Consider the following 57,671-nt stretch of genomic DNA (forward strand, 5'->3'; position numbering starts at 1 on the left):
ATTTCATGTTATAGTAAATAATAAAAAGTATATTTTTGCGTTCGTAACTATAGGTTATTTTCTGGTAAAAAACAGCTAAATAAAATTATTAGAACAGATGTTGCTAATTAAATGTTAATTATTATATTGCAGCACCTAAATTTATCACCTAGAATGAGTATGAAAGTAAACAAAATTGTAGCCCTGCAATTAATGATGTCAATGGTATTGATGTTAGGCACGGCTAGTTGTAGCAAAAAATCGAGTTCCTCTCACGCTTCTCGAGCAACGGGTTGGGACGTAGATAGTCAAAATGGAACTGCTGCTAGAAATGCAGGGAAAACACAACAGGCTGGTCCTGGTTTGGTTTTTGTTGAAGGAGGTACATTTACTATGGGTAAAGTACAGGATGATGTTATGCACGATTGGAATAACACACCAACTCAACAGCACGTTCAATCATTCTATATGGATGAAACTGAAGTTACGAATGGTATGTATTTAGAATACCTAGAGTGGTTAAAGAAAGTTTTTCCTCCAACAGAAGAAAATTACAAAAATATTTACGAAGGAGCATCTCCGGATACTTTAGTGTGGAGAAATCGTTTAGGATATAACGAAACGATGACTAACAACTACTTGAGACATCCTTCATATGCAAACTATCCTGTAGTAGGTGTTAACTGGATTCAAGCAGTTGAGTTTAGTAAATGGAGAACTGACCGTGTAAACGAGGCAGTTTTAGAGAAAAACGGATATCTTCAAAAAGGTGCTAAAACAAATGATGTTACTGCTGAGAATGCATTTAATACTGAAGGGTATTTAATGTCTCCAAGTACTTCACGTGGAGGTAATGAAGAGATTGTAATAAAGAAAAATCCAAACGGAAAAAGACCAAAAGCTGGAAAAGATGGAGTAGTTCCTGAAGAGAAAAATGTGTACGCACAACGTTCTTCTGGTGTTATCTTGCCTGAATACAGACTTCCTACTGAAGCAGAATGGGAGTATGCAGCTGCGGCAGATGTTGGACAAAGAGAATATAATATATACAAAGGACAAAAGAAATATCCTTGGTCTGGTGATTATACGCGTTCATCAAAACGTAAAAACAAAGGAGATCAATTGGCTAACTTTAAACAAGGAAACGGTGATTACGGTGGAATTGCAGGTTGGTCTGATGATGGAGCTGATATTACAAATGTCGTGAAAAGCTATGCGCCAAACGACTTTGGATTATATGATATGGCTGGTAACGTAGCAGAATGGGTTGCCGATGTTTACAGACCTATTATCGATAATGAAGCAAATGATTTTAACTACTATAGAGGAAATCAATATGCTAAAAACAAAATTGGTAAAGATGGTAAAGTTGAAATCGTTTCAACAGCTACTATTAAATATGATACTTTAAGTAATGGTAAAGTTGTAGCAAGAAATCTTCCAGGAGAAATTGCTCAAGTTCCAGTTGACGAACAAGAAACATATTTGAGAACAAATTTCAGTACAAGCGATAATATCAATTACAGAGATGGTGATAAACAATCTTCTAGATATTTTGACTTTGGAGATTCTGAATCAGGACCAAAAACGGATCAAGCAATGTATAATTCTCCTAAACATAATATTACTACTGATAGTTTAGGCAAGATGATTAGAAAATATGATAACTCAAGCAAACGTACTACTTTGATCGATGATAAAGTAAGAGTTTACAAAGGAGGTTCTTGGAGAGATAGAGCTTATTGGCTAGATCCAGCTCAAAGAAGATATTTCCCTCAAGATATGGCAACTGATTACATTGGTTTCAGATGTGCAATGTCTAGAGTAGGTTCTAAAGCTGAAAAAAGAAAATCACCAAGGAATTAAGATTTAGAAATTCCAATAAAAAAAATTCCAAATTCCAAATCCTGAACATTCAGTATGGGATTTGGAATTTTTTTATTGTTTTTTTTCTATTTTTATGATCTATAAAATTTTTATAAATGAATATTCAAGACATTCATAACTTGTTTTTACAATGTAAATCTCTTTCGATTGATACTAGAAAAATTGAAAAGGGATCTATGTTTTTTGCTATAAAAGGCGAAAACTTTGATGCTAATGCCTTTGCTGAAGAAGCTTTGAAATTAGGAGCTTTATTTGTTGTTATAGACAACGAATCTTACTTTATAGATGGTAGAACTATTTTGGTTGAAAATAGTTTAGAAACTTTGCAAGAGCTGGCTAAATTTCATAGAAATTATTTAAAATTGCCAATTGTCGCCCTGACAGGAAGCAATGGAAAAACAACAACAAAAGAGCTGATAAATGCTGTTTTGTCTAAAAAGTTCAATACAAAAGCTACAGTCGGAAATTTAAATAATCACATTGGAGTTCCGTTGACGTTATTATCTTTTACTAAAGAAACGGAGATTGGAATTGTAGAAATGGGTGCGAATCATAAAAAGGAAATTCAATTTTTATGCGAAATTGCCCTTCCGGATTACGGCTACATAACGAATTTTGGAAAAGCACATTTAGAAGGTTTTGGTGGAGTGGAAGGAGTAATTGAGGGCAAAAGCGAAATGTACCAATATCTCGCTAAAAATGATAAATTGGTTTTTGTAAATCTCGAAGATCCTATTCAGATCGAAAAATCTGCGGGAATACGATCATTTACATTTGGCGTAAATAATGATAAGGCAAATATTAATATCAAAAATATTCAGGCGAATCCTTTTGTTGCTATTGAGTATGATAATTTTGCTATACAATCTCATTTAATTGGTCTGTATAACGCGAATAATATAAATGCTGCAGTTTCTATTGGTAATTATTTTAAAGTTGATGACGAAGCTGTAAAAGAAGCAATCGAAAATTATATTCCAGAAAACAACAGATCACAATTGTTAAAAAAAGGCTCTAATCAAATTATTTTAGATGCTTATAACGCAAACCCTAGCAGTATGTCGGTGGCTATCGCGAACTTTCTGCAATTAGAAAATCAGAACAAAATTATGATTTTGGGAGATATGTTTGAATTGGGTAAAGAAAGTGAGCAAGAACATAAAATTATTGTTGATTCACTTATAAAGCAAGATAATTCGATTTGTTATTTAATCGGAAAATCGTTTTATTTGAATAAAGTTTCCAGCGAGAAAGTTTCGTTTTTTGAAACATTTAATGATTTTGCTGATTATCTAAAAACGCTTCAGTTTAATGAGAATACAATTTTGATAAAAGGCTCAAGAGGAATGGCATTAGAACGTACTCTTGAATATATTTCTTAAATACATTCTATTTATAGAGAAGGCCATTCGTAGCAACGAATGGCCTTCTTGTTTTCTAAATACTCATTAAAAAACCAATTAAGTTTTCTTTTTTATTTAATCCGAGTTTTTTTCTCAAACGATATCTTGCCAATTCAACTCCTCCAGTCGAAATGTTCATAATTTCGGCTATTTCTTTGGTTGACATGTTCATTAATAAATAAGTTGATAGATCCAATTCGCGTGGCGAAATAGTTGGATATTTTTCTTTGAGTCGTTTTAAAAATTCAAAATGAACGTTCTTAATGTGTTTTTCTAAATCTTTCCAGCTCTTGTCTGTATTTACTTCTTTAACTATACTTTTGTTCAGTTTGCTGACTTGAAACTTAGTTGAATCATCTAATGCTTCAATATCAATTTCCTTTAGTTTGTGTATAATTCCATTTAAGATTTTATTTTTCTTTACAACCTGTAAAGAATTGTTTACTAGTTCTTTGTCTTTAGCTAGGATTTTGATTTGAAGTTTGTCATTTTTCAATTTTTCAATTTCCTTTTCCAAGTCATATTGTTCTTGTCTAATTCTCGATTCTTTTTCAAGGTAAAGCCTTCTTTGTTCGATAGTTTCGTAATATTTGTTTTTTCTAATCTTCATTTTAATGCGATCAGAAACTACATATATTCCAATTATAATTAAAATAAAGTAAATCATAAGCGCTAAAAAATGTCTGTACCACGGCGGAGAAACGGTAAATGACAGCGTCGACGCCTCAGATTGAATTCCGTAGCTGTTTCTCACTTTTACCTTCATCGTATATTCTCCCTCTCGAAGATTGGTATATTCCTTAATAGAAATAGTAGACCAATTACTCCATTTCTCGTCAAAAGGCTCTAATTGATAAGAGAATTCGACATTCTCTAGATTTTCATAAGTTGGCGATGAAAAAGTGAAGCGAACATGGTTTGATGAATATGGAATTCGAATATTTTCTATTTTATTCTGATTGTTTCCTAGAATTACAGTGTCACCAGGAAATGAAAAACTTCGGATAAAGGCTTTTGGCTTTGTTACAAAGTTGTTTAGCAATTCAGAATCGTAATGTGCTAATCCGTCTGTTAGTCCAATAAAAATATTTTTTGAATCGATTGTATTAACAGATAAATAACTGCTGACCAAATTGCCAGTTAAATTTGAAAATGGTGCGACAATATTTGTGTAATAATTATTTTTCTTCATTAAAACCCCCAAAGACTCATTAAATGCATACCATAAATTTGATTGTGAATCTTCGCTTAAGCTATTAATGATGGGAATGTTTTGGAATAATTTTGATAAATTTTTGTCTTCGTAAAATATATCCTGTTCTTTAGAATATTTATAAAAATGATTGTTAGTTTGAAAATACAGTTGATTGTCTATCTTCTGAATGCTCCCAATATTTTTGTATTGAGAAGTTAATCGATCTATTTTTTTAATTGATGAAAATCGTGTTAAATCATCGCTGAGTGCCATTCTATAAATAGATTCGTCTTTTTTAAGCCATAAATAAGAATCGTCAAGCTCAAAACTGTTAGACGATTTGTCAAAACCAATTACCTGATTTTTATACCTTAATCCGGTTGGTGTTTTTTCAAAAACTGCAAATCCGTCATAATTTGAACCTAAGAAAAATTCAGGTCGATTTGGAATTTTCTTAAAACCAAAATATCCTTTAGAATCTATAATTTTGGTTACTTTACCTCCTTTTATAACAAGAGCACCTCGGTTGTTAGAACAGATAAGTTCATCATCGATAACCTGAACATTCCAAGACTGCGCCGTTGTTCCTTCGACAAGTTTAAAAGTATCTTCTTTAAAGCTGTTATTCCAAGCGTGGTAAAAAACACCTTGATTTGTGGCTACATATAAGTTTCCCTGATGAATTACTGAAGCGTATACGGTACTAATGTCGTAACTAAATCCAAAATAAGTAAAAGGAGAAGCTTCATTTACAAACGCGATACCGTTATCAAGCCCAAGCCAAAGGTTGTTTTTATTGTCTATAAAAGAGGTCAAAACGGTATTATTCTGGAGTCCTTTTTTTCTATTAATATGCTGAATTATTTTTCCGTTAAAGTCGCAAATAACAATTCCATCCAAGACAGAATTTAAAACAATAAAATTGTCTTTTATGGTTACACCACCAAGAGAGTTATTCTTTTTGACAAAAGTATTAGCTTCCGTATCCCAAGGTTTTACATTATGGTTTTCGTAAATAAATAAACCCTTTTCTAATGTGATGATTAAAGTTTTGTTTTTTGCCAGCGGATACATTCCCCAAATTTCTGTATTATTTAAGACAGTTGTATTTGGCAAAGCGTATAGTCTGCCGTTTTTGAATTCTAAAATTCCTTTCTCAATATCCTGAAAGTATAATTTTTTATTAACTACAAAAGAAAATTGAAAGCGTTTAGGCGCTTTTAGTATTGTAAGCTTGCCATTTTTGAAAACATATGCCCTTGCAAATGATTGAAAAATGGTTTGATTTTCTATAGTATGAATTTTCCAGATAAAGTCGATTATTTTGATTTTATTCTTATCTACTTTTTTGGCTAAAGATGTGTATTTTAATCTTCCTTTTTCATTTGGCTGAAAATATCCAAACTCATTATAACCCCCTACATATATTTTTCCGTCATTATCAATCTTTAAGCATCTTACAGAAGTTAAATTAGGCAAAGGATATTTTCTCCAAGAAGAACCATCAAATTGCAAAAGACCATTGTTATTGGCAAAATATAGGTTTCCATTTTTATCTTGTCCAATATTCCAATTTTGTGTACCTCCTTTATATTCGTTTCGTTTGTAATTTCTTACATCAGGAAGTCCAATGTTTTTAACTTGACCAAAAAAAGTGATTGTGAATAATGTAAAAAAAGTAATAATAAAATATGATTTTCTCAATTTCATAATTTTTTTTATTTGTTTGGGATTTTAATGCTTAACATGTTTGTTTTTAATGCTTTATGTTTATTTTGGCTCTACTACTTCGATGTAGAAACCTCTTTTATTAATAAAAATAAGCAATCTTAATCAACTGTAGTGTTTATTTTTGCAATTAACATTTTCATAACATCTTATTTTTTATTATTAAATAACTATATATTAGATATTTATAAAAAAAATGATGTGTTTTTGTAATGTAATAAAATTTGCTTTGATGTGTTTTTGTAATGAATTTTAATTGTTGATAGTAAAAAAATAACATTATTATTGCATCAAATTACTAATTAATTAACCAAAATTTTTAGAAAAATGAAATTAACAAAATTACTTCTTTTTTGTGTTTCGTCTCTGTTATTCTCGGTTATAGCTGTGGCTCAGGATGTCACGGTAAACGGGATGATTAATGATGAAAGTGGAATGCCAGTTCCAGGTGCAACAATTGTATTGAAAGGTACAACAAAGTCAACGGCATCAGATTTTGATGGGAAATTCCAAATTCAAGTGCCATCAAATGGTGTTTTGACAGTTACTTTTATTGGATATACTACAGTTACAGAAGCTGTAAACGGAAGAACAAAAATTACTATTCAATTAAAACCTGAATCACAATCACTAAATGAAGTTGTGGTTGTAGGATACGGTACTCAAAAGAAAGCAGTAGTTACAGGATCAATTTCCAGTGTAAAAGCTGCAGATCTTGAAAAAGTACCAAATGGTCGCGTTGAGCAGGCTTTGCAAGGTAGAGTTTCTGGTGTAACGGTTGCGGCGAGTTCAGGACAGCCGGGATCTGGGTCAACAATTCGTGTACGTGGTATTACTACTTTTGGAGACGGAGGTAACAATCCGCTTTGGGTTGTAGACGGAAACGTTGTTGATGCAGGAGGAATTAACTTTTTGAATCAATCAGATATTGAATCTATTGAGGTTCTTAAAGATGCAGCATCTGCTGCAATTTACGGTACTCGTGCTGCAACGGGTGTAATTTTGGTTACAACGAAAAAAGGAAAATCAGGGAAAATTTCAGTGAATTATACTGGTTTTAGTGGTGTTTCTTCTCCAGCTAAAAGACTTAACTTATTAAATGCTACACAGTATGCTACAATAATGAATGAAAAATCTTTAGCAGATGGAGGTTCGCCTGTTTACGCTAATCCTTCTGCTTTAGGCAAAGGTACAGATTGGCAGGATGCAATTTTTAATGATCATGCTTACAGATATTCTCACGAATTAAGCTTTAGCGGTGGAGGTGAATTTTCTACTTTTTATGCGTCATTCGGTATTCAAGATCAAGAAGGTATCGTTGCAACTGATATTTCTAACTATACTAAAAAGACTTTTCGTTTAAACTCTACTCACAAAATTTCTAAGTTTTTCACTTTCGGACAAACTTTTGCGTACGCAAAACAAAAGTCACTTGGAATTGGAAATACAAACAGTGAGTTTGGAGGACCTTTGAGTTCTGCAATCAACCTAGATCCAACTACGCCTTTAGTAGTAACTGATCCTGCTGTTGCAAATGCGGCTCCATATTCAACTAATCCAGTTATTCGTGATGCAAACGGAAATCCTTACGGAATTTCTAGTGTTGTTGGTCAGGAAATGACAAATCCATTAGGATATGTTCAAACAAGATTAGGTGCATATAACTGGTCAGATGATTTCGTAGGGAATGCTTATTTAGAGGCTAATATTACAAGTCATTTAAAAGTTAGGTCTACATTGGGAGGTAAGTTAGCTTATTGGGGAGATACAGGATTTACACCTGTTTATTTCTTAAGTTCAAATGTAAATGTTCTTAAAAACAACTATCACCAAAATAATAACAAATCATTTGCTTGGAATATAGAAAACATCGTTACTTATTCTAACAAATTTGGAGATCATAATGTTAATTTATTAGGAGGTCAAGGAACTTATGTTGATAACATTGGTGGGTATGTTGGAGCTACAATGTTTGGTTTGCCTATCTCTAGTTATAAAGACGCTTCTTTTAATTTTGATATTCCACAATCAGACAGAACAAGTGGTACAAGTGATTTGATACAACATAAAGTAACATCATTATTTGCTCGTTTAAACTATGATTATAAAGAAAAATACCTTGTAACAGGTGTAATTCGCCGTGATGGATCAACACGTTTTGGAGATAATAATAAATTTGGTGTTTTCCCTTCATTCTCTTTAGGATGGGTAGTTTCAAAAGAAGATTTCTGGAAAGAAAATGAATTTGTTAATACATTAAAAATTCGTGGAGGTTACGGAGTTGTAGGTAATGATCAGGTTGCTGATTTTAGATACATCTCATTAGTATCTGGAGGATATAATTATGCACTTGGAAACACAGGTACTATTACAACTGGTTACGCTAACGTAACACTTGATAACCCTGATTTGAAATGGGAAGAAACTTCTCAGACAAGTATTGGTTTTGATGCGAAATTATTCAATGATTTCAATTTTACTTTTGACTATTTCATGAAAAAAACAACTGGAATTTTACAGCCAGTAGTTATTCCTGGATACGTTGGAGTTGCAGAACAGCCTTGGGCAAACGTAGCTGATATGAACAATAGCGGTTTAGAGTTTGAATTAGGATACAAAAAAAGACTTGGAGATTTCAATTTAGGAGTAAACGGAAATGTTTCTACACTTAAAAATGAAATTACTTATATTGGTGCTACTGCTGATTATATTGAAGGAAATGCTTCTTTTCAATCTATGGGTCCAGTTACAAGAACTGAAGTAGGGCATTCTTACAATGAGTTCTACGGTTACAAAACAGCTGGGATTTTTCAAAATGAAGCAGAAATTGCTGCTTACAAAAATGCTGCAGGCGGATTAATTCAGCCAAATGCAAAACCTGGAGATTTCCGTTGGGTAGATAATAACGGAGACGGTTCTATCTCAGATCAGGATAAACAATATCTAGGAACAAGTTTGCCAAAATTAACTTTCGGTTTAACATTGAACTTAGATTACAAAAACTTCGATTTCATGGCATTTGCTCAAGGAACTTCTGGAAGCAAAATTTTCCAAGGATTACGCAGGCTAGATATCTTGAATGCTAATTATCAAACTACAGCATTAGATCGTTGGGTAGGAGAAGGAACATCAAACGATTATCCAAGACTTGCTAACAATGATACAAACAAAAACTTCAGCAACATGTCTGACTTTTATCTTGAAAAAGGAGATTACGTTCGTTTGAAACTTGTACAATTAGGATATACTCTTCCTCTTAATTTATCATCTAAAATTGGAGCTGATAAAATTCGTTTCTACGTTAATGGAGAAAACCTAGTAACGTTTACTAAATATACTGGATACGATCCTGAAATTGGAGGTCAAGTATTTGGTATCGATAGAGGTGTTTATCCACAAGCAAGATCTATTATGCTTGGGGCTAACTTTCAATTTTAATACATAAAGAATCATGAAAAATATAAAATATAAATATATATACATTGCCGTTGCATTGGCAGTTCTAGGCTCTTGCTCTGAGGATTTTGTAACTCTTCAGCCAAAAGGATCTTTCCTTTCAACAAGTTATTATAAAAATGAACAACAAGCAACAGCTGCATTAGTTGGAGTTTATGATCCATTAAGAAAAAACACGGGTGGATTTGAAAATATGGTAGCAATGCTGAATGCCGGATCAGATGATTTTTATGCTGGTGGTGGTGGTGCTTCAGATGGTAACGGAATTCAAAATTTTTCTACTCACTCTTTGACATCATTAATTATTCCAGGAAGTTTCTGGAATGACCATTATCAAGGTGTTTACAGATCGAATGTTTTGCTTTCTAAAATGGCAGATGTTGATATGTCAGATGCTTTAAAAGTGAGATTTACAGCAGAAACAAAAACGTTAAGAGCTTTATACTACTTTAATTTGGTGAGAATGTTTAAAAACATTCCGCTTATTTTAGAGCCGCTTACTACATCTACAATGTTAGAAGTTGAACAAGCAACTCCAGAAGCGATTTATGCTCAAATTGAAAAAGATTTAACTGAAGCTATTCCTGGTTTGCCAACTGCTGTAAATGCTGCATCAGAATCTGGTCGTTTGACTAGAGTTTCTGCTCAAGCTTTATTAGGTAAAGTTTATTTATTTGAAGGTAAAAAACCTGAAGCAGCTGCTATTCTTGCGCAAGTAAATGGAACTCCAGGTGCTGCGAATCAATACGGAAATAAATTGCTTGCTAATTTTAGCGATTTATGGGTAACTTCAAACAAATACAACTCTGAATCATTAATTGAAGTTTCACACACAAGTGCTGGTAATTCAAACTGGGATTTCTGGGGTTCAGGTAGAGACGAAGGAAACTCATTAAATGTTATGGTTGGACCTAGAGGTTACGCTAGACCTGCTAATTCAACAGCACCAGATCTTCCATCAGGATGGAGTTTCAGCGTGCCTACACAAAAGTTGTATGACGCTATGAAAAATGATCCAAGATTTGGAGCTACAATTTTAGACATTAAGGCATTAAAAGCGGCTGGTTCTGCTGATTATATTGGCGGTTACCAAGATACTGGATATTTCTTAAATAAATTCTTGCCTAGACAATCAGATGTTCGTACAGGCGGAGGAGCTGCAGAGTTAAACTACAAACAAGATTCGTATATCATTAGACTTGCAGATACTTATTTAATGGAAGCTGAAGCATTAGGTTCAGGAGCTAGAGCGCAAGCATTATTAGATGCTGTTAGAGCTAGAGTTGGATTGCCATCTGTTCCAGTAACATTAGCTGCAATTAAAAATGAAAGAAGAATGGAGCTTGCAGGAGAAGGTCATAGATTTTTTGACTTAGTAAGATGGGGAGATGCTGCAACGGCTTTAGCTGATAGAGGTTTTAATGCAGGAACAGATGAGATCTTTCCAATTCCTCATGTTGAGCTAGTGGGTACAAAATTGAAACAAAACCCTAACTACGAATAATAAAAAACTATCTAACCAAAAACCAAAAAAGATGAACCTAAATATAAATTTAAAGAAAAGTGTATTCCTAATGCTAGCTGTAGCATTAGGAACACTAACAAGCTGCGATGACGAAGTTGGTAACGGAAATGGATTAGCTGCAGCTAATGTTGATGCTTCATTTACTGTAACTCCAGTTACAGGCGCAGTAAATACCTATCTATTAACGGCACAGCCAAAAGGTGTTATTTCATCTAAATGGAATATCGGTGATGGTGATTATGCAGGTAAAATGAATGAAACAATTACGTTGCCAGACGCAGGAACTTATACGGTAACTCATACGGCTATTGGAGCTGGTGGGACATTAGGAAAAGCTACTGCTCAAATTGTTGTAGCTAAAACGGATCCTCTAAAAGGAAATTTAGTTCAAGGAGGCTCTTTTGAAACTGCTGCTGATCAAGCAAAATGGACTGTGCTAAATCTTAGTGCAACTGGAGCTGCTTTCTGGTCGTATGCAAATAAAAGTGCTACAATACATTCTCCTGGAGGATGGGCACAAGAAGGGATTTACCAAGCAATTGATGTTATTAAAGATAAAGAATACACAATCGATATGTTGGTTTCTTGCCCTAGCGGTTCTGATGAAACTTGGTTCGAAGTTTACGCAGGTACATCAGCTCCTAAATCTGGAGTAGAATACAAAGACAACAAAGTAATGGGATTAAGTACTTGGGACGGTTGTGCTAAAGCAGCTTTCTCTGGCAAATTATCTGTTGTAGGATGCGTTAAAAATGACGTAACCGGAACGGTTTCTAATACAGTAAAATTCGCTCAAAGCGGAAAAATTTATCTTCTTATCAGAAGTGGTGGTAATACATTTACTAAAGATGGTATCACTGTTTCTAAAATTGAATTAAGAGGGAAATAAAAGATTAAGTTAAGTTTAAGTTTGGTTGTAAATAGCCCATAATCGTTATGAGTATGGGCTATTTTTTAAATCCTTAAACTGATGCAGATAAACTTTCGTTAAAAAAATTTCTGTAAAAACTTCAAATTAGAATTTAAATAATAAGGGAAGAATGAAAAATAATAGTTTTAAAATTCTATGTTTTTTGTTTTCAGTGGCATCTTTTGGCCAGCCGAAAACAAAAAAAGAATTTACAACCAGTGGAAAAAAAATAACGGTATATACTACTGCTGAAAACTCAAATTTGAGATTAACGTCTACAGATAATTTGACTTTTTCTGCATCTAAACAGCCTCTTGAAGTAGAGTCGTCTGTTTTTGTAGAACCATCAAAAAAGTTTCAGACTTTCATGGGAATTGGAGGAGCTATTACTGATGCGAGTGCCGAAATATTTGCTAAACTTTCAAAAGAAAAACAAACTGAATTCTTAAATGCCTACTATGATAAACAAAAAGGTATAGGCTATTCTTTGCTAAGAACAACGATACAAAGTTCTGATTTTAGCAGTGGAAGCTATTCTTATATCAAAGAAGGAGATAAAGATTTAAAAACTTTTTCGATTGATCATGATAGACAATATCGTATTCCATTAATAAAACAAGCTATTCAAACCGCTGGCGGAAAGCTAACAACTTATGTAGCGCCATGGTCTCCAAATGCTTTTATGAAAAGCAATAAAGATGTACTTAAAGGCGGAACATTATTGCCTGAATATTATCAGACTTGGGCAAACTTTTACGCAAAATTTATTAAAGAGTATGAGAAAGAAGGAATTCCAATTTGGGGAACTTCAACTCAAAATGAGCCGATGGCAGTTCAAACTTGGGAATCTTGTATTTATACTGCCGAAGCAGAAAGAGATTTTATTAAAAATTTCCTCGGGCCAACACTTAAAAAAGAAAAACTGGGAAATGTAAAAATCATAGTTTGGGATCACAACCGTGACTTGATGAATTATAGAGCAAATGTTATTTACTCTGATCCAGAAGCTTCAAAATATGTTTGGGGAATGGGTTTTCATTGGTATGAAAACTGGTCTGGAGGAGCATCAATGTTTGACAATGTTGGTAAAGTAAATGAAGCTTATCCTGACAAAGGACTGCTATTTACAGAAGGCTGTGTCGAAAAATTTGATGCCAAAAAATACCAATTTTGGGGTAACGGAGAAAGATATGGAATTTCTATGATCAACGATTTTAATAATGGAACTGCCGGCTGGACAGACTGGAATATTCTTTTAGATCAAAATGGAGGTCCTAATCATGTTGGTAATTTCTGTTTCTCACCAATTCATGCTGATATAACAACTGGCGAATTAATTTATACCCCATCTTATTATTATATTGGTCATTTTTCAAAATTCATTCATTTAAATGCAGTGCGAGTAAGCTCTGCAGTAAGCAGAAGTGCATTGCTAAGTACTTCATTTTTGAATACAGATGGTACAATGGCAACTGTTGTTATGAATCAATCTGATAAAGAGATTACTTATAATTTAATTATAGCTGCTGAAAAAGCAGTAGTTAAGATTCCTCCCCACGCTATACAAACACTTGTGTATTAGTATTGTGTAGTAAATAATGAGGGCTGAATTGAATCATCCAAATTAGCCCTCAATTTTACTTTTATTTTAAATTAAATCGTTTTTTGAAAGTACAATGAAAACCATAAATCGAATTTTATTAGTCCTAATATTAATACTGCAATTAAGTTGTAATTCATCAAAAATTGCAGATGGTTCTTCAGTTTCTGTACCTCAAGCAAATAAAAAAATCGAAGTTTATACTACAGCTGAAAACTCAAAATTACGATTGTCATTATCGAATAATTTTATTTCGAATGCTGCTTCACAACAAACAAATTCAACAGTTTCTATTGCTATAGATCCTACAAAAACAGATCAGACATTTTTAGGAATTGGAGGTGCAATTACAGACGCAAGTGCAGAAGTTTTCGCCAAATTATCACCTAAAAAACAACAGGAATTCCTAACTGCTTACTACGACAAAAACAAAGGAATTGGCTATTCATTAGCCAGAACCAACATACATAGCTGCGATTTTAGCAGTGAGAGTTATACTTATATTGCTGAAGATGATAAAGATTTAAAAACTTTCAATATCGATCACGATCGAAAATTCCGAATTCCACTTCTTAGAAAAGCAATTGAAACTGCCGGCGGGAAATTAACTTTATTTGTTAGTCCGTGGAGTCCCCCAGCTTTCATGAAAGACAATAATGATATTTTGCACGGCGGCGTTTTATTGCCTCAGTTTGCACAATCGTGGGCAAATTATTATGTGAAATTTATTAAAGCATACGAAAAAGAAGGTATTCCTGTTTGGGGTTTAACCATTCAGAATGAACCAATGGCCAGACAGAGTTGGGAATCTTGTATTTATACTCCTGACGCCGAAAGAGATTTCTTGAAAAACTTTCTTGGTCCAACTTTAAAAAAGGAAGGACTTGGTTCTAAAAACATTATCATCTGGGATCACAATCGAGGAGATATGTTAGAAAAAAGAGCCAATCTTGTTTTCTCAGATCCTGAAGTTTCAAAATATGCATGGGGAATAGCGTTTCACTGGTATGAAACCTGGAACGGAGGACCACCTCAATTTGAATCTGTAGCGAAAGTTCATGAAGCTTTTCCAAATAAAAATTTACTTTTTACAGAAGGCTGTGTCGAAAGATTTGATGCTGCAAAATTTCAGTTTTGGGGAAATGCGGAACGCTATGGTCTCAACATAATTAACGATTTTAATAACGGGACAGTTGGCTGGACAGATTGGAATATTCTTTTAGATGAAAGAGGAGGACCAAATCACGTAGGTAATTTTTGCTTTTCGCCTATTCATGCCGACACCACAAAAGATGAATTGATCTACACACCAATGTATTATTATATTGGACATTTCTCAAAGTTTATTCGCCCAAATGCGAAGCGAATAACACAGACTGTTAGTGATAAAACTCTTTTAAGTACATCATTTAAAAATAGTGATGGAAGAATCGCCACTATTGTTATGAACCAAACCAATAAAGATGTTGTATATACTTTAAACAGCAGCATTTTAAAAACTACTATTACTATTCCAGCACACGCTATACAGACTGTTGTATACTAGTGTTCTATTAACTAAAAAACTATAAAAATGAAACTGAATTTAAAAACCACGATAAAAGCACTATTTTTTGCAGCAGCTATATTGGCTCAAGTGAAATGTTCTTCCTCAAATGATGTGGTAGATCCGCCTGTTACGCCTCCGGTTGTTGTTCCTCCAGTTGTAGTAACAAATGATGTTGATTTTTGGCTCACAAAAGGAGATCAAAGCGTTTTGCTGGCTAAACAATCTGGAACTTTAGGATTTGGAACTACGCCTAATACATATACAAACATTGAAGTTAATGCTTCTCAAAAATATCAGACTGTAGACGGTTTTGGATATACTTTAACAGGCGGAAGTGCAGAGGTAATTAATCAATTAAACGCAGCTAAAAAAGCAGCTCTTTTGCAAGAATTATTTGGTTCTGGCGAAAACTCAATTGGAATAAGTTATCTAAGAATCAGCATTGGTGCCTCGGATTTGAATGCTGCACCTTTTACTTATGATGATCTTCCTACTGGAGATACGGATTTAGATTTGGCGAAATTTAGTTTGGATAAAGATAAAACAGGAGTAATTGCACTGTTGAAAGAAATTCTTGCCATTAATCCAAAGATTCTAATTTTAGCAACGCCATGGTCAGCACCACTTTGGATGAAAGATAAAAACAGCTTTATTGGAGGAAAATTACAAACCCAATATTATGATGTTTACGCAAAATATTTTGTAAAATACATTCAGCAAATGAAGGCGGAAGGAATTACAATTGATGCTGTAACACCTCAAAACGAACCTTTGCATGATGGGAACAATCCAAGTATGTATATGTCTGCAGGAGAACAGGCGAATTTTATAAAAACAAATTTAGGTCCTGCATTAAAAGCAGTAAATCTTAGTGTAAAAATTATTGCTTACGATCACAATTGTGATAATCCAAATTATCCAAAAGCAATTTTGGCTGATGCCGATGCATTTCCTTTTGTAGACGGTTCGGCATTTCACTTATACGCTGGAGATATCAGTGCGCTTACAAATGTTTACAATTCTTACCCAACAAAAAATGTGTATTTCACAGAACAATGGACATCTTCTGCTGGTGAATTTGCAGGTGATTTAAAGTGGCATGTTCGAAATGTTGTTATCGGCTCAATGAGAAATTACAGCAAAAATGCACTAGAATGGAATTTAGCCAACAACGGTGCTTTCGAACCTCATACTGCAGGCGGATGTTCAATGTGCAAAGGTGCGCTGACAGTTACTACAAGTGATACTTTTCAGCGTAATGTTGCGTATTATATTATTGCTCATGCGTCGAAATTTGTTCCGGCAGGCTCAATCAGAATTGCAAGTAATTCAAGTGGAAATCTGCAAAATGTAGCTTTTATTACACCATCTGGTTCAAAAGTTTTAATTGTTGAAAATGATGGAGCAGCAAGCGAAATCTTCAATATTAAATTCAATGATAAATGGATCACAACTTCTTTAGATGCAGGAGCTGTGGGAACGTATACTTGGAAATAATCAGATAATTTAAACCGGAAATAAATCAATTTTCAGATGAAAAGAACACTTATAATAGCGCAGTTTTTGTTCACTATAGCTTCTTTTGGACAAGGTTTTTTGCACAGAGACGGACAAAAGATTGTTGACGGAAATGGCAAAAATATTATATTAAGAGGTCTTGGTTTAGGCGGATGGATGGTGCAGGAAGGATATATGATGCAGACACAGCCTTTTGCAAGTCCGCAATATAAGATCAAGCAAAAAATTCAAGATGTTGTTGGAGAAGAGGGAACAAAAGAATTTTATGCAGCATACAAAGCAAACGGAATTACAAAACGAGATATCGATTCACTGGCAAAATGGGGTTTCAATTCGATTCGTTTACCAATGCATTACAATTTATATACACCATCAATTCAAGAAGAAAAAAATGGTGAAATTACTTGGATAGAAGAAGGTTTCACAATGACAGATAATTTGCTGAAATGGTGTGCCGAAAATAAAATATACCTTATTTTAGATTTGCATGCAACTCCTGGAGGTCAAGGAAACGATGCCGCAATATCTGATTATGACACTACAAAACCATCGCTTTGGGAAAGCGAAGCAAATCAGAAAAAAATGATTGCTCTATGGAAAAAACTGGCTTCCCGTTACAGAGATAATCCTTGGATTGGAGCTTACGATATTATCAACGAACCAAACTGGAATTTTACCGGAACGAATAAAAATGGCTGTGATGAAAATTCAAACGGGCCTTTAAGAGATTTGATGGTTGCCATTACAAAAGCAATCCGCGAAGTTGATACCAACCATATGGTAGTTATCGAAGGAAATTGCTGGGGGAATAATTACAACGGAATTTTTCCTTTATGGGATGAAAATATGGCGTTGAGTTTCCATAAATATTGGAATTACAACGACAAAGAATCGATTCAGAAAATGTTGGATTATAGAACACAATACAACGTTCCGATTTGGCTGGGAGAAAGTGGAGAAAATTCTAATGTCTGGTTTAAAGATGCCTTGACATTGGTTGAAACTAACAATATTGGATGGGCTTTTTGGCCAATGAAAAAAATAGAAAATATTGCTGGTGTAACTTCGGTAACTAAAATTCCAGAATATGATGTTCTGCTGAAATACTGGAAAGATGGAGGTCAAAAACCAAATCCAGAATTTGCCAAAAAAACATTGATGAAAATGGCAGATAATTACAAAATGCAAAACGTAACGGTTAAGCCAGATGTTATCGATGCGATGTTCAGACAAGTACAGACAAACGATACCAAACCATACAAAAACCATATAATTCCAGGAAAAATTATTGCCACTCAATATGATTTAGGAACAAACGGATTTGCTTATTCTGATAAAGATTTTGTGAATTATAAAGTGGCTACAGGAAACTTCGACCAATGGAACAAAGGAAATACAATGCGTAACGATGGTGTGGATATTTTGCCTTGCAAAGATGCTGGTTCTAACGGTTATCAGGTTTCATTTATAGAAGATGGAGAATGGCTGCAATTTACATCAGAAGTTAAGAAGCAAAACTCATATAAGGTTGCCATTCGCTATTCAAGCGAAAAAGCGGAAGGGAAACTTCATTTAGAAACAGAAAATGGCAAAAAATCAGAAACAATCGTTCTTCCTGCAACTGGAGGAAATGATAAATGGAAGACCATTATTTTATCTGGAGTTGAGATAAATGCAGGAACAAATAAAATCAAAGTAGTTTTCGAAAAAGGAGGCTTTAATTTGAATTATTTAGATTTTTTAAACAAGTAATTACAAACTCAAATTAATAAAAGATGAAAATAAATAATCTCATAAACAAAGTAGGTGTTTTAACATTTATCTTATTGTTTGTATTTCAGTCTTGCAGCAGCAGTAATGATGCAGCAGATGAGAGACCAGTTGTTGTTGCACCTTCAAATCTTTCTGTTCAGGTTGAAGTACTTGGCAAGACAGCCGATAAACCAGATGGCGACGGAAGCGGAAAAATACATTTAACGATAACTGCTTCAAACGCAACTTCATATAAAGTTTTGATTGATAATCAGCTTAAAGAAATTTTCACTGGTGATTTTACTTATGAATTTACAGCTTCGGGAACTAAAAATTATCCAATAATCGTTTCAGCTTATAACGGTGCGCAGTTTGTGAGTTCAACAACTTCTGTAAATGTTTTTGTTTCCAGAAAATTGCTTTGGGCAGATGAATTTGATGCTGATGGTGCCCCAAACACTTCAAAGTGGGGTTACAACACAGGAACTGGAGACGGCTGGGGGAATAACGAATTAGAATATTACACTACTCGACCAGAAAATGTAATTATCTCAAACGGAACCCTAAAAATAAAAGCCATAAAAGAAGAATATTTAGGAAGCCATTATACTTCTGCAAGATTGCTTACAAAAGGAAAATTTTCTTTTAAATACGGTCGAGCCGAAGTTCGTGCAAAACTCCCAGTTGGTGGCGGTACTTGGCCAGCATTCTGGATGTTGGGCGATAACATTGATACTGCAGGCTGGCCTTTATGCGGTGAAGTTGATATATTAGAATCGGTTGGGAATAACCCAAACGTAAATCATTCATCTTTACATTCGCCTGGGCGCTCAGGAAATACGCCAGATACTGCAACTACAACGGTTCCAAATTCGGCAACAGAATTTCATGTTTATGCAGCAGATTGGAGTCCTGAAAGCATTAAGTTTTACGTAGATGATAAATTGTTTTATACCTATGCAAATGCTGCTTCAACTCCTTTTAATCAAAACTTTTTCCTGATTTTAAATTTGGCTATGGGAGGAAATTTTGGAGGAGCAGTCGATCCAAATTTTGCTAATGCAACTTTTGAAGTCGATTATGTGAGAGTGTATAATTAACATAAGTTTTAAATTAATTTTTTCTTCTAAAGCTCATGAACAGCTAGCTTTACAGGAATAAAATTTTTAAACATGAAAAAGATAAATACAATTGTTTTAGTAGTAATGATGCTTTTGGTAAGTGGGTCATTTTATGGTCAAAATTTAAAAATTATGACTTATAACATTCGTTTGGATAATGCTTCTGACGGAGAAAATGCCTGGCCTAACCGAAAAGAGTATTTTACATCTCAAATACAATTTTATAGTCCGGATATTTTTGGAGTTCAGGAAGCAACACCGCCCCAAGTTGATTATATCGCATCGGCTATGCCAAATTATAACAAATTTGGAATAGGAAGAGAAGAAGGCGCAACAGGAGAAGCTTGTACGATTTATTATAAAAAAGATCGTTTTAAGGTAGAGAACTCTAATACATTTTGGCTCTCAGAAACACCAAATGTAGTTTCTAGAGGCTGGGATGCTGCTTGCAATAGAGTTTGTACATATGGACTTTTTACCGATTTAAAAACTAAAAAAACGTTTTGGGTTTTTAATCTGCATCTTGATCATATGGGCGAAGTAGCTAGAGTAAAAGGCGTACAGCTTGTTTTGAAAAAAATAAGCGAACTCAATTCGAAAAAATACCCAGCTTTTTTAATGGGAGATTTCAATTCTGAACCGAATACGCCACAAATTGCTGAAATCAAAAAAGTGATGGACGACACCAGAGAAGTTTCGAAAGAAAAGCCTTTTGGGCCATCAGGAACTTTCAACGGTTTTAAACATAATGAGCCAGTAAAATTATTGATAGATTACATTTTTGTTTCTAAAAATAGCGGGCTCAAAATTCAAAAACATGCAGTTCTAAGTGATTCTAAAGATTTAAAATATCCTTCGGATCATTTGCCTGTCTTAATAGAAATAGATTAAAAATGAAAAACAGCAGCAAAAAACTTCAAATTTTACTTTTACTGCCACTTATTGCAGTTCAAATAAAATGTGGATCTTCAAAAACTACAGTATCCAATTCTGGTAAAGCAGCATCTTGGATTACGACTGTAGACGAAACATCAAAATTGCAAAAACAAAACGATTTGGTTTTTAATTCAAAAACCAATTCAAACCCAACTATTTCAGTAGACGCTTCCCAGAAATTCCAAACCATTGAAGGTTTTGGATTTTCATTAACTGGAGGAAGCGCACAAGCCATTTTAAAGTTAGATAAAACTAAAAAAGAAGCCCTGCTTCAAGAATTGTTTTCTAGAAAAAATGATGCAATTGGGTTGAGCTATTTGCGAATTAGTATTGGTGCATCTGATTTGAATGAAAAAGTTTTTTCGTATGACGACATGCCAGAAGGCCAAACCGATTTAAAACTTGAACATTTTAATCTTGGTCCGGATTTAAAAGATGTCGTGCCGCTTTTAAAAGAGATTTTGGCAATAAATCCAAAAATAAAAATCATGGGTTCTCCTTGGTCGCCTCCTGTTTGGATGAAAGACAACGGAAGCTCAAAAGGAGGAAGCTTACAGCCTAAATATTATCAGGTTTATGCAGAATACTTTGTGAAATATATTCAGGCAATGAAAGCGCAAGGAATTGTAGTTGATGCTATAACACCTCAAAATGAACCTTTGCATCCAGGAAACAATCCTAGTTTGTTAATGTTTGCAGAACAGCAGGCAGATTTTATCGGGAATCATTTAGGGCCCGCTTTCGCGAAAGCAAATATCAAAACCAAAATCGTGGTTTACGATCACAATTGCAACAAACCCGAATATCCGTTGACTATTTTAAAAGATGCAAAAGCGAATCCCTTTGTTGCGGGTTCAGCATTCCATTTATATGAAGGAGATATTAGTGCATTGACAACAGTTCACGATGCATTTCCTAATAAAGATTTATATTTTACAGAACAATATACAGGTTCAGGAAGCAGTTTTGCTGATGATTTGAAATGGAGCGTGAAAAATGTGGTAATTGGTTCTATGCGCAACTGGAGTGTAAATGCGCTTTCATGGGGATTGGCTAATGATGAGTATTACAAACCTTTTACGCCGGGTGGCTGCTCGACTTGTAAAGGCGCTTTAATGATTGATCAAAATCAGAATATTAAGAGAGAAGTGGGTTATTATATTATTGGTCACGCTTCGAAGTTTGTTCCTGAAGGATCAGTTAGAATTGGAAGTAATATTAGCGGAAATCTTTATAATGTCGCTTTCAAAACGCCATCAGGACAAATTGTTCTAATTGTAGAAAATGACGGCACTGCAGCACAAACATTCAATATCAAATACAATCAAAAACAAATTTCAACTACTTTAAATGCAGGTGCAGTAGCAACTTACGTTTGGTAATCAAAATTAATTAAATGAAAAAAATAACAACATTTGCCTTGTTGATGGTCACGTTTTTTGCGGCCGCACAGCAAGAAACTATCGATCAGAAAGTAAATGCTTTATTGAAGAAAATGACTATTGAAGAAAAAATTGGTCAGTTAAATCAATACACAGGCGATAATTCAGCAACGGGTCCAATTACAATAAATCCAAATAAACAAGCGGAGATAAAAGCTGGTTTAGTAGGTTCGATGCTAAATATCATCGGAACAAAATATACCAGACAATATCAGGAATTGGCGATGCAGTCACGTCTTAAAATACCGTTGTTGTTTGGCCAAGATGTTATTCACGGTTATAAAACAACATTTCCAATTCCGTTAGCCGAGGCTGCGAGCTGGGATTTACCAGCAATTGAATTGGCTGCTAGAGTTGCGGCTACAGAAGCTTCTGCAAGTGGTATTCACTGGACATTTGCACCAATGGTGGATATTGGGCGTGACCCGCGTTGGGGACGCGTAATGGAAGGCGCTGGAGAAGATACTTATTTAGGATCTAAAATTGCTTACGCTCGAGTAAAAGGTTTTCAAGGAAATAAACTGGGAGATTTAAACTCTGTTATGGCTTGCGTCAAACACTTTGCAGCTTACGGAGCAGGAGTGGGCGGAAGAGATTATAACTCTGTTGATATGAGTGAAAGAATGCTTTTAGAAACGTATTTGCCTCCTTTTAAAGCAGCTTTAGATGCCGGTGCTGCAACTTTTATGAATTCATTTAATGATTTAAACGGAATTCCGGCTACTGCAAATGCACATTTACAGCGCGATATCTTAAAAGGCAAATGGAACTTTCAAGGTTTCGTAGTTTCAGATTGGGGTTCTATTGGAGAAATGGTCGCTCATGGTTACTCAAAAGATCTTAAAGAAGCAGCTTATGCAGCCATTACTGCCGGAAGTGATATGGATATGGAAAGTAATGCTTACCGATATAATTTAGCTGCATTGGTTAAAGAAGGAAGAGTTTCCATCGATTTAATTGATGATGCTGTGAAACGTATTTTGCGTAAAAAATATGAGTTAGGCTTATTCGAAGATCCTTACAGATATTCAGATGATAAAAGAGCTGAAAAAGCCTTGAGTAATCCTGAAAATAGGAAAGCAGCACTTGAAGTTGCTGAAAAAAGTATCGTTTTACTGAAAAATGAAAACCAAACTTTACCACTTTCTAAAAACTTGAAAACGATTGCTTTCATTGGGCCAATGGTGAAAGAATACAAAGCCAATATGGGTTTTTGGTCTGTAGAATTACCAGATGTAAATTACGATAAATGGGTCGTTTCTCAATGGGATGGTTTGCAAAACAAAGTGGGAAAAAACACCAAATTGCTTTACGCAAAAGGCTGTGAAGTTGATGGCGATAATAAAGATGGTTTTGCCGAAGCAGTTGCAACAGCAAAACAAGCTGATGTTGTTATTTTGAGTATTGGAGAAAGACGCGACATGAGCGGTGAAGCAAAAAGCCGAAGCAATCTTGGTTTGCCAGGCGTTCAGGAAGATTTAGTAAAAGCAATTCAGGCAACAGGAAAACCAGTTGTGGTTTTAGTAAATGCAGGAAGACCGCTTATTTTTAATTGGACAGCAGATAACGTTCCTGCAATCGTATATACTTGGTGGTTAGGAACTGAAGCTGGAAATGCAATCGCAAATGTTTTATTTGGAGATTACAATCCGTCAGGGAAACTGCCAATGACTTTTCCTAGAGAAGTGGGTCAAGTACCAATTTATTACAATCATTTTAGTACAGGAAGACCAGCCAAAGATGAAGATTCAAAAAATTATGTTTCAGCTTATATTGATTTAAAGAACTCACCTAAATTTCCTTTCGGATATGGTTTGAGTTATACCAAATTCGAGTATTCAGGTTTGAAGCTTTCTTCAGCAAAAATGAAAACTAATGAAACAATTAAAGTTTCTTTTCAATTATCAAATGTTGGAAAAGTGGCTGGTGAAGAAGTGGTGCAATTGTATTTAAAAGACAAATTTGGATCTGTAGTTCGTCCGGTTTTAGAATTGAGAGATTTTCAAAAAGTAAAATTAAATGCTGGAGAAACAAAAACTATAGAATTTACAATCGATAAAGAAAAACTTTCTTTCTACAATAATAAATTAGAATGGACAGCTGAACCAGGAGAATTCGAATTAATGATTGGAGCTTCGTCAGCAGATATTAAATTAAAAATGGGGTTTGAATTAGAGTAATAACAAATTTAAAATTCAAATTTGGCGTTATGGATTTTATAAATGGGTTTTGAATTATTTCAGAACTGTATTTATAAAATCCATAGCGCCAATTCCTTTATATGATGCATATAACGCCTTGTCAAATGCTTCGCGTTTTGCTTTTTTATCCTTTGCCTCAGTCTCAACAATCATTTGGTTGAAAATTTTTTCTTGCTCTTGACTGTATTTTATAGATTCTTCTAATAGATATGTTTTCGAAACAAATCCGAATGATGTCCAGATTTTATTTCTTATTTTTTTGTTGATATTTTTTAACGGATTGGTATTCATATCTCTTGCATTGGCTTTCTTAAGTATCTAAAAAAGAATAACATGTTTTTTAATGTGTTATTATGACGCAATGTACTTATTTTTTTTAAATTGCACTTAAATTTTAAGTTAAAATTGTAATTCATACACTTCTTTTAGAGTATTTCTCTTTAGAGATATTAAGGCAAAAGTGATTTGGTTTTAAGAAAATGAACTAAATTGGCAGATTATTCGAGATAAAAAAGTTGTATTAAATTGAAATTAGAATGTTAAGAGACATTATAGAAAATAATCAAAATTATCAGCCCGGACTTTCTATTGACTGTGTGATTTTTGGTTTTCATGATAATCAGCTTAAAGTTTTGTTGATTAAAATTCCAAACAGTCAAACATGGTCCCTGCCCGGCGGATTTATTCCGATAGATCAGGATATTGATACTGCGGCCGTTACAGTTCTAAACGAACGAACTGGAGTTGAAGGTATCTTTTTAAGACAATTTGCGACTTTTGGAAAAATAAAACGAAACGATCAACATTTTGGAAAAGAAGTACTCAAATATCTGAAAATTGACGAAGAAAAAGGCAAATGGCTCACACAGCGATTTGTTACCATTGGTTATTATGCTTTAGTCGACTTTTTGAAAACCATTCCGAAACCAGCAAATAAAGATGAGGTGATAGAATGGATTGATCATAAAGAAGTGCCAGCACTTATTTTAGATCACAAAGAAATTCTAGGCAAAGCTTTAGACACTTTAAGAATTGAATTGAATTTAATGCCTATTGGCTATAATTTATTGCCCGAAAAATTTACGATTCCGGAACTTCAGAAATTGTACGAAACTATTTTAGATAAAAAACTGGACAGAAGAAACTTTCTCCGAAAAATCACCAACATCGGAATCCTGACAAAACTCGACGAAAAGAAAAGCAACGTTGCCCATAAAGCACCCAATTTATATTCGTTTGATAAAGATAAATATGAAGAAGTCCTTAAAAATGGCTTGAATCAAGGGTGGTAAAATTTAAGTTTAATTTAAATTAGCAATTATGGTGTCTATTGAAACATTCAGAAAATTAGCGATGTCTTTTCCAGATGCAACCGAAGAACCTCATTTTGAGAAAACTTCTTTTCGTGTCAACAAGAAAATCTTCGCGAGTTTTGATGAAAAAAACAATCAAGCTGTTTTAAAATTAAACGAAATCGATCAATCTGTTTTTTGTGCATCAAGCGAAATGATTTTTTATCCAATTCCGAATAAGTGGGGAAAACAAGGCTGGACCATTGTTGAACTTTCAAAAGTAAGACCAGAAATGTTTGAAGATGCTTTGATACGATCTTATGAAAATGTTATAGCTAAAAAGTAATATTCGAAATACAAACCTAACAGGTTTTTAAAACCTGTTAGGTTTCGAAACTAAATTCTATTTCACAATCGTTCTAAAAGTCAAATTTACTCTCGGTTTTTGAGTTGTTTTTGTTGGAGGCAAACGATGCAGCCAATGCGTTTGTGTTTCATCCTTCATAACCAGTAAACTGCCGTGTTCTAAAATTAAAGAAACCGTTTCTTTGGTTTCTTTATGTTTGAAGGCAAACTTTCTTTCGGCACCAAAACTTAATGAGCCAATTTCGCCGTTCTTTTTTAAATCTTTTTCGGCGTCGCTGTGCCAAGCCATTCCTTCATCGCCAGAATGATATAAATTAAGTAAACAAGAATTGAATGTTTCTCCCGTTTTTTCTTCAAGAAAAGTTTTTAACTTTAATAATTCAGTTGTCCAAGGAAGTGCTTTTTTTGTAGTGTTTGAATACGTATATTCGAATTCCTGATCGCCGTACCAGGCTACTTTTCGCTTGGTTAAAATTAATTTTCCAAATATAATAGCTTCATCATTTTTCCATTCAATTGTATTTAACAGAATATCACGATAGAAATCGGCTTCTTCTCTCGAAAACAATTTTCCATAATAATTTACAGTTCCATCTTTCGGAAGCAGGTTTGTGGTTTCGTCTATTTGAGTATTAAATAAGTCCATTTTTCCATTTTAAATATTCGGTTCTCATACAATGACCACAGGGTCTGAAACCGTTTTCTAGTGCTTCATTTTCAGATAAAAAGAAAACCCGATTTTCGCGTTTCATTCTTTTTCCGGAAGCACATTTTAATGTTCCGTAGATTTTTAATTTTTGGTTGCCGCCAAAGCAAATCTCCGAATTTTTAATTTTATTTCGAAGATCTGAATCTAAAATTTTATTATGTTGAAGCATTCCTGATAATTTACGATTTTTTATTCTGTAGAGACGCACCGCAGTGCGTCTACGCAAAGATTGTCGACAAAGATTCTCAACGGAAATACGTGACGTTAGACGCACTGCGGTGCGTCTCTACAGATATACTGTTGCCTAAGTATACTTTGTACCTCTGCAACTTTGTACCTCAACTTAACGCATCATGAAATATAATTCCCAAAGTAAAACGCTCGCCAGAATGAATTTCGCTCACGCCATGTTTCATATTGACCCGATAATATCCTTTTGTTCCTTTTACAGGTCTGAAATTAGTCGTAAAAACCAAAACGTCTCCTTTTTTAGGTTTTAAAACAATTGCTTTAGATTGCGCTCTCGGCGTTTGTTGTGTCAAGACAAATTCTCCGCCGGTAAAATCTTGGTCAGGTTCGTTTAGGAAAAGCACAATTTGAATTGGAAAAAAAACATCTCCATATAAATCTTGATGTAAAGTATTAAATCCGCTTTTTTCGTATTTTAAAATTAAAACCGTTGCTTTGAGCTGATTATTATCGTGACATTCTTCTAATAGTTTTTCATGCGTTTGAGGAAAAACAGTATTGATGTTCAAAGCTTTCATCCAAGAATTTGCAATTGGCGCTAACCTCGGATAAATTGAGGTTCGAATATTCTGAATCAAATCTGGCAACGGATAATTAAAGTATTTATATTCGCCTAAGCCAAAACGATAGCGCTCCATTACAACTGTTTTTCTGTATAAATTTGGATTGTCATAATCGAATTTTAAATCCTCACATTCCTCGTTAGTGAGGATTTTTGGAATAATTGCAAATCCGTTTTCGTGCATAGATTCGGTGATGTTTTCCCAATTTTGAGAAGCAATTTTTGATTGTATATTTTGCATAAGAATTTTGGATTGAATTTATAATGAAGAATCTTTCGCATACACACAGCATATCTGATACTTTGTCTTGATTATAATTGTTGATTTACCTGCGCGCCTTCCCAGCCAATTATGGCTGTTTTTCGAGTATTTCCCCACATGTAACCTCCAAATGTTCCTGAAGATTGAATAACACGGTGACACGGAATTAAAAATGCGACCGGATTGCTTCCAATTGCAGTACCGACTGCACGTGAAGCAGTTGGTTTTTGAATTTGCTGTGCAATAGAACCATACGTAGAAAGCTTTCCCATTGGGATTTTTAGTAAAGTTTCCCAAACCTTCAATTGAAAATCGGTTCCTTTTAAGTGCAATTTTATTTCAGATAATTTGCTCCAATCGTTTTGAAAAATAAATAAAGCATTTTGTTGTGCTAAATCTAATTTTCTTGTGAAAGAAGCATTTGGGAATTTGTGTTTTAAATCCTGAAATCCGATTGTTTCATCTTCGGCGAAAGCCATAAAACAAACGCCTTTTTGAGTTGACGCAACAATAATATTACCAAACGGACTTTCGGCAAAACTATAATTAATTTCAAGGTTTTTGCCGCCGTTTTTATATTCTGCCGGCGTCATTCCTTCAATGTTTACAAATAAATCATGCAAACGGCTGGTTCCAGAAAGACCAGTTTCAAATGCTGTTTCAGAAATTGTTGCCTGATTTTCTTTGAGTAGTTTTTTAGCATATTCGATACTTGTATACTGCAAAAATTTCTTCGGACTTGTTCCTGCCCATTCGCTAAAAAGTTTCTGAAAGTGAAACGGACTTAAATGTACTTTTTCGGCAACCTCGTCTAAGTTAGGCTGTTCTTTAAAGTTAACTTTGATATAATCTATCGCATCGGCAATTCGATTATAATTGATGTTTTCCTGTGTGTTCATTTTCTTCAATTTTATAATACAAATATCGAGTGATTTTTGTGGGTATAAAATCCGAAACTTGCGGAAATAGTTTTTTTAGTTTTGTTTCAGGTTTCAGGTTTCAAGTTTTGTGATACCTGAAAACTAAAATAACTATTAAATTTCTTTTTCCATTTTGTAATTGATAAGTTCAACGCCTAATCGGATGTTTTTTTGTTCTCCTTTTATGATAAAACCTTTCTTTTCAAAAAATGGTTTCGCTGTTATGTTAACATCAGCTGTCATAGTTTTTGAATTCTCTTTTTTAGCTTCCAGCTCTAATTTGATAAAGATTTCGTCAGCAATTCCTTGGCGCTGATAGTTTTTGTGAACGCAAAAGAAATCAATATAATTTCCGTCTTTCAGAGTTCCGTATCCTACAATTTTATTTTCGATAAGAGCTAATAAAACAAATTGATTATGAATAACTTTTAGCCAGCGTTCTGTATTATTAAGACCAGAAACCCATGCGTCAATCTGCAGTGGAGTGTAATCATTTTTACAAACCCATTTAATGGTTTCGATGTACATTTCCTGCATTTCTGCTAAATCTGAAATAGTTGCTTTTCTGAAATCCATTACTTCTTGATTATTAAATTGGTATGCCTTAGTTTCGAAAATCTAATGGATAAATAATAGTATTGCTATCCTTGTCTCGTTAATTTAGCTTCTTCTATGGCTTTTTCAAATTCTTCTACTTTTTTTGACATTAATTCTACCTCAGTTTTTATTTCATTTAGTTCATCCTGAGATTTAGCTATTTCCTTTTTATATTTTTCAATGTCTTTTTGATAACCAGAATCATTACCGCTTTTAGCTGTTTTTTCCAAATTTTGTAATTTTAGCTGTTTTGCTTTTAAATCAGCTTCTTTTTCCCATCTTTTTTCTGCAAGTTTTACAAGTTTCTGTTCTTCTTTTATCAATTTGGCTTGTGCCCTTTCTATATGATTTCTAGAGAGGGGTTTTACGGTTTCTAACTTTGGCGTGTTGGGGCGTTGCATAGGTGCACCAGTAATTGGATCATGCAAAGGTATCTGCATGTTATAGTCGACTTGTGCATTTGCAAATAGAGGTAATATAGTGATTATAAATGTAATCAGTAGGGTTTTCATAAGTTGGATTTTGGTTTTCAAAAATAAACTTATATTTTAAAAAAGTATTCAAAGGATGTAATTAAATGGGATACTTTTTTAGAAGTTCTTACTCGAATTTAAATAGTATAATTTATTCCTTTTTTTCAAGTTCTTCTTTATTTGTCACTGAAAATTGGCCGATTAGTTTTAAGCTTTCAATTTTTTTAGAACTTGTTTCGAGTTCGGTTTTAGTTTTGCTTAGCTTTTCTTCTGTCTTTGTTATTTGATTTTTTATTTTTTCGCTATCCTTTTTAGAATAATCATTTGTGTTTCCAGCATTTTCAAGAGCCGTTAATTGGTTTCTTTGTTTTTCTAAATCTGCATTTAACTGTGTTATTTTTTCTTCTAATTTATGTTTGTTCTTTTCTTCTTTGGCTATTTTTTTTTCGGCTATTTCAGTTTGAGACTTTGAGTTTCCCATCTGTCTTTCGTGCCATTTTAGGTTTTGCTGATTTGTCCATTGCTGATTTCTTTGAGTCATTTGCATTCTAGGTGAGTTTGGCATTTGAGCATTTGATAAACAAGGAAGTACTATCAGCAATATTAAAATTAAATATTTTCTCATGTGGTTAGTTGGTTGGAGTCCATTTAAAGGTTAATTGTCGAAATTATGAAAAATAATCTTATAATTTGCTTTCTTTTTTAATGATAGGTGTAATAAATAAAAAACAAAACCCGACAGATTTTTAAAATCTGTCGGGTTTGAAATGTATTTCTAAAAAAATCAGAAATCTATCCCGAAGTCTTGGGACATAAATCTAAAATCAATTTAGTATCTGTAGTATTCTGGTTTGAATGGACCTTCAACTGGAACACCAATGTAAGCAGCCTGATCGTCACGTAAAGTTTCTAATTCAACGCCTAATTTAGCTAAGTGCAAAGCAGCAACTTTTTCATCTAAATGTTTTGGCAACATATAAACGTCATTGTTGTAAGCAGCGCTGTTTTTCCATAATTCGATTTGAGCCAAAGTTTGGTTTGTAAATGAGTTACTCATTACAAAACTTGGATGACCTGTAGCACAACCAAGGTTTACTAAACGACCTTCGGCAAGAATAATGATGTCTTTTCCAGCGATTGTATATTTGTCAACTTGTGGTTTGATTTCGATTTTAGAAGCACCGTGGTTTTTGTTCAACCAAGCCATATCAATTTCGTTATCAAAGTGTCCGATGTTACAAACAACAGTTTTGTCTTTCATTTGCTCGAAGTGCTCTCCAAGAACGATATCTTTATTTCCTGTAGTTGTAATGATGATATCAGCATTTGCAATTACAGTGTTTAATTTTTTAACTTCATAACCGTCCATTGCAGCTTGTAAAGCACAAATTGGATCGATTTCAGTAACTGTTACAATAGATCCTGCACCTCTAAAAGAAGCAGCAGTTCCTTTTCCAACATCACCGTATCCACAAACGATAACTCTTTTTCCAGCCAACATTAAGTCAGTTGCACGACGTACAGCATCTACAGCAGATTCTTTACAACCGTATTTGTTATCAAATTTAGATTTAGTAACAGAGTCGTTAATGTTGATTGCAGGCATTGGCAAAGTTCCAGCTTTTACTCTTTCGTAAAGTCTGTGAACACCTGTTGTAGTTTCTTCAGAAAGACCTTTAATTCCAGGAACCAATTCAGGGTAACGATCAATAACCATGTTTGTTAAATCTCCACCATCATCAAGAATCATGTTCAATGGTTTTCTGTCTTCGCCAAAGAATAAAGTTTGCTCAATACACCAGTCAAATGATTGCTCATCTAAACCTTTCCAAGCATAAACTTGAATTCCAGCAGCAGCAATAGCAGCAGCAGCTTGATCTTGAGTAGAGAAAATGTTACAAGAAGACCAAGTAACCTCAGCACCAAGAGCGATTAAAGTCTCGATCAAAACAGCAGTTTGAATCGTCATGTGCAAACATCCAGCGATACGAGCACCTGCAAGAGGCTGTTCATCTTTATATTCAGCACGAAGCGCCATTAAACCTGGCATTTCAGCTTCAGCTAATTCAATTTCTTTTCTTCCCCAAGCCGCTAGAGAAATGTCTTTTACTTTGAAAGCCACATAAGGCGTAGTTGTAGTACTCATTTATAGTATATTTGTATATTGTAATATTTTTTGCAAATTTACGTAATAACTTTATAATTTTTACTAACTTCTATAAGATTTGTGAAATGTTTAATTTCTTAATCTCTAGAATGTTAGTTATAAAGGTTTTTATACGCTAATCCTGCTGTCCGCTTTATCTTTATGGTGAACTCCGCCATAAAAGGATGCCTCCCGAAGCTTCGGGACCATCAGGACTATAAAGACCAGATATTCATGAAGAAGTTTCATTTTCAAAAGAAAAATAATTTACAATTAACCATTCATAATTCATAATTCAAAAGCATGCCTTTATTTCAGACCATACAATTCAACGAAACTACTAAAATCTTAATTTGGGAAATAACCGAATCTTTTGAGGAATTGTTGAGTAAAGTTGTCCTGAAAGAAAAAACAAAGCTGCGATTGAACGGAATGAAATCACAGATGCATCAGCGTGCTTTTTTGAGTGTTCGAATGCTGATTCAGGAAATGGGTTTTACAGATAAAGATTTACATTATGACGAATTCGGGAAACCTTATTTTGATTGTCATAATTATATTTCGATTACGCATTCGTATCATTTTGCAGCGATCATTATAAGTCATGAAACCGTTGGAATAGACATGGAATTACAGCGCGAAAAAATCCTACGCATTGCTGATAAATTTGTTGATACCGAATTTGAATATTTAAACCCAAATTTTTTAGAAGAATACGTAAAAAAACTTACTGTAATCTGGGGAGCAAAAGAAGCGATCTTTAAAATCAGAAACGAAAAAGGAATCAGTTTTAAAGATCATATTCGAATTGGAGATTTTTCTTTAGATAATCCTCAAACTCATGCAAGTCTTTATTTTAATGATTTGATCAAAGATTTTGATGTGCATTATGAAGAAATCAAATCAGATAATTTTGAAGGAAAGTTTACTCTGGTTTATGCTTTTGAGAAGTAGTTGATAAATTAAATCCTGATTCTTTTTATTTAGGAAATAACTACAATGTTGTCATTTTGATCCCGAGGCTTCGGGAGAGAAATGACAAATAATACAATGACAATTGTTATTCTAGAGAATTCTCAGCCATTTTTTTACGATGTTCAAACATGCTCACAAATAAAAAAGTTCCCATTTTACGGGCGCGTCTTTTTAGGATTTCTACATTTTCACCTTCAAAATATTCTTCTAAAGTCTGAAACCAGTAGTTGAGCCAGATTCCGAATTCATTCGAGGTAATTTGACCGTTAAAACCAGCATCAACTTCATTATGAACAGCATGCGGATTTCCTTTGTATTTTTTTACGGCAAACAAATTGGTTTCCCAAAAATCAGTCAGTTTTTCGAGATGCGCGTCCCAGTTTTTTATCATCGTATTAAAATAAAAGCCAATTTCTTCATCTGCTCTTATTTTAGAATAGAACTGATGTACTAAAAATTCCACATCAGTTCTATTTTCTATTTGCTTTTTCATAGTACAAAACTATTCAAAACTATAAGGAAGACGCTTAATATAGCGCTTAAAATAATAAGATTAAAAACCACTTTATGTTTCATTTGTGCCAAAATTGAAGTGTTGGCAAAAACAGAGGCTAAAACAATAATTGCCAGCTGCATCATTTGTCCAATTGAGGTTCCGTGAGAAAGAATGTACATTGCAGCAACGCCGCCTAAACAGCTTTGACCAATTACCGCCATTGCAGCAGAACCCATGTAACTTTTATTGAAGTTTTCGAATGTTGTTTGATATAGTGTCATGATATTGAGATTTTTATACCACAAAGATACGCTCGCAATACCGTTGCGTTTTATGACTTAAATCATAAAACAAGAACTATTTTATCTGTATACTTTTCTGTTTATAATCTTCAATTCGCCTTTTTTTTCTAAAGCTTTTATAGTTCTAATTACAGTTTCGACGCGCAAACCGGTTAAGTCGCCAATTTGCTGTCTCGTAAAATTGATGAGGTAACCGTTTGCATCTTTCTTGAAATTAAAATAAGCGATTCCGTGATCGATCAATTTTAAAACTCGGTGTTCAGGTTCATGTGTCGACATTTCTGCCGCCATAACCGATTTGTAATACAGTCGCTGCGCTAAATTTTCGATTATTTTAATGCTGATAATCACGTTTTCTTCCAGCAGTTTCATGAAATTATTTTTTGAAAGAAGAAGAATTTCAGAATCTTCAACAGCAATGGCATTTGCAGGATATTTTTGATTCAGAAATAACGGCGGTTCTCCAAATGATTGCTGTTTATAAAAAATTCCCTGAATAAATTCTCGTCCATCATCATTATAATTGCTCATTTTTACCTCGCCAGAAATAATCTGATAATAGTAAGCTGGGAGATTTCCTTCTTCAAAAACAATGGATGTTTTGGCAAAAGATTTTTTTAGCGCACCATATTTTTCTAACAATTCAGGAGCAATCATAAATTTGTTCTTTGGTTATCAAAATCTATTCTACAAATATAATTGATTCAAAATAGTTCTTCTGCACTAAAAAACTTTTACTTTTACGCCCATTATGCGGCAAAAAGTACTTAATATACACCAGCAGATTTTGGAAGCTAAAAAAGAGGGGCAAAAATTATTGGCCATACTTTTAGATCCAGATAAAATTGTATGGGAAAAACTTGATCATTTATTACTTAAAATAAATCAATCTCCGGCGACACATATTTTTGTGGGAGGAAGTATTGTTAAGACTGCAATTATAGAAGATTTAATTGCTTCATTAAAACTAAAAACAAACTTGCCAGTTGTTATATTTCCTGGTGATCCTTCGCAGATTTCGCCACAGGCAGATGCGATTTTATTTTTGTCTTTATTATCTGGGAGAAATCCAGATTATCTAATAGAATATCAAGTTCAGGCAGCGCCAATTTTAAAAAAGACAAATCTTGAAGTTATTTCGACAGGATATATTTTAATAGAAAGCGGTAACGAAACTGCGGTTGCAAGAGTAAGTAAAACAAAACCGCTTAATCGTGAAAATTTCGATTTGGTTTTAGCTACAGCTCAGGCAGGGGAAATGTTGGGAAACAAATTAATATATTTAGAAGCGGGGAGCGGAGCGAAAAATGCAGTTCCGTTGAAAATGATACAGTTAATTTCGCAAAATATCGAAATTCCGATAATTGTTGGAGGAGGAATTGTAGATTTGCACGGAATTCAAAATGCATACAACGCTGGCGCCGATTTAGTAGTTATTGGAACTGCTTTTGAAAACGACAGTCACTTTTTTGAACCTAAATAACCAAACAAAACAACCAGTCAAATGATAGATTTTTTTCTCGATAGTTACAAAAATGCTCCGTTATGGCATATTGCTTTAGAGTTTTTGGTCTTTGTTTTTGGAATTTTAAGTGTCTGGTTTGCTAAAAAAGAAAACATTTGGGTTTATCCAACTGGGCTAATTGCAACAGTAATTTCAGTCTATCTTTTATATGTTGCGGGTTATATTGGAGATATGATCATTAATGCTTATTTCTCGATTATGAGTATATATGGCTGGTACGTTTGGGCAAAAGGCGGTACTACTGAAGATAATTTGCCTATTACTCGTACAAATTTTAATGAAAAAATAATCGGAATAGCACTGTTTATTGTTACTGTTTTTGTAGTTTTCGGGATTTATAAATATTTCGATTACGAAATACACAATGACAATTATGTCGATATGATATCGTCTGGAATATTTTTTGCGGGAATGTGGTACATGGCCAGGAAAAAAATCGAAAACTGGACACTTTGGATTATTGGCGATATTATTGTAGTGCCTCTTTATGCTTATCGTGGCTTAGGGATGCTGTCACTTCAGTATTTAATTTTTACAATTTTGGCTATTTCAGCTTATTTAGAATGGAGAAAAATCTTAGACAGCAAAAAACAACAATCATAAAAATTGCTTTATTTGGACCTGAAAGTACAGGGAAAACCACATTGGCAAAACAGCTTGCAGCATATTATGAAACCGAATGGGTTCCTGAATTTGCACGTGATTATCTGCAGAAAAAATGGGAAGAAAATCAGCAGATTTGCACAGCAGATGATATGTTGCCTATTGCATATGGTCAAACCGAACTAGAAAATCAAAAGCTTTCTACAGCAAATAAATATTTGTTTTGTGATACTAATTTGATGGTCACAAAAGTTTTTTCTGAAATGTATTATGGTTTTTGCGATCCGCTTTTAAATGAAGCAGCCTTAGAACACGAATACGATTTGTTTTTTCTGACAGATATTGATGTTCCTTGGGAAAAAGATGATATTCGCGATTCGCCTGACGGAAGACAAACCGTTTTTTCTGTTTTCAAACAAACGTTGATTGACAACAATAAACCTTTTATAACGTTGTCTGGTGATGAAAAAAGCCGTTTAGAAAAAGCTACTGCAATTGTAGATGATTTGATAATAGCCAAAGAACGTGGCTTTTCGTCATCAGATTTTGTTCAGTTGTATGAACGTGGAATTTCTTTTAAAAATGTTTTAAACCAATTGGAAATTTTCGAAAACGGAATTGCAAAAAGCAATTTGGTAAGTCCGGCAACAATTGGCAACGGAATTCTAACTTTATCAGAAGATGAATTTCTACAAAAATCAAACTTCTTCGACCACCAAAAATCAAACTTAAAAATAAAGAAATTCGTTCCAGCATCTGGAGCGGCAACGAGAATGTTTAAGTTTTTAAGTGCTTTTTTGAATGATTTTGACATCGAAAAAGAAACCATAAATGCTTACATCAATAGAAAAAAGGACAAGGAACTGGCTATCTTTATTGTAGGTATGGAGAAATTTCCTTTTTTTGAGGAAGTTGATAAAAATTTAAAAGAAATTTATCCTGATTTTGAAACTTTAGATCGAGATTACAAAAATTATTATTTTATAAGGATATTATTATCGTCAGAACATTTTAATTCTGCAAACAAACCAAAAGCAGTTTTGCCTTTTCATCAATATAAAAATCATATTGCAAATCCAATTGAGGAACATTTAAATGAATGTGTGCATTATGCAACATCTAAAAATATTTCAAATTTGCATTTTACAGTTTCAGAAATCCATCAAGATTTATTTGAAAAAGCTGTTGCTGAGGTGAGAGAGAAAATTGAAAAGCCATCTGAAACAAAAATCAATATTAGTTATTCTTATCAAAGTAAAAGTACAGATTCTATTAATGTTGATGCAAAAAATGAAATTGTCAGAAATAATGAAGGCAATTTAATTTTTAGACCTGGCGGACATGGTGCGTTGATTCAGAATTTAAATGTTCTTGATTCAGATGTCATTTTTATAAAAAACATTGACAATGTAATTCAAAATCATATTGATAAAATCACATTGTATAAAAAAGCTTTAGCGGGTATTTTAATTGAAATACAGCAAAAGATATTTGGTTATTTAAAAGCTTTTGAAAAACAAGAAATAAAAGAAGACAATTTAGAAGAAATTATTCTTTTTTTAAAGGAAAAACTAAACATACAAATGACGAGTGAATTCAACAAGTTTACTCTAGAGAATAAGATTAATAAAATTAAAGACTTGCTTGACAGGCCAATTCGTGTTTGTGGTATGGTAAAAAATGAGGGCGAACCCGGCGGCGGACCTTTTTGGGTTATGAATGAAAAAGGTGTGAAATCATTACAGATAGTTGAAACATCGCAAGTAGATTTGTCAAATAAAAAGCAGCAGGATATTTTAGCGGCAGCGACTCACTTTAATCCTGTTGATTTAGTTTGCGGGGTTAAAAATTATAAGAATCAAAAATTTGATCTTCTTAAATTTGTAGATGCGAAAGCGGGATTTATTGTAGAAAAAAGTATTGAAGGAAGAACCGTTAAAAGTTATGAATTGCCTGGGTTATGGAATGGCGCAATGGCGAACTGGCTGACTATTTTTGTGGCAGTTCCGTTAATTACTTTTAATCCGGTAAAAACAGTAAATGATTTATTAAAAGCAGCACATCAGCCACAATAATGGATATAGATAAAATTATATCAGAATTAAGTTTTAAGGCCGTTCGAAGCAGTGGTGCCGGCGGACAAAACGTAAACAAAGTTTCTTCAAAAGTAGTTTTGACTTTTGATTTGAATGCTTCTCAGGCGTTGTCTGATGAGGAGAAATTACTTTTGCTTACGAATATCGCACATCGTCTAACAACTGAAAATATGCTGATATTAAATTGTGATGAAGATAGAAGTCAGCTTAAAAACAAAGATATTGTTGTAAAACGGTTTTTAGAAATTATAAAAAAAGGATTATTTGTTCCTAAAGTTCGTAAAGCAACCAAGATTCCAAAATCTGTGATCAAAAAGAGAATTAAGGATAAAAAGAATATCTCAGAAATAAAGCAATCACGCAGAAAGCCAAATTTAGAATAAAATCCCTGTTCGCTATCGCTCGGATCTAAATTCCAAACAGCCTGCTTCTTGGAGTTAAATTGGAAATTGGAATTTCAATTCTTGGAATTTAATTTTTTAACACTACATTTGTACTGTCTCAAAGGGGTGCTCTAAATAACGAGCTGAGATCATACCCAAAGAACCTGAGCGAGTAATGTTGCTAAGGGAAAAAACGACAATTGTTAGCGTGCACACTATATCTTGTCGTAAGAAACACATTTATTAATTTAACAAAAAGAATAATTCCCCCTTTTATTCGTAATTCTTTTACGGATGAAAACTATTTTTCAAGTTGCTTTTAGAGCCACAAAGGTTCAAAGGTTCAAAGGTTCAAAGTTGAACAACGAATCTATTTTCTTTCTTCTTTTTTCTATTTTCTTTACTTTATCCTCTTTCTCACAACAGCAAGATTCTACAAAAGTAAATTCTCTTGATGAGGTTTTGGTTTCTGCAGTTCGTGTGACTACAAAAACGCCAGTTTCGTTTAGTAATCTCGATAAAAAAGATATCAAATACAGAAATCTTGGTCAGGATATTCCAATTTTAATGAATTATTTGCCATCTGTTGTGACAACCTCTGATGCAGGAAATGGTTTTGGATATACCGGAATCAGAGTCCGCGGAAGCGATGCCACAAGAGTCAATGTTACTATAAATGGAATTCCATACAACGATGCAGAAAGCCAAGGAACTTTTTGGGTAAATATGCCTGATTTTGCTTCGTCAGTAGAAAGTCTGCAATTGCAGCGTGGCGTTGGAACATCTACAAATGGTTCTGGTGCTTTTGGTGCCAGCTTAAACATGCTTACAGATAATTACGCATCAAAAGCTACAGGCGAAATTTCAAGTTCTTATGGGACTTTCAATTCAAATAAAAATACTGTAAAATTTAGTACGGGTTTATTAAACGATCATTTTGAAATTGCCGGACGTTTGTCCTCTCTTAAATCTGACGGATATATCGACAGAGCAAGTTCGGATCTAAAGTCTTATTTTTTGCAGGGAACTTACGTAGGCAAAACGACTTTAATTAAAGCATTGGTTTTTGGCGGAACTGAAAAAACATACCAATCCTGGAACGGAATTGACGCTGAAACAATGAATACAAATCGCACATACAATTCGGCAGGAATGTATACTGATGAAGCTGGAAACATCCGTTTTTACGATAATGAAACAGACAATTATAAACAAGATCATTATCAATTGCATTGGAACGAATCCTTCTCAGATAAATGGAGCACGAACTTGGCTTTTCATTATACAAAAGGAAAAGGCTATTATGAAAATTACAAAGAAGATGCTGCTATGGCCGATTATGGTTTACTGCCAGTTGGAGCCATTACAACTACCGATCTAGTACGCCAGAAATGGTTGGATAATGATTTCTACGGAACGACTTTTTCTGTAAAATACAAAGATGAAAAACTAGATGTTATTTTTGGCGGAGGCTGGAATAAATACGAAGGCGATCATTACGGAAAAGTAATTTGGGCAAGATATGCTTCTCAATCAGAATTGGGAGATCATTATTATGATGATTTTTCAACAAAAACAGACGGGAATATTTTCGCAAAAGCCAATTATCAATTCACAGACAAATTGAGCTTTTACGGAGATTTACAATATAGAAGGGTAGTGTATAAAGCCAATAGTATCGAAACAGGTTTAGTTGATGATGCATTCAATTTCTTTAATCCAAAAGCGGGTTTGAATTATGAAATCAATCAAAAAAACACCCTTTATTTTTCTTATGCAAGAGCCAATCGTGAGCCAAACAGAACCGATTATGAAGGCGGAAATGTAAAACCAGAAAAATTAAATGATTTTGAATTAGGCTGGAGATTCAATTCAGAGAAATTTCAATTGACTTCTAACGTATATTATATGGCGTATAAAGATCAATTAATTTTAACGGGAACATTAGATGATGTTGGATCGCCAATTCGTTCAAATACTGATAAAAGTTACCGTTTAGGTTTTGAGGTAGATGCCACTATTAAGCTTTCAGACAAATTCATTCTTCGCCCAAACTTTACTTTAAGCAGTAATAAAAATGTCGATTTGGCTGTTGAAGGTCAAAATTACGGGACAACTAAAATTGCCTATTCTCCAGAAGTTATCGCAGGAAATATTATTGTTTACAGTCCAATTAAAAATTGGCATATTTCACTGCTTCAAAAATATGTTGGCGAGCAATATATGAATAATATTGAATTGCCTTCAGCAAAACTGGCGGATTACTTCGTAAACGATTTTAATATTTCTTATGAAATTAAACCAAAATCTATTTTCAAATCAATCATTATTACGAGTTTAGTAAATAATATTTTCAATAAAAAATATGTGTCAAACGGTTATATGTATGATGTATATCCATATTATTATCCGCAAGCGGGAATAAATGGCTTAGTGGGATTAACTTTGAAATTTTAAAATACTGCATAAAATAAAAAAAGCCTGAAAGTTTTAAATTTTCAGGCTTTTATTTTAATTATAAACGTGAATCACGGTTCCGATCACTTCGACACGATATTGTTTCAACGGATATTCTTTTCCTCCAAGGCCGGTAAATAAACTGTAAGAACTTTTATCGCAAGAACAAACTGCATTTATTCCATCAATTGTCATTGCAGTACAGGCTGTTATTGGTTGATTAGGACAAGCAGCATCAAATGCATTATAACCGCTTCCGGCATTAAATATAATAATTCCTTTTGCTCCAAAATTAGGAACAATAACGCCATTACTCACAAACTTAAGATTTGAATAAGCAGGCAAATTCATATCTACAGATAAATTGACAGAGTAATTGGGTATGTTAGGATTTTTATTGCTGATGCCATTATCACTGCAAGAGAAAAGAATAGAAACAAATACGATTAAGAGCCAGATTTTTTTCATTATTTTAATATGAATTAGTGAAACAAAAATAAATTATTTAGATTTGATTTTTATATGATTAACATATAATTATGTACTATTAAAAATAATAGTATATTTGTATTACAAAATCCCGTCCCGATGGGATTTTTTGTATTTATATAAACGATGAAGTTATGAGTAAAGTATCTTATTATACAGCAGAAGGATTAAAAAAGTTGAAAGATGAGTTGGAGCATTTAAAAAGTGTAATGCGTCCGAAGGCATCTCAAGATATAGCAGAGGCAAGAGACAAAGGTGATTTATCTGAAAACGCCGAATATGATGCAGCAAAAGAAGCGCAGGGTTTATTAGAAATGAGAATTGCCAAGTTAGAAGAAGTATATTCTAACGCAAGATTAATTGACGAATCACAATTAGATGTTTCGAAAGCATTGGTGCTTTCTAATGTAAAAATTAAGAACCAAAGCAACGGAATGGAAATGAAATATACGCTTGTTGCTGAAAGCGAAGCTGATTTAAAAACGGGAAAGATTTCAGTAACGTCTCCTATTGGAAAAGGCTTACTGGGAAAATCTGTTGGAGAAGTAGCAGAAATTACAGTTCCAAACGGAGTGTTGAAATTCGAAATACTTGAAATTTCAAGAGATTAGATTGAATTTGGTTATTTGTTTAATCGATTAAGTTTCAATAAATCTTGAAATCTAATATTTAAGAAGTCTAAATATCTAAGAAATGAGCATATTTACCAAAATAGTAAACGGAGAAATTCCTGCATATAAAATCGCCGAGGATGAAAATTATTTGGCTTTTTTAGATGTAAATCCAAACGCTAAAGGACACACGCTTTGTATCCCGAAACAAGAAATCGACAAGATTTTTGATATGGACGACGAGTTGTATTTAGGGTTGATGAAGTTTTCTAAGAAAATTGCAATTGCTTTAGAGAAAACAGTTACGTGCAAAAGAGTCGGAATGGCAGTTGTTGGATTAGAAGTTCCTCACGCACATGTGCATTTGATTCCATTAAACCATATGGATGAAATGCGTTTTCATAATAAAGTATCGCTTTCTAAAGAAGAATTTGAGGCTTTAGCAAAGAGTATTCAATCGAATTTGTAGAAGAATATTTGACTCTAGTCTTACATTTGAAATAAATAAAAAAGTGCAGTAAATTATTTTACTGCACTTTTTTATTTAGTGAAATCTGAAACGTAGTTCCTTTTCCAATTTCAGAATGTAAAACTTTAATTTTTCCGCTGTGGTATTCTTCGACTATTCTTTTTGTTAGAGAAAGTCCTAATCCCCAGCCTCGTTTTTTGGTGGTAAAACCGGGTTCAAAAATGGTTTTAAATTGTTTTTTTGGAATTCCAGTTCCAGAATCTTTAACATTTACTTTTACATGATGTGCATCTTGTTCAATTTGAAGGTCTAGAGTTCCCTTTCCTTTCATTGCATCAATAGCATTTTTTACTAAATTTTCGATTGTCCAGCTATGCAGCGTTGGGTTTATCATAGCGAAAACAGGTTCTTTTGGTGCATGATAAGAAAAAGCAACTTGTTTAGAAAAACGCGATTGCAAATATTCATAAGTGCTTAAAGTTTCAGAAACAACATCATGAGGTTCTAAAACCGGAACAGAACCAATTTTTGAAAAACGATCTGTTATAGTCTGTAATCGTTCAATATCTTTTTCAATTTCAGTCGTAATAGAAGCATCAATTTCTTCTGTTTTTAATATCTCTACCCAGCCAATTAATGATGAAAGCGGTGTACCAATCTGATGGGCGGTTTCTTTCGCCATTCCGGCCCAAAGTTTGTTCTGCGTAGCCATTTTGGTGCTTTTGTAGAAATTATAAATTAAGGCACTAAACAATACAATAATCAATAATAAAGCTACAGGATAATATTTAAGTTTGTTGAGCAATTCAGAATTTCCATAATATAATTTCTGAAATTTTCCGGGAGAATATTCGATAACAATCGGCTCATTTTCACCTTTTAAATTATTTAAAAAAGAAAGCGATTTTTTTTCATCTTCCAGAATTTTTTCCGGGACATTAACAGAACTTATGATCTTGTCGCCGTACATCGTTAACATTACCGGAACTGAATGGTTGTTGTTTAATATCTCAAGAGGTAAATCCAAGTCGGTATTTTCATTTGCACTGACTAATGTTTTTTGTGCATGAGCCACAAGATTCATTTTTATACGTTCTTCATTTTTGAAAATTTGAAAAAAAGTATAAGTATTCCACAGAATCAAGGATATGATTAAAAATGAAATAAAAATAATAATCCAACGGGTTGTATTTCTACTTTCAGAAAAACGCATAAATTAATTTTTGAGGTATAAATATAACGAAATAAACACATTTTATATTTTGTTCTTCGTTAAAGATTTTTGTTTTTATGTCCTAAAGTATTTCTTTTGATTAAACGATTTCTCTACTTTTGTAATTACCGAAATGAGATCGGTTAAAATCAAAAATATGATTAGCATCAATCCAAAAGAAATACCCACGGCAAAATTACACGGTTATTTACAAAGTGCTGTAGGGCCTAGGCCTATTGCATTTGCAAGCACAATCAGTGCAAAAGGAATTCCGAATTTATCGCCATTCAGTTTTTTTAATGTGTTCAGTGCCAATCCTCCAATTTTGGTTTTTTCACCGGCAAGACGCGTGCGCGACAATACGATTAAACACACTTTAATTAATGTTGAAGCAACTCGCGAAGTGGTAATAAATGTGGTTAATTATGATTTGGTACAGCAAACCTCATTAGCCAGTACAGAATATGGCGAAGGAGTAAACGAATTTATCAAAGCCGGATTAACACAAATTCCGTCAGATCTTGTAAAACCATATCGCGTTAAAGAATCTCCGGTGCAGTTTGAGTGCAAAGTCACGCAGATTATTCCGTTAGGTACAGAAGGCGGAGCTGGAAATTTGATTTTGTGTGAAGTGGTAAAAATGCATATTCACGAATCAGTTTTAGATGAAAATGGAGCAATCGATCAGCATAAAATAGATTTGGTTTCGAGATTGGGAAAAGATTGGTATTCAAGATCGAATCAAGGACTTTTTGAAGTGCCAAAACCGATTACAACTTTAGGTGTTGGAGTAGACGCGATTCCGAATTTTATTAAGGAAAGTACCGTTTTTAATGGAAATGATCTCGGAAAGTTAGGAAATATTGAAGCCTTGCCTACAACGGAAGAAGTTAGTATATTTGTGAAAGAAAATTTTTCTGTGAAAGGAGTTTTAAGTTCAGACGATCAGGAAAAAATTCATTTAGAAGCCAAAAAATACCTGAATAATGATGATATTTCATCAGCATGGAAAGTGCTTTTAGCCAAAAAATAAGAATAGAAACAATAATTAATATAGACGAAGATGGAAGTTACAGGAAAAGTAAAAGTGGTTAACCCAGAGCAACAAGTTAGTGCTGCATTCAAAAAAAGAGAATTGGTTGTTACTACAGACGAGCAATATCCTCAACATATTTTGATTGAATTTACTCAAGATAAATGTGATTTATTGAGCAGCTACAAACAAGGTGAAGCGGTAAAAGTTTCTATCAATTTAAGAGGAAGAGAATGGGTTAATCCACAAGGAGAAACTAGATATTTCAATAGTATTCAAGGTTGGAGAATCGAAAGATTAGCACCAGAAGGTCCTAGTCAAACGCCTCCAATGCCTGCGGCAGAAGCTTTTGCTCCAGCAACAAACGTAAATGAAGACGAACCAGACGATTTGCCTTTCTAAAAGTTTAAATTTCAAAAAATAAATTCCAAATTCCAATTCATAAAATATGCAATTGGAGTTTGGAATTTTGTTTTACTCGTAGTTTATGTCATTTCAACCGAAGGGAGAAATCGCACACGGACCTTATTAAAGAATATCGACAGTTATTGTAGAGCAACTAGTGCGATTTCTCCCTTCGGTCGAAATGACAAGATTGCGGATAATAGGTCTCCATAAAGCGTTTGGAATTTGGAATTTTAAAAAATACATTATTTTAAAAAAGCATGCATTACATATTCGAAGATTTATTTTTTCCTCCCGTTTCAGAAGCCGATGAAGAAGGTATTCTGGCCATTGGCGGTGACTTAAATCCAGAACGTTTAAAGCTGGCTTATAAAAGCGGTATTTTTCCTTGGTTTAATGAAGGAGAACCGATTCTTTGGTGGTCGCCTGATCCTAGAATGGTTTTGTTTCTGGATGAACTGATTGTGTCTAAAAGCATGCGTAATATTTTGAACCGAAATCAATTTAAGGTTACTTTTAATAAAAATTTTAAAGACGTAATTTCGAATTGTCAAAAAATAAAACGTGACGGTCAAGACGGAACCTGGATTTCTAATGCAATGATCGATGCCTATTGTAAATTAAACGACGAAGGAATCGCAAAATCTGTTGAGGTTTGGCAGGATGATATTTTAGTAGGCGGTTTGTATGGAATTGACTTAGGCGATGTTTTTTGTGGAGAAAGTATGTTTTCTAAAGTTTCAAATGCTTCAAAAACAGCTTTTATAGCTTTAGTAAATTATTTAAGAGAAGGAAATTATAAGCTTTTAGATTGCCAAGTTTATAATCCACATTTAGAGAGTTTAGGCTGTCGCGAAATTGATCGTGAAGAATTTATGTCTATTTTAAAAAGTTAATAAAAATGAGTACAGTTCATGTTGTAAAAGAAATTTACATTTATCCAATAAAAAGTCTGGCAGGTATTAGTTGTCAAACGGCACTTGCAGAAGAAATGGGCTTCGAAAACGATAGACGCTGGATGTTGCTAGGTGCTGAAAATAAGATGATTACGCAGAGAGAACATCGACTTATGAGTCAGTTTTATCCGCAGATTTCAGATGGGAAAATCAGCTTAATTTATAAAGATCATACACATGAATTTTTTATTGAGGAACATTTAGATTATAAAATTGAAACAGATGTCTGGGACGATATAAGTGAAGTTTTTGAGGTAAATAAAACAACTTCAAAATGGTTCAGCCAACACTTAGGTTTTGAATGTAAATTGGTCAAAATCACCAAAATTGGAGATCGCAAACATGAAAGTTCTACATTGAAAGAAACCTTCAACGTAAGTTTAGCTGATGGTTATCCGTATTTAGTTGTTGGAACGGAAAGTATGGATTTTTTAAATGAAAAATTAGCGGACAAAGTAACTGTTTTAAGATTTCGCCCAAACATCGTAGTAAGTACTCAAAATGCACACGAAGAAGATGATTATGATACGTTTAAAATTGGAGAAGTTCAATTTAAAAATATAAAACCCTGCGGAAGGTGTATTATGGTGAATAATGATCCTCAAAATGGGAAACTGAAAAAAGAACCGCTAAAAACGTTAAGCAAATATAGAGTCGTCGATAATTCTGTTTTATTCGGGACTAATGTTGTGAGTTTAAATTCGGGAATTATTAGTGTTGGCGATGCCGTTATTTTTTAGAAATTTAGTTTTGTAAAACTCCAGTTCACTGTATTAAAAAGCACTAATTCATTATTTAAAGTTGGTAATTCTAAAATTAATTTTAGAGTTTCATGCGCCATCATAGTTCCGATAATTCCGGGCAGTGTCCCTAATACGCCATTCAAATTACAATTCGGAACATCTTTTGGATCTGGCATTTCGGGAAATAAATCACGAAGATTTTTGCTTCCTTTATGATTGAAAACTGCAACCTGACCTTCGAATTTTAAAATACTTCCATAGATCAAAGGCTTGTTAAGTTGAACACAAGTATCGTTAACCAAATAACGTGTTGCGAAATTGTCAGAACCATCAACTATAATATCATATTGTTTGATAATTTGACTTGCATTTTCGATTGTCAACTTTTCGTTAATAGATTTAACTTCTATTAATGGATTTAACTTCGAAACAACTTCTTGAGCAACTATTGCTTTTTCTCTACCAATTTCATTTTCAGTATATAAAATCTGTCGGTGTAAATTGTGAATTTCGATAGTGTCAAAATCGATAATTCCAATAAAACCAACTCCGGCAGTAGCAATATATTGTAAAATTGGACAACCCAATCCGCCAGCACCAATCACCAGAACACGTGCTTTTTTTAGTTTTTCCTGACCTTCGTCTCCAATTTCCGGAAGTATGGTTTGTCTGTTGTAACGTAGAAATTCTTGTATAATGCTCATTTTTTTAATTGTGAATTGTGAATTGTGAATTGTGAATTGTGAATTGTGAATTGTGAATTGTAAAATGTTAAGTTCACAAACCTGAAACTTGAAACTTGAAACCTGAAACCTAAAACCTAAAACCTAAAACGTTTCAACTATAAACTTTATCCCAATCCTTCCAAACGGGTTCGTAACCTTTCATTTTTATGATTTTTGAGATTTCTTCTGCAGAACGTTCATCACTGATTTCGAATTGTTCCAAAGACTGCGGATCAACCACATAACCGCCGGGATTTGTTTTCGAACCAGCGCTCATACTCGTTACGCCAATCGGAATTATATTGTTTCTGAATTTCTCGTTTTCCCGTGTTGAAATCGAGATTTCGAGATCTTCATTCCACAAACGATACGCGCAAATGAGCTGTGTCAAATCTTTATCATCCATAATAAAATTGGGTTCGATAATTCCTTCGGCAGGGCGGAGACGCGGAAAAGAAACAGAATATTTAGTCTGCCAGTATTTTTTCTGAAGATAATCTAAATGCAAAGCATTAAAGAAACTATCCGTACGCCAATCTTCTAAACCTAATAAAACTCCCAAACCAATTTTATGGATTCCCGCAGTTCCTATTCGGTCTGGTGTTTCAAGTCTGAAATCGAAATTTGACTTTTTTCCTTTCGTATGGTATTTTTTGTAAACTTCCTTATGATACGTTTCCTGATAAACCAAAACAGAATAAACTCCAGCTTCATGCAAACGTTCGTAATCTTCTATAGAAAGTGGCTGGACTTCAACAGAAATAATCGAAAAATCTTTTCGAATTAGGTCAATTGCATTTAGGAAATAGTTAATATTTACGGTATAATTGGCTTCGCCTGTGACCAGTAAAACATGATCGAAGCCAGTTTTTTTTAAAGCTTCAACTTCAAGTTTTATTTCGGTATCAGAAAGTGTTTTTCTTTTGATTTTATTATCCAGACTAAATCCACAATAGGTACAAATGTTTTGGCATTCGTTGCTCAAATAAAGCGGTGCATACATTTGAATCGTTTTCCCGAAACGCTTTTTGGTGATTTCATGGCATTTTTGCGCCATTTCTTCTAAGTAATTTTGAGCTTCAGGTGAGATCAAAATCAAAAAATCATCTAGATTGTATTTGGTTTTTGCCAAAGTTCGCTCGACATCTTTTGATGTGGCTTTATATATTTTGGATTGAATTGTGTCCCAATTATATTGATCAAAAATAGATTTGAATGTGTTCATAGTTTTAACCGCAAAGCACGCGGAGATTTACGCAAGGTTCGCAAAGCTTTGCGTTCTTAGCGCTTTTCTTTGCGAACTTTGCGGTTAAATTTTCACTCATATAAAAACGAAGTCAAAGGACTAGAAGCAACAGCATAATTTTGTTGATTAGCAATTCGGGCTTCAAAAGCTTTTCGCCCTGCAATTACAGCTTCCCTAAAAGCCTCGGCCATTAATTTGGGGTTTCCTGCAACGGCAATCGCAGTATTCACCAGAACAGCATCAGCACCAATTTCCATTGCTTTTGCGGCGTCAGATGGAGCGCCGATTCCAGCATCTATAATAACCGGAACATTACTTTGTTCAATTATAATCTCTAAAAAATCAATTGTTTTTAGACCCTTGTTGCTTCCAATTGGCGACCCTAACGGCATTACTGCAGTTGTTCCTGCACTTTCTAAATGTTTGCATAAAACAGGATCAGCATGAATGTAAGGCAGAACAAAAAAGCCAAGTTTAGCCAATTCTTCCGTAGCTCTTAAAGTTTCGATAGGATCAGGCATAAGATATTTCGGATCAGGATGAATTTCGAGTTTTACCCAATTGGTTTCCAATGCCTCGCGCGCCAACTGCGCTGCAAAAACAGCTTCTTTGGTATTTCGCGCACCGGAAGTATTCGGTAATAAATTAATATTCGGATGTTTCAAATGCGATAAAATGGCATTTGTATCCGTTTCGAGATCGATGCGTTTTAAGGCAACTGTAACCAATTCACTTTCTGAAGCCAGAATCGCTTCTTCCATTTCCTGGTTCGAACCAAATTTTCCGGTTCCTAAAAACAAACGGGATTTAAAGCTTTTATCTCCAATATTAAACAATGACATTTGCATATAATTTTTCGTTTAGTTGTTGAATTAATTTTTCCTTTTCATCGCTTTCTGTAATAATTCCAGACACCGCAATTCCGTGAATTCCAGTTTCCATTAACGGATTTATATCTCGCAGTGTGATGCCTCCGATTGCATAAACAGGAACATCAATTTTATCTTTCTTCAGTTTTTGAAGAATATCAAAATATCCCGATAACCCTAAAATTGGACTTAGTTTTTCTTTTGTTGCTGTAAAACGAAAAGGCCCCAAACCAATATAATCACAACCGTTTTTGACATGATTTTGAATGTCTTCGAAAGTATTAGCAGTTCCTCCAATTATTTTTTCAGCACCTAAAATTGCTCTTGCTTCATCTATTTTAGTATCTGTTAATCCTAGATGAACGCCATCTGCTTCAATTTGCTGGGCGAGATGTAAATCATCATTTACAATAAATTTGACCTGATATTTGTCGCATAGAAGTTTTACAGCTTCTGCCAAAGTGAGCTTATTTTGAGTTGTTTGATTTTTAAATCGCATTTGTACCCACTCACATCCAGCATCAAAAGCTTGATGTATATTGCGTAATTGTTCTTCGATTGTTTCGCCTTGCGAAATGTATTGCAGTTTATTATACATAATGATATCCGATTAACGTTGAAGTTGAACTCAAATAATTTTCGATATATATTTTGGCATTTTTACAGGCTTCTATCATGGTTTGGTTTAATGCTAAATTGGATGCAATTGCAGAAGAAAGTACGCAGCCGGAGCCATGTTTTTCAAAGCATTTCTGATTTGAAGGAACCAATTCTAAAACTTCATCTTCTAGAAATAAAGTATCTGTACCTAATGCCTTTTTGTTATGTCCGCCTTTCAATAAAATACTTGTTGAGAAGCTGTTTTCTTTAGAACTAAAATTAGGAAACAGAATTTTGGCTTCATGATAATTCGGCGTAATCAAATCGATTTTGGATAAGATTTCGTTTAAGTTTGAATGATCCTCAATTGTCATAAATTCAAATTTTGTTGTTGATTTTAAAACTGGATCCCAAACGATTTTTGTTGAAGGAGAAAGTAGTTTTATAGTCGAAATAATTTGATTTAAGTCGTATAGAGAGGCTACAATTCCAATTTTGACAACAGCAATTTTATAATTAGAGAACAGCGTTTCGATAGACCGAATAACAAAATTCAAATTCGTCCATTCAATTTCATAAAACTTGTTTTCCGTCTGAATTGTATTCGCTGTCGGAATGGCAAAACCGGTTACTTTGTGCTGTTCAAAAGTTTTGATATCAGCCAAAATCCCAGCACCGCCAGACGGATCTAAACCTGCGATTGTAAGTACGAAAGGGCGATTTGCTGACATAATTTGAATTGTTTTACAGGATTTTCATTTTTCCAGATGCTTCCCAAAAGTGCAGCATCATCAAAACCATTTTGAAGCACTTTTTGAATATTTTGCGAATCAATGCCGCCTAAAGCGATGACTTTTGTTTTATAATTTGTTCGTGATTTTGTCTCTTCCAAAAGATCTGTTTTTGGATGGTAATTTTCTTTTGAAATACTTTTAAAAACTGGACTTAAAAACGCGTAATCAAAATCACTTTCTAATGAATTGAAATCTTTAATAGAATGTGTTGCTGTTGAATACCTACAAGGTTTTGAAAACCTTGCAGGAGAGTCATGAGTTTGATTTCTTTCTTTTTCAGAAAAATGAAATCGGTTAATTCCAAAATCTTCTGCCAATGCATGATGATTGTGCAAAACAATTCGATCTCTAAATTCTAGTTTTATTTGATGAATGAACTGCGCCATTTCCAATTCAGAAAAATCAGGTTTCCGAATATGAAGCAAAGACAATCCTTCCTCAAATAAAGAATTCACTATTTTGATTTCATGTGCAACAGGAAAAGGATTCGTAATTACAATCATATTTTTAAAGTATTAAGATTTGAGTATTAAGTATTAAGAAGTTTTAGAAGGAATAGGGTTGACTAAAAAATCTTAATACTTAATACAATAGTCTTGATTCTATCTTAAATATAAATCTCTTTCCCCTGTTCAATAAATTCCTCTGATTTCTCCTGCATTCCTTTTTCCGCGGCAGCGACATCTCTAATTTCCTGAGATATTTTCATAGAGCAGAATTTTGGTCCACACATCGAACAGAAATGAGCCACTTTTGCACCGTCTGCGGGAAGTGTTTCATCATGAAATTCTCTGGCCGTATCCGGATCTAAAGCCAAATTAAACTGATCTTCCCAGCGGAATTCAAAACGAGCTTTACTTAATGCATTATCACGATATTGTGCACCCGGATGTCCTTTTGCTAAATCTGCAGCGTGTGCTGAAATTTTATACGTGATTACACCATCTTTAACGTCTTTTTTATTTGGCAAGCCAAGATGTTCTTTTGGTGTCACATAACACAGCATAGCACAACCGTACCAGCCAATCATAGCGGCTCCAATTGCCGATGTGATATGATCGTAACCAGGTGCAATATCGGTTGTTAAAGGGCCTAAAGTATAAAATGGTGCTTCATGGCAATGTTCTAATTGTTTGTCCATGTTTTCCTTAATCATATGCATTGGTACGTGACCTGGACCTTCAATAAAAACTTGAACATCATGTTTCCATGCGATTTTGGTCAATTCGCCTAAAGTTTCCAATTCGGCAAACTGCGCAGCGTCGTTCGCATCAGCAATGGAACCTGGACGTAAACCATCGCCTAAAGAAAAAGCAACATCATATTGTTTCATGATTTCGCAGATTTCCTCAAAATGTGTGTACAAGAAGTTTTCTTTATGATGAAATAAACACCATTTTGCCATAATCGAACCACCGCGTGAAACGATTCCGGTAACTCGATTGGCGGTTAAATGAATGTAACGAAGTAAGACTCCGGCGTGAATGGTAAAATAGGAAACGCCTTGTTCTGCCTGTTCAATTAAAGTATCACGGAAAATTTCCCAAGTTAAATCTTCGGCAACTCCTTTTACTTTTTCCAATGCCTGATAAATCGGAACGGTACCAATTGGAACAGGCGAATTTCGAATAATCCATTCTCTGGTTTCGTGAATGTTTTTTCCTGTTGATAAATCCATTATGGTGTCAGCGCCCCATCGACAAGCCCAAACGGCTTTTTCAACTTCTTCTTCAATACTTGAAGTCACGGCACTGTTCCCGATATTGGCATTGATTTTTACTAAGAAATTTCGACCCACAATCATTGGTTCGCTTTCTGGATGATTGATGTTGTTCGGAATTATGGCTCTTCCACATGCAACTTCAGATCGCACAAATTCTGGAGTAATTTTGCTTTTTGGCGTGTTGGCTCCAAAACTGTGACCGCTGTGCTGGCATTGCATGGCTTTGGTTTGTTCATTCAAAAGTTCAATTCGCTGGTTTTCACGAATCGCGATGTATTCCATTTCTGGAGTAATAATTCCTTGTTTAGCGTAATATAATTGCGTGACATTTGCACCTTTTTTAGCTCTTTTTGGCTGATGTAAATATTCAAATCGAAGATGATTCAGGCTTTCATCTTTCAATCGGCTCTGACCGTAATCAGATGTTATTTTGCTTAAAATTTCAACATCATTTCGCTCGAGAATCCAACTTTCGCGTAAGCGTGGCAATCCTTTTCTAATGTCAATTTCAATATTAGGATCAGTATAAGGACCAGAAGTATCATAAACTGTTACGGGAGGATTTTTTTCAATTCCGCCGTTAGAAAGTTTGGTGTCACTCAAAGCAATTTCGCGCATTGCTACTTTTATGGGATGAATTTCTCCGTTTATATAAACTTTTGTAGAATTTGGAAACGGGGTTCTAGATATTTGTTCTTCTGTAGTCATGAGTTTTTTTGTTTCAGGTTTCAAGTTTCAGGTTGATGTAGATTGTGTGTGTAGAGGCGCACTGCAGTGCGTCTACGTCCAGTATTACTTGGAATTTGGGTTTTTAAAATTGAAATTTATTTCTAACCTCCCTGCGTGGCAGAAATAATTAAGATTTCGTCAGTTTCTTGTACGAGGAATTCGTTCCATTTGGTTTTTGGAACAACGGTGTTGTTAATAGCAACGGCGATTCCATTTTGTTTGTGCGGAATTTCGAGATCGAGCAATGATTGAACGCTTAGCGATTCAGCATTGAAATGTTTAATTTGTTGGTTGATTTTTAGTTCCATTCCCTTTGAATTTAGTATACAGTTATACTTTAGGAATGGCTACAAGAACGCATAAAAATGCGCGCAGAAGTCATCTTACTTTTCCCTACGCTAGTATGAACTAGATCAGGTTCAGAGGGTAAAATCTCAGCCTACAAGTTGTAGACACCCCTAAAGTGTGAAGCAAATATAGGTAATTTTTGTTTAAGAGTTTCAGGTTTTAAGTTTCAGGTTAAAAAAAAACTGAAAACTGCCACTGAAAACTGCGACTGATTACTGAGTTCTTGTCCAGCAATCTTCGGCGTGATCATTGACCATTCCAGTGGCTTGCATGTGTGCGTATATGACAGTTGAACCGACAAATTTAAAACCTCTTTTTTTTAAATCTTTACTAATTTCATCAGAAAGCGGTGTGGTTGCCGGAACGTCTTTTGAAGTTTTGGGGGTGTTTATTATGGGTTTTCCGTTAGTAAATTTCCAGATGTAATCAGAAAAGGTTCCAAATTCTTCCTGAATTTTCATAAACGCCTGAGCATTTGAAACGGCAGCCTTAATTTTAAGTTTGTTGCGAATGATTCCGGTATTCTGCATTAATTCTTCAATTTTATCTTCAGAATAATTTGCAATTTTTTTATAGTCGAAATGATCAAAGGCAGTTCTGAAATTTTCTCTTTTGTTTAAAATTGTAATCCAGCTTAATCCAGCCTGAAAAGTTTCTAAAATTAAAAATTCAAATAGAGTAGGGTCGTCATAAACAGGAACGCCCCATTCTTCATCATGGTATTTTTTATATAAATCGCTGGAGGTACACCAGCCGCATCGTATTAAATTGTCCATCATTTTCCAATTTGCCAGCTGTAGCCCTTAACACTCGGAATATAAGCAGAACGGCCAACTATAATTAAATTATTATAGATTTTTTTGTCATATTTAATGCCAATTGCAGTGCCAGAAGTATATAATTTATTGGCTTTGAAAGTGATTTTCATAAAGCCGTCTTTGAATTTTGCATCAGATAATTTCTCTACAAGCCAAGTCGAATGCCATTTTACAGCAATTTCGTCTTCTGCAGTTTTTGTAATGCTTTTTACCAATTTAACTGCTTCTTCAGGAATTTCGAAGTTTTGAGTTAATTGCTTTTGAGTTAAAGTCTGACCTACTTTACTGCCATACAATATTTTACGCAAATTGACAAAAGTCATTAAAGTTTTGTTTGCCTCTTTGCTTACATCTAATTTTTGATGTTCTGTTGTAACCTGCGGACTTTGAATTTGAGGTTTGATGTCAATTTCTTCCTTAACTGCGAAAATAGATTTTTTATCTGTTTTAGATTTTTTTCTAAGATTTTGAGTAATCGCAACAGTGTCTATGGATGCTGTTTTTGTTATTTTTTCAGAAATGGGTTTTATTGTACTGACACGCAATACCTTTTTTTTAGGTGGTTTTTTCTCGTCGCTGCCACAGCTAAAAAAGATAGAGGTTATTGAGAGCAATATAATAATGCTGTTTTTCATCTAAACAAGATAAGATTAATTTTCGTTAGGAGGATCTTCTTCTAAATATTTTTTGATCAAATGATGTCCTGCGTAAATCAACGGCGTTAATAAAACCGCTATAGATAATTTAAAAGTATAACCAATCAATGCTGAAGAAAGAAAGGTGTCAAAATCAATTTTTCCAGGGAGCCAGAACGCAACTCCAAGGACAATAAAAGAGTCAAATAATTGTGAAATCACGGTTGATCCGGTCGTTCTAAGCCATATTTTTTTGTCTCCCGTTTTGTTTTTAAAGAACCAAAAAATGCTCACATCAATAAGCTGCGAAATCATAAATGCAATTATACTTCCGACGATAATCCACATACTTTGTCCAAAAACAGCTTGAAATTGTTCGTCATTTACAGGACTTATTCCTTTTGCTGCGGGAATTGCTATTGCCATAAAAAGTATGATAAAAGCGTATGCAATTAAACATGCAGTAATAAATGAAAGTTTTCTAACACCTTTTTCTCCAAAATATTCATTAATTAAATCGGTTGTTAAAAAAACTACTGGCCAAGGCAAAATTCCGATACTCATTACAAATGGCCCAATCTGAATAAGCTTTCCGCCAATAAGTTCTGCTACAACCGCATTTGTAATAAAGATACCTGCCAGAATTACAAAAACAATTTCTTTTTTGGTTTTAAACATAAATAGTAACTATAGTTTCGTTTTCTTCAAAGTTAAATATTTTACTTAAAATAAATTTAATATTCTTCATCAATAACGATTTCATCATCTGCTTTTTCTTTTTCAAAACTTGCTCTCAGATGTTCTCCATTCAAAAATTCACTTACAATCAAATTGTATTTCTTTTCTAAATCTTCATCTTCATTGATCATCTTTATATCTATTACATTAAAAGCCAGCGGATTTATTTTGCCATTTTCAGTTATAAAACCAATGGTATAAAGTTGGTTTTTACTATCGCTAATTTCTTTTGTTTTCTTTTTTATTTTATAAAAGTAAAGTGAAATATCATGTCCGTTTTTTTGAACAATTTTCTTTTTCAGTAAAGTAATAGAATCTTTTTTAGTAAGAAATTGAAAATTTATTGCGGCTGCTTTTGCAATTTCATCGTCATTAAATGTGATAAATTCTTTTTTATTCTGATTTAAAAGCAGATTTATAGTTGCAAATTGTGTTTGAGGATCATTCAAAAATTCATTTATTTCTGATGATGTCAATTGGTTGTGTGTAATTCCTAATCTTGCCAATTCGATATTCAGCTCTAAAATATCAAGGTTTTTTATTTTTCTTAAAACTTCTTTTACGGCATTATCATCATCAAAATTATACAGCAATGTGGTGTAATTAATTAAATCTGATACAGATTCTCCACTATCCATATAAGTGGCCATGGTTTCTTCGTCGTTTTCAATTTCTTCGTTTGCTTTATTTTTTTGATTCCAGCTTAGAACTCTTTTGTATTCCAGTTTAGCGTTTGTCAGAATTATTTTTTTAAAAACTTTTAATTTTTTAGCAGAGATTAATTTTTGTTCTAATAGCGAATTGCAAAAATTAAGAATAGGTTTGTGAAATTCTTTAATGCTGTAATATTGAAAAATTTCAGGAAACAATTCTTTGCTGTTTTCAGCATCTTTTTCAAAAGCAAAAAACAGCATTGTTATTTCATACTGATTATCTGAAATAGGGAGATCATAATCTAATAATTCATTTATTTTTTTATACGCAGTTTTTGATTTTTGATTTGAAAGTGCTTTTAAGATACTTATTTGAACCTCTGTTTTAATAAATTCTTTTTTATAATAATTTTCTAAAAACGGAATCACTCTTTCATCCTTCATTTCTCCTATTTTTTCTAAAAGAGAACTTATCGCAACCGTTTCGTTTTCTTTAAAATTAAAAGTGTTTATGAAGTTCGTAACGATTTCAAAATCATTAGCTGTAAAATCAAGATTATTGATAGATTTTAAGGCAGAATAACGAATTGTATCGCTTTTGCTGGTTGCATCTTCAATAAACAGTTTGATTTTATCTTCAGAAATGTCTGTGTTTTTGTTTGAAGCCAAAGCCAAAGAATTAAAGGCTTTTTCAATAAAAGCATCTTCGTTTTTATAGTTTTTTTCAACCAATGTACTCAATACATAATATGCATTGTTTTTATATAAAACTTTGTATTTAACAGCTTGAGTTGCATTTGGTTTAGAAACTGTTGCATCTATGGTGTAGCTGTTGTTTTCTTTGTTGAAAGTGGTGTTTTCATTTAAAAATTCATAACTGTTTTTTTTGTCAGACATTATTTCATACCAAAGCGATTCTGAAAACCCTTTTTTCGAATACAATTGTGCATTGTATAAAGAAGTCGAAGAACCCATATCAAAATCCTCTTCTTCATATCTATTGGCTGTAAAATCTTCGCTGACTTGTTTTAAAAATTCTTTTTTCAGTTTAGTTTCGATAGAATCAATAGGCAAGTTGCGTTCATATTTAGGGTATTTATAATATTCTAAACTAATTTTTCGTGCTGTTTCAGAATTGAAAGGCTGATATTTACTGTTAGCAATAAAAGCATTTTTAGATTGATATTCCTTTGATTTTAAGTTTAAAAATAGATTTTCATTTCCCTTTTCAGGAATATCTATTTTATAGTTAGCAATAG

The 57,671-nt window shown here is 33.7% G+C and carries 54 protein-coding genes and 1 riboswitch (1 of these 55 running past the window's edge); of the genes, 27 read left to right on the forward strand and 27 right to left on the reverse strand.

Annotation, left to right across the window (positions count from 1 at the left end):
* Positions 1 to 159: 159 nt before the first annotated feature.
* Positions 160 to 1,845 carry a gliding motility lipoprotein GldJ gene (gene gldJ / locus IRZ83_RS08880; RefSeq protein WP_029271890.1) on the forward strand — a complete coding sequence of 562 codons (1,686 nt, stop codon included), beginning with the start codon at positions 160 to 162 and terminating at the stop codon, positions 1,843 to 1,845.
* Positions 1,846 to 1,961: 116 nt separating this feature from the next.
* Positions 1,962 to 3,248, forward strand: a complete 1,287-nt coding sequence (locus IRZ83_RS08885; protein ID WP_194568176.1) for a UDP-N-acetylmuramoyl-tripeptide--D-alanyl-D-alanine ligase — start codon at positions 1,962 to 1,964, stop codon at positions 3,246 to 3,248.
* Between the two features lie 55 nt (positions 3,249 to 3,303).
* Here the strand turns inward: IRZ83_RS08885 and IRZ83_RS08890 are convergent, their stop codons facing one another.
* Positions 3,304 to 6,174 carry a triple tyrosine motif-containing protein gene (locus tag IRZ83_RS08890; protein ID WP_194568178.1) on the reverse strand — a complete coding sequence of 957 codons (2,871 nt, stop codon included), beginning with the start codon at positions 6,172 to 6,174 and terminating at the stop codon, positions 3,304 to 3,306.
* 345 nt (positions 6,175 to 6,519) lie between these two features.
* Here IRZ83_RS08890 and IRZ83_RS08895 point away from each other — a divergent pair, with 345 nt between their 5' ends.
* The 11 genes from IRZ83_RS08895 (at position 6,520) to IRZ83_RS08945 (ending at position 24,181) form a co-directional block, all read left to right on the forward strand.
* Complete coding sequence (locus tag IRZ83_RS08895; protein WP_029271893.1) at positions 6,520 to 9,630, forward strand: SusC/RagA family TonB-linked outer membrane protein; 3,111 nt, start codon at positions 6,520 to 6,522, stop codon at positions 9,628 to 9,630.
* Between the two features lie 13 nt (positions 9,631 to 9,643).
* Positions 9,644 to 11,152 (forward strand): RagB/SusD family nutrient uptake outer membrane protein, encoded by a 1,509-nt coding sequence (locus IRZ83_RS08900; RefSeq protein ID WP_194568180.1) that lies wholly within the window; start codon positions 9,644 to 9,646, stop codon positions 11,150 to 11,152.
* A gap of 31 nt (positions 11,153 to 11,183) precedes the next feature.
* Positions 11,184 to 12,062 (forward strand): PKD domain-containing protein, encoded by an 879-nt coding sequence (locus IRZ83_RS08905; RefSeq protein WP_194568182.1) that lies wholly within the window; start codon positions 11,184 to 11,186, stop codon positions 12,060 to 12,062.
* Between the two features lie 151 nt (positions 12,063 to 12,213).
* A complete protein-coding gene (locus tag IRZ83_RS08910) occupies positions 12,214 to 13,665 on the forward strand; it encodes a glycoside hydrolase family 30 protein (RefSeq protein WP_194568183.1) in 1,452 nt (483 codons plus the stop codon).
* Between the two features lie 94 nt (positions 13,666 to 13,759).
* The gene (locus IRZ83_RS08915; protein ID WP_194568185.1) at positions 13,760 to 15,229 is read left to right on the forward strand and encodes a glycoside hydrolase family 30 protein; all 1,470 of its coding nucleotides are present in this window, start codon (positions 13,760 to 13,762) and stop codon (positions 15,227 to 15,229) included.
* A 27-nt stretch (positions 15,230 to 15,256) separates the two neighbouring features.
* On the forward strand, positions 15,257 to 16,729 hold the full coding sequence (locus IRZ83_RS08920; protein WP_194568187.1) for a glycoside hydrolase family 30 protein: 1,473 nt from the start codon (positions 15,257 to 15,259) through the stop codon (positions 16,727 to 16,729).
* 36 nt (positions 16,730 to 16,765) lie between these two features.
* Positions 16,766 to 18,502, forward strand: a complete 1,737-nt coding sequence (locus IRZ83_RS08925; RefSeq protein ID WP_194568190.1) for a cellulase family glycosylhydrolase — start codon at positions 16,766 to 16,768, stop codon at positions 18,500 to 18,502.
* A gap of 23 nt (positions 18,503 to 18,525) precedes the next feature.
* Complete coding sequence (locus IRZ83_RS08930) at positions 18,526 to 19,602, forward strand: glycoside hydrolase family 16 protein (protein WP_194568191.1); 1,077 nt, start codon at positions 18,526 to 18,528, stop codon at positions 19,600 to 19,602.
* 72 nt (positions 19,603 to 19,674) lie between these two features.
* Complete coding sequence (locus tag IRZ83_RS08935) at positions 19,675 to 20,514, forward strand: endonuclease/exonuclease/phosphatase family protein (protein WP_194568192.1); 840 nt, start codon at positions 19,675 to 19,677, stop codon at positions 20,512 to 20,514.
* Between the two features lie 2 nt (positions 20,515 to 20,516).
* Positions 20,517 to 21,941, forward strand: coding sequence for a glycoside hydrolase family 30 protein (locus tag IRZ83_RS08940; protein ID WP_194568193.1), 1,425 nt, complete (start codon positions 20,517 to 20,519; stop codon positions 21,939 to 21,941).
* 14 nt (positions 21,942 to 21,955) lie between these two features.
* The gene (locus IRZ83_RS08945; RefSeq protein WP_194568194.1) at positions 21,956 to 24,181 is read left to right on the forward strand and encodes a glycoside hydrolase family 3 N-terminal domain-containing protein; all 2,226 of its coding nucleotides are present in this window, start codon (positions 21,956 to 21,958) and stop codon (positions 24,179 to 24,181) included.
* Between the two features lie 54 nt (positions 24,182 to 24,235).
* Here IRZ83_RS08945 and IRZ83_RS08950 read toward each other — a convergent pair whose 3' ends face one another.
* Positions 24,236 to 24,493 (reverse strand): hypothetical protein, encoded by a 258-nt coding sequence (locus IRZ83_RS08950; RefSeq protein WP_029271904.1) that lies wholly within the window; start codon positions 24,491 to 24,493, stop codon positions 24,236 to 24,238.
* A gap of 245 nt (positions 24,494 to 24,738) precedes the next feature.
* Between IRZ83_RS08950 and IRZ83_RS08955 the strand changes: the two genes are divergently transcribed.
* Both IRZ83_RS08955 and IRZ83_RS08960 read left to right on the forward strand, forming a co-directional pair.
* Positions 24,739 to 25,494 carry an NUDIX hydrolase gene (locus IRZ83_RS08955; protein WP_029271905.1) on the forward strand — a complete coding sequence of 252 codons (756 nt, stop codon included), beginning with the start codon at positions 24,739 to 24,741 and terminating at the stop codon, positions 25,492 to 25,494.
* A 28-nt stretch (positions 25,495 to 25,522) separates the two neighbouring features.
* Complete coding sequence (locus IRZ83_RS08960) at positions 25,523 to 25,840, forward strand: MmcQ/YjbR family DNA-binding protein (RefSeq protein ID WP_194568195.1); 318 nt, start codon at positions 25,523 to 25,525, stop codon at positions 25,838 to 25,840.
* A gap of 57 nt (positions 25,841 to 25,897) precedes the next feature.
* Here the strand turns inward: IRZ83_RS08960 and IRZ83_RS08965 are convergent, their stop codons facing one another.
* The 8 genes from IRZ83_RS08965 to ahcY all read right to left on the reverse strand — a co-directional run bounded on the left by IRZ83_RS08965 (position 25,898) and on the right by ahcY (position 31,778).
* Positions 25,898 to 26,506 carry an alpha-ketoglutarate-dependent dioxygenase AlkB family protein gene (locus IRZ83_RS08965; RefSeq protein WP_194568196.1) on the reverse strand — a complete coding sequence of 203 codons (609 nt, stop codon included), beginning with the start codon at positions 26,504 to 26,506 and terminating at the stop codon, positions 25,898 to 25,900.
* A complete protein-coding gene (locus tag IRZ83_RS08970; RefSeq protein ID WP_194568197.1) occupies positions 26,493 to 26,738 on the reverse strand; it encodes an Ada metal-binding domain-containing protein in 246 nt (81 codons plus the stop codon). The genes IRZ83_RS08965 and IRZ83_RS08970 overlap by 14 nt, the downstream gene beginning before the upstream one ends.
* A gap of 169 nt (positions 26,739 to 26,907) precedes the next feature.
* Complete coding sequence (locus tag IRZ83_RS08975) at positions 26,908 to 27,621, reverse strand: 2OG-Fe(II) oxygenase (RefSeq protein WP_194568199.1); 714 nt, start codon at positions 27,619 to 27,621, stop codon at positions 26,908 to 26,910.
* A gap of 71 nt (positions 27,622 to 27,692) precedes the next feature.
* Positions 27,693 to 28,541 carry a bifunctional helix-turn-helix domain-containing protein/methylated-DNA--[protein]-cysteine S-methyltransferase gene (locus tag IRZ83_RS08980; protein WP_194568201.1) on the reverse strand — a complete coding sequence of 283 codons (849 nt, stop codon included), beginning with the start codon at positions 28,539 to 28,541 and terminating at the stop codon, positions 27,693 to 27,695.
* Positions 28,542 to 28,676: 135 nt separating this feature from the next.
* Positions 28,677 to 29,138: a GNAT family N-acetyltransferase gene (locus IRZ83_RS08985; protein WP_194568203.1), complete on the reverse strand. Its 462-nt coding sequence runs from the start codon at positions 29,136 to 29,138 to the stop codon at positions 28,677 to 28,679.
* 65 nt (positions 29,139 to 29,203) lie between these two features.
* Positions 29,204 to 29,671, reverse strand: coding sequence for a hypothetical protein (locus IRZ83_RS08990; protein WP_029271912.1), 468 nt, complete (start codon positions 29,669 to 29,671; stop codon positions 29,204 to 29,206).
* A 112-nt stretch (positions 29,672 to 29,783) separates the two neighbouring features.
* A complete protein-coding gene (locus IRZ83_RS08995; protein ID WP_194568205.1) occupies positions 29,784 to 30,257 on the reverse strand; it encodes a hypothetical protein in 474 nt (157 codons plus the stop codon).
* A gap of 204 nt (positions 30,258 to 30,461) precedes the next feature.
* A complete protein-coding gene (gene ahcY / locus IRZ83_RS09000) occupies positions 30,462 to 31,778 on the reverse strand; it encodes an adenosylhomocysteinase (protein WP_029271915.1) in 1,317 nt (438 codons plus the stop codon).
* 303 nt (positions 31,779 to 32,081) lie between these two features.
* Between ahcY and IRZ83_RS09005 the strand changes: the two genes are divergently transcribed.
* Positions 32,082 to 32,732 (forward strand): 4'-phosphopantetheinyl transferase family protein, encoded by a 651-nt coding sequence (locus IRZ83_RS09005; RefSeq protein ID WP_194568207.1) that lies wholly within the window; start codon positions 32,082 to 32,084, stop codon positions 32,730 to 32,732.
* A 106-nt stretch (positions 32,733 to 32,838) separates the two neighbouring features.
* Here IRZ83_RS09005 and IRZ83_RS09010 read toward each other — a convergent pair whose 3' ends face one another.
* The 3 genes from IRZ83_RS09010 to IRZ83_RS09020 form a co-directional block, all read right to left on the reverse strand.
* On the reverse strand, positions 32,839 to 33,246 hold the full coding sequence (locus IRZ83_RS09010) for a group III truncated hemoglobin (protein WP_194568209.1): 408 nt from the start codon (positions 33,244 to 33,246) through the stop codon (positions 32,839 to 32,841).
* A complete protein-coding gene (locus IRZ83_RS09015) occupies positions 33,243 to 33,530 on the reverse strand; it encodes a hypothetical protein (protein ID WP_029271918.1) in 288 nt (95 codons plus the stop codon). Before IRZ83_RS09015 ends, IRZ83_RS09010 begins: the two co-directional genes overlap by 4 nt.
* An 81-nt stretch (positions 33,531 to 33,611) precedes the next feature.
* Positions 33,612 to 34,208: a Crp/Fnr family transcriptional regulator gene (locus tag IRZ83_RS09020; RefSeq protein ID WP_194568211.1), complete on the reverse strand. Its 597-nt coding sequence runs from the start codon at positions 34,206 to 34,208 to the stop codon at positions 33,612 to 33,614.
* Positions 34,209 to 34,302: 94 nt separating this feature from the next.
* Between IRZ83_RS09020 and IRZ83_RS09025 the strand changes: the two genes are divergently transcribed.
* From IRZ83_RS09025 to IRZ83_RS09045, 5 genes are all read left to right on the forward strand, one after another.
* Complete coding sequence (locus IRZ83_RS09025) at positions 34,303 to 35,034, forward strand: geranylgeranylglyceryl/heptaprenylglyceryl phosphate synthase (protein WP_029271920.1); 732 nt, start codon at positions 34,303 to 34,305, stop codon at positions 35,032 to 35,034.
* Positions 35,035 to 35,055: 21 nt separating this feature from the next.
* Positions 35,056 to 35,679, forward strand: a complete 624-nt coding sequence (gene pnuC / locus IRZ83_RS09030) for a nicotinamide riboside transporter PnuC (protein ID WP_029271921.1) — start codon at positions 35,056 to 35,058, stop codon at positions 35,677 to 35,679.
* On the forward strand, positions 35,640 to 37,754 hold the full coding sequence (locus IRZ83_RS09035; RefSeq protein WP_194568213.1) for a DUF4301 family protein: 2,115 nt from the start codon (positions 35,640 to 35,642) through the stop codon (positions 37,752 to 37,754). Before pnuC ends, IRZ83_RS09035 begins: the two co-directional genes overlap by 40 nt.
* A complete protein-coding gene (gene arfB / locus IRZ83_RS09040; RefSeq protein WP_029271923.1) occupies positions 37,754 to 38,158 on the forward strand; it encodes an alternative ribosome rescue aminoacyl-tRNA hydrolase ArfB in 405 nt (134 codons plus the stop codon). Before IRZ83_RS09035 ends, arfB begins: the two co-directional genes overlap by 1 nt.
* A gap of 294 nt (positions 38,159 to 38,452) precedes the next feature.
* Positions 38,453 to 40,615: a TonB-dependent receptor gene (locus tag IRZ83_RS09045; protein ID WP_194568215.1), complete on the forward strand. Its 2,163-nt coding sequence runs from the start codon at positions 38,453 to 38,455 to the stop codon at positions 40,613 to 40,615.
* A gap of 54 nt (positions 40,616 to 40,669) precedes the next feature.
* Here the strand turns inward: IRZ83_RS09045 and IRZ83_RS09050 are convergent, their stop codons facing one another.
* The gene (locus IRZ83_RS09050) at positions 40,670 to 41,083 is read right to left on the reverse strand and encodes a Rieske (2Fe-2S) protein (RefSeq protein WP_029271925.1); all 414 of its coding nucleotides are present in this window, start codon (positions 41,081 to 41,083) and stop codon (positions 40,670 to 40,672) included.
* Positions 41,084 to 41,238: 155 nt separating this feature from the next.
* Between IRZ83_RS09050 and greA the strand changes: the two genes are divergently transcribed.
* Both greA and IRZ83_RS09060 read left to right on the forward strand, forming a co-directional pair.
* A complete protein-coding gene (gene greA / locus IRZ83_RS09055; RefSeq protein WP_029271926.1) occupies positions 41,239 to 41,715 on the forward strand; it encodes a transcription elongation factor GreA in 477 nt (158 codons plus the stop codon).
* Positions 41,716 to 41,797: 82 nt separating this feature from the next.
* Positions 41,798 to 42,184 carry an HIT family protein gene (locus tag IRZ83_RS09060; protein ID WP_194568217.1) on the forward strand — a complete coding sequence of 129 codons (387 nt, stop codon included), beginning with the start codon at positions 41,798 to 41,800 and terminating at the stop codon, positions 42,182 to 42,184.
* Positions 42,185 to 42,242: 58 nt separating this feature from the next.
* On the opposite strand, the gene IRZ83_RS09065 is transcribed toward IRZ83_RS09060, so the two are convergent.
* Positions 42,243 to 43,397, reverse strand: a complete 1,155-nt coding sequence (locus tag IRZ83_RS09065; protein ID WP_029271928.1) for a sensor histidine kinase — start codon at positions 43,395 to 43,397, stop codon at positions 42,243 to 42,245.
* A 157-nt stretch (positions 43,398 to 43,554) separates the two neighbouring features.
* Here IRZ83_RS09065 and IRZ83_RS09070 point away from each other — a divergent pair, with 157 nt between their 5' ends.
* The 4 genes from IRZ83_RS09070 (at position 43,555) to IRZ83_RS09085 (ending at position 46,531) form a co-directional block, all read left to right on the forward strand.
* A complete protein-coding gene (locus IRZ83_RS09070; protein WP_029271929.1) occupies positions 43,555 to 44,430 on the forward strand; it encodes a flavin reductase family protein in 876 nt (291 codons plus the stop codon).
* A gap of 30 nt (positions 44,431 to 44,460) precedes the next feature.
* Positions 44,461 to 44,832: a DUF3127 domain-containing protein gene (locus IRZ83_RS09075; protein WP_029271930.1), complete on the forward strand. Its 372-nt coding sequence runs from the start codon at positions 44,461 to 44,463 to the stop codon at positions 44,830 to 44,832.
* Between the two features lie 263 nt (positions 44,833 to 45,095).
* Positions 45,096 to 45,731: a leucyl/phenylalanyl-tRNA--protein transferase gene (gene aat / locus IRZ83_RS09080; RefSeq protein ID WP_194568219.1), complete on the forward strand. Its 636-nt coding sequence runs from the start codon at positions 45,096 to 45,098 to the stop codon at positions 45,729 to 45,731.
* A 5-nt stretch (positions 45,732 to 45,736) separates the two neighbouring features.
* The gene (locus tag IRZ83_RS09085) at positions 45,737 to 46,531 is read left to right on the forward strand and encodes an MOSC domain-containing protein (protein WP_194568221.1); all 795 of its coding nucleotides are present in this window, start codon (positions 45,737 to 45,739) and stop codon (positions 46,529 to 46,531) included.
* Here the strand turns inward: IRZ83_RS09085 and IRZ83_RS09090 are convergent.
* The 12 genes from IRZ83_RS09090 to IRZ83_RS09145 form a co-directional block, all read right to left on the reverse strand.
* A complete protein-coding gene (locus IRZ83_RS09090) occupies positions 46,528 to 47,238 on the reverse strand; it encodes a HesA/MoeB/ThiF family protein (protein WP_194568223.1) in 711 nt (236 codons plus the stop codon). The genes IRZ83_RS09085 and IRZ83_RS09090 overlap by 4 nt on opposite strands.
* A 133-nt stretch (positions 47,239 to 47,371) precedes the next feature.
* The gene (gene thiH / locus IRZ83_RS09095) at positions 47,372 to 48,484 is read right to left on the reverse strand and encodes a 2-iminoacetate synthase ThiH (RefSeq protein WP_194568225.1); all 1,113 of its coding nucleotides are present in this window, start codon (positions 48,482 to 48,484) and stop codon (positions 47,372 to 47,374) included.
* Positions 48,485 to 48,576: 92 nt separating this feature from the next.
* Positions 48,577 to 49,347 (reverse strand): thiazole synthase, encoded by a 771-nt coding sequence (locus IRZ83_RS09100; RefSeq protein ID WP_410505340.1) that lies wholly within the window; start codon positions 49,345 to 49,347, stop codon positions 48,577 to 48,579.
* The gene (locus IRZ83_RS09105) at positions 49,334 to 49,972 is read right to left on the reverse strand and encodes a thiamine phosphate synthase (protein ID WP_194568227.1); all 639 of its coding nucleotides are present in this window, start codon (positions 49,970 to 49,972) and stop codon (positions 49,334 to 49,336) included. Before IRZ83_RS09105 ends, IRZ83_RS09100 begins: the two co-directional genes overlap by 14 nt.
* Positions 49,965 to 50,705 carry a hydroxymethylpyrimidine/phosphomethylpyrimidine kinase gene (locus IRZ83_RS09110; RefSeq protein ID WP_194568229.1) on the reverse strand — a complete coding sequence of 247 codons (741 nt, stop codon included), beginning with the start codon at positions 50,703 to 50,705 and terminating at the stop codon, positions 49,965 to 49,967. Before IRZ83_RS09110 ends, IRZ83_RS09105 begins: the two co-directional genes overlap by 8 nt.
* Positions 50,663 to 51,271, reverse strand: a complete 609-nt coding sequence (locus IRZ83_RS09115; protein ID WP_194568231.1) for a thiamine phosphate synthase — start codon at positions 51,269 to 51,271, stop codon at positions 50,663 to 50,665. The genes IRZ83_RS09110 and IRZ83_RS09115 overlap by 43 nt, the downstream gene beginning before the upstream one ends.
* A 104-nt stretch (positions 51,272 to 51,375) precedes the next feature.
* Positions 51,376 to 53,199, reverse strand: a complete 1,824-nt coding sequence (gene thiC, locus IRZ83_RS09120; RefSeq protein ID WP_194568233.1) for a phosphomethylpyrimidine synthase ThiC — start codon at positions 53,197 to 53,199, stop codon at positions 51,376 to 51,378.
* A gap of 122 nt (positions 53,200 to 53,321) precedes the next feature.
* Complete coding sequence (thiS, locus tag IRZ83_RS09125) at positions 53,322 to 53,528, reverse strand: sulfur carrier protein ThiS (protein ID WP_194568235.1); 207 nt, start codon at positions 53,526 to 53,528, stop codon at positions 53,322 to 53,324.
* 65 nt (positions 53,529 to 53,593) lie between these two features.
* A riboswitch (TPP riboswitch) is annotated at positions 53,594 to 53,690 on the reverse strand.
* Positions 53,691 to 53,780: 90 nt separating this feature from the next.
* Positions 53,781 to 54,344 (reverse strand): DNA-3-methyladenine glycosylase I, encoded by a 564-nt coding sequence (locus tag IRZ83_RS09130; protein ID WP_194568237.1) that lies wholly within the window; start codon positions 54,342 to 54,344, stop codon positions 53,781 to 53,783.
* Complete coding sequence (locus IRZ83_RS09135) at positions 54,344 to 55,021, reverse strand: hypothetical protein (RefSeq protein ID WP_194568239.1); 678 nt, start codon at positions 55,019 to 55,021, stop codon at positions 54,344 to 54,346. The genes IRZ83_RS09130 and IRZ83_RS09135 overlap by 1 nt, the downstream gene beginning before the upstream one ends.
* A gap of 15 nt (positions 55,022 to 55,036) precedes the next feature.
* Positions 55,037 to 55,699 carry a queuosine precursor transporter gene (locus IRZ83_RS09140; protein ID WP_194568241.1) on the reverse strand — a complete coding sequence of 221 codons (663 nt, stop codon included), beginning with the start codon at positions 55,697 to 55,699 and terminating at the stop codon, positions 55,037 to 55,039.
* Between the two features lie 56 nt (positions 55,700 to 55,755).
* Positions 55,756 to 57,671 carry the 3' portion of a TraB/GumN family protein gene (locus tag IRZ83_RS09145; RefSeq protein ID WP_194568243.1) on the reverse strand. It continues 1,765 nt past the right edge of the window, so only the last 1,916 of its 3,681 coding nucleotides appear in the window; its start codon lies beyond the right edge, outside the window — the gene reads right to left on this strand; the stop codon is at positions 55,756 to 55,758.

This window comes from Flavobacterium sp. JLP, from assembly GCF_015350755.1.
Taxonomy (GTDB): domain Bacteria; phylum Bacteroidota; class Bacteroidia; order Flavobacteriales; family Flavobacteriaceae; genus Flavobacterium.

Coding starts and splice junctions, on each gene's coding strand:
- thiS (WP_194568235.1), bottom strand. CDS start 53,528: ATGGAACTAAAAATCAACCAACAAATTAAACATTTCAATGCTGAATCG.
- IRZ83_RS08885 (WP_194568176.1), top strand. CDS start 1,962: ATGAATATTCAAGACATTCATAACTTGTTTTTACAATGTAAATCTCTT.
- IRZ83_RS09115 (WP_194568231.1), bottom strand. CDS start 51,271: ATGATTGTAATTACGAATCCTTTTCCTGTTGCACATGAAATCAAAATA.
- IRZ83_RS08955 (WP_029271905.1), top strand. CDS start 24,739: ATGTTAAGAGACATTATAGAAAATAATCAAAATTATCAGCCCGGACTT.
- IRZ83_RS09065 (WP_029271928.1), bottom strand. CDS start 43,397: ATGCGTTTTTCTGAAAGTAGAAATACAACCCGTTGGATTATTATTTTT.
- IRZ83_RS08980 (WP_194568201.1), bottom strand. CDS start 28,541: ATGAACACACAGGAAAACATCAATTATAATCGAATTGCCGATGCGATA.
- IRZ83_RS08985 (WP_194568203.1), bottom strand. CDS start 29,138: ATGGATTTCAGAAAAGCAACTATTTCAGATTTAGCAGAAATGCAGGAA.
- IRZ83_RS09070 (WP_029271929.1), top strand. CDS start 43,555: ATGATTAGCATCAATCCAAAAGAAATACCCACGGCAAAATTACACGGT.
- gldJ (WP_029271890.1), top strand. CDS start 160: ATGAAAGTAAACAAAATTGTAGCCCTGCAATTAATGATGTCAATGGTA.
- IRZ83_RS09060 (WP_194568217.1), top strand. CDS start 41,798: ATGAGCATATTTACCAAAATAGTAAACGGAGAAATTCCTGCATATAAA.
- IRZ83_RS08990 (WP_029271912.1), bottom strand. CDS start 29,671: ATGAAAACCCTACTGATTACATTTATAATCACTATATTACCTCTATTT.
- IRZ83_RS09135 (WP_194568239.1), bottom strand. CDS start 55,021: ATGAAAAACAGCATTATTATATTGCTCTCAATAACCTCTATCTTTTTT.
- aat (WP_194568219.1), top strand. CDS start 45,096: ATGCATTACATATTCGAAGATTTATTTTTTCCTCCCGTTTCAGAAGCC.
- IRZ83_RS08895 (WP_029271893.1), top strand. CDS start 6,520: ATGAAATTAACAAAATTACTTCTTTTTTGTGTTTCGTCTCTGTTATTC.
- IRZ83_RS08935 (WP_194568192.1), top strand. CDS start 19,675: ATGAAAAAGATAAATACAATTGTTTTAGTAGTAATGATGCTTTTGGTA.
- IRZ83_RS08975 (WP_194568199.1), bottom strand. CDS start 27,621: ATGCAAAATATACAATCAAAAATTGCTTCTCAAAATTGGGAAAACATC.
- IRZ83_RS08925 (WP_194568190.1), top strand. CDS start 16,766: ATGAAAAGAACACTTATAATAGCGCAGTTTTTGTTCACTATAGCTTCT.
- ahcY (WP_029271915.1), bottom strand. CDS start 31,778: ATGAGTACTACAACTACGCCTTATGTGGCTTTCAAAGTAAAAGACATT.
- IRZ83_RS08900 (WP_194568180.1), top strand. CDS start 9,644: ATGAAAAATATAAAATATAAATATATATACATTGCCGTTGCATTGGCA.
- IRZ83_RS08945 (WP_194568194.1), top strand. CDS start 21,956: ATGAAAAAAATAACAACATTTGCCTTGTTGATGGTCACGTTTTTTGCG.
- IRZ83_RS09140 (WP_194568241.1), bottom strand. CDS start 55,699: ATGTTTAAAACCAAAAAAGAAATTGTTTTTGTAATTCTGGCAGGTATC.
- IRZ83_RS09035 (WP_194568213.1), top strand. CDS start 35,640: ATGGAGAAAAATCTTAGACAGCAAAAAACAACAATCATAAAAATTGCT.
- IRZ83_RS08930 (WP_194568191.1), top strand. CDS start 18,526: ATGAAAATAAATAATCTCATAAACAAAGTAGGTGTTTTAACATTTATC.
- IRZ83_RS09020 (WP_194568211.1), bottom strand. CDS start 34,208: ATGATTGCTCCTGAATTGTTAGAAAAATATGGTGCGCTAAAAAAATCT.
- IRZ83_RS08940 (WP_194568193.1), top strand. CDS start 20,517: ATGAAAAACAGCAGCAAAAAACTTCAAATTTTACTTTTACTGCCACTT.
- IRZ83_RS09010 (WP_194568209.1), bottom strand. CDS start 33,246: ATGAAAAAGCAAATAGAAAATAGAACTGATGTGGAATTTTTAGTACAT.
- greA (WP_029271926.1), top strand. CDS start 41,239: ATGAGTAAAGTATCTTATTATACAGCAGAAGGATTAAAAAAGTTGAAA.
- IRZ83_RS09005 (WP_194568207.1), top strand. CDS start 32,082: ATGCCTTTATTTCAGACCATACAATTCAACGAAACTACTAAAATCTTA.
- IRZ83_RS09105 (WP_194568227.1), bottom strand. CDS start 49,972: ATGTATAATAAACTGCAATACATTTCGCAAGGCGAAACAATCGAAGAA.
- IRZ83_RS09015 (WP_029271918.1), bottom strand. CDS start 33,530: ATGACACTATATCAAACAACATTCGAAAACTTCAATAAAAGTTACATG.
- IRZ83_RS08960 (WP_194568195.1), top strand. CDS start 25,523: ATGGTGTCTATTGAAACATTCAGAAAATTAGCGATGTCTTTTCCAGAT.
- IRZ83_RS08920 (WP_194568187.1), top strand. CDS start 15,257: ATGAAACTGAATTTAAAAACCACGATAAAAGCACTATTTTTTGCAGCA.
- IRZ83_RS08970 (WP_194568197.1), bottom strand. CDS start 26,738: ATGCTTCAACATAATAAAATTTTAGATTCAGATCTTCGAAATAAAATT.
- IRZ83_RS08965 (WP_194568196.1), bottom strand. CDS start 26,506: ATGGACTTATTTAATACTCAAATAGACGAAACCACAAACCTGCTTCCG.
- arfB (WP_029271923.1), top strand. CDS start 37,754: ATGGATATAGATAAAATTATATCAGAATTAAGTTTTAAGGCCGTTCGA.
- thiH (WP_194568225.1), bottom strand. CDS start 48,484: ATGAACACATTCAAATCTATTTTTGATCAATATAATTGGGACACAATT.
- IRZ83_RS09130 (WP_194568237.1), bottom strand. CDS start 54,344: ATGGACAATTTAATACGATGCGGCTGGTGTACCTCCAGCGATTTATAT.
- IRZ83_RS09025 (WP_029271920.1), top strand. CDS start 34,303: ATGCGGCAAAAAGTACTTAATATACACCAGCAGATTTTGGAAGCTAAA.
- IRZ83_RS09090 (WP_194568223.1), bottom strand. CDS start 47,238: ATGAGCATTATACAAGAATTTCTACGTTACAACAGACAAACCATACTT.
- IRZ83_RS09085 (WP_194568221.1), top strand. CDS start 45,737: ATGAGTACAGTTCATGTTGTAAAAGAAATTTACATTTATCCAATAAAA.
- IRZ83_RS09050 (WP_029271925.1), bottom strand. CDS start 41,083: ATGAAAAAAATCTGGCTCTTAATCGTATTTGTTTCTATTCTTTTCTCT.
- thiC (WP_194568233.1), bottom strand. CDS start 53,199: ATGACTACAGAAGAACAAATATCTAGAACCCCGTTTCCAAATTCTACA.
- IRZ83_RS08995 (WP_194568205.1), bottom strand. CDS start 30,257: ATGAGAAAATATTTAATTTTAATATTGCTGATAGTACTTCCTTGTTTA.
- IRZ83_RS08905 (WP_194568182.1), top strand. CDS start 11,184: ATGAACCTAAATATAAATTTAAAGAAAAGTGTATTCCTAATGCTAGCT.
- IRZ83_RS08915 (WP_194568185.1), top strand. CDS start 13,760: ATGAAAACCATAAATCGAATTTTATTAGTCCTAATATTAATACTGCAA.
- IRZ83_RS08910 (WP_194568183.1), top strand. CDS start 12,214: ATGAAAAATAATAGTTTTAAAATTCTATGTTTTTTGTTTTCAGTGGCA.
- IRZ83_RS09075 (WP_029271930.1), top strand. CDS start 44,461: ATGGAAGTTACAGGAAAAGTAAAAGTGGTTAACCCAGAGCAACAAGTT.
- IRZ83_RS08950 (WP_029271904.1), bottom strand. CDS start 24,493: ATGAATACCAATCCGTTAAAAAATATCAACAAAAAAATAAGAAATAAA.
- IRZ83_RS09045 (WP_194568215.1), top strand. CDS start 38,453: ATGAAAACTATTTTTCAAGTTGCTTTTAGAGCCACAAAGGTTCAAAGG.
- IRZ83_RS09100 (WP_410505340.1), bottom strand. CDS start 49,347: ATGTCATTGTTTAATATTGGAGATAAAAGCTTTAAATCCCGTTTGTTT.
- IRZ83_RS08890 (WP_194568178.1), bottom strand. CDS start 6,174: ATGAAATTGAGAAAATCATATTTTATTATTACTTTTTTTACATTATTC.
- IRZ83_RS09110 (WP_194568229.1), bottom strand. CDS start 50,705: ATGTCAGCAAATCGCCCTTTCGTACTTACAATCGCAGGTTTAGATCCG.
- pnuC (WP_029271921.1), top strand. CDS start 35,056: ATGATAGATTTTTTTCTCGATAGTTACAAAAATGCTCCGTTATGGCAT.